Origin of the sequence: Streptomyces sp. PA03-5A (assembly GCF_033792725.1) — a bacterium.
GTDB lineage: Bacteria > Actinomycetota > Actinomycetes > Streptomycetales > Streptomycetaceae > Actinacidiphila.
This window is the reverse complement of record NZ_JARAVL010000046.1, coordinates 1-56,661: the sequence shown is the minus strand read 5'-3', so window position 1 is coordinate 56,661 and position 56,661 is coordinate 1. Positions and strand designations below refer to the sequence as shown.

Here is a 56,661-nt window from a genome sequence, read left to right as displayed (position 1 = left end):
GACAAGGCCCACGCGCTGTACATGTCGGGCACGACCTCCGAGGAGTTCGCCGCCGACCTGCCGAAGATCATCGCGGGGCGGACGCCGTGACCCTGCGGCGGATCCCCGTGGCGGCGGCCCTGGTGCTGCTCGGCGCCACGGCCTGCTCCGGGTCACCGGACGGCCCCGAACTGACGGTGAGCGGCGCCTACATCCCGCAGCCCGCGCTGGGGGACATGGCGGCCGGCTACTTCACCGTCAGCAACACCGGCGACCGGGACGCCCGGCTGACCTCCGTCACCAGCGACCTGTCCGGGGACATCACCCTGCACAGCACCGAGGACGACCGGATGCGCCGGGTGACCTCCTTCACGGTCCCGGCGGGCGGGCGGCTCACCCTCGCGCTCGGCGGCAACCACCTGATGCTGACGGACCTGGAGCACAAGCCCGCGGCCGGCGAGCAGGTCTCGCTGCAACTGCACTTCGACGACGCCGACACCATCGACGTACGGGTCCCGGTCAAGCCCGCGGGCTACCACCCGGGGGACTGAGGAGAGCGCCATGAGGGTGATGACGAAGTCCGCGCTGCGGCTGCTGGCCGTACCGCTCGCCGTGCTCGGCCTGCTGCTCGGCACCGCGGCGCCGGCGTCCGCGCACGCCGCGCTGGTCGGTTCCGACCCGGCCCAGGGCTCGGTCGTCAAGACCGCGCCGGCGCAGGTGCGGCTGTCCTTCTCCGAGGGTGTGCTGCTGTCGAGGGACTCCATCCGGGTCCTCGGCCCGGACGGCAAGCGCGCCGAGACCGGCGACGCGAACGACGGCGGCAGGGGGAGCACGACCGCGGCCGTCGCCCTGCGCCCCGGGCTCGGCGACGGCACGTACACCGTGGCGTGGAAGGTGGTCTCGGCCGACAGCCACCCGGTCGCGGGCGCCTTCACCTTCTCCATCGGCGCGCCCTCCAAGACCTCCGTCCAGCTGCCCGACCAGGAGGTGGGCGGGGGCGCCGTCGGCACCCTGTACGACATCGCCCGCTACGCCGCCTACCTCGGCTTCGCGCTGCTGGTCGGCGCCGCGTTCTTCATCGGCGTGTGCTGGCCGGACGGCGCGCGGACGCGGTCGATGCGGCGGCTGGTGGCCGCCGGCTGGGCCGCGATGGTCGCCGCGACGATACTGCTGCTGATGCTGCGCGCCCCCTACGCCAACGGGGGCGGGCTGGGCGACGCCTTCGACCTCGGCGGCGTACGGGACGTCCTGGACACCCGGCCCGGCGCGGCGCTGGTGTCCCGGCTGCTGCTGCTCGCCGCGGGCGCGGTCTTCATCGCCGTGCTCTTCGGCAGCTGGGCCAAGCGGGAGGACCCGGTCGAACGCCAGGACCTCGCCTGGGGCCTGGCCATCGGCGGCACGGTCGTGTCGGTCGGCCTGGCCGCGACGTGGGCCATGGCCGAGCACGCCTCGGTCGGCATCCAGGCCTCGGTGGCGATGCCCGTCGACATCGTGCACCTGCTGGCCATGGCCGTCTGGCTCGGCGGTCTCACCGCGCTGCTGGTCGCGCTGTGGGGCGGGCAGCGCGTGGAACGGGCGGTGGTGCAGCGCTTCTCGAAGATCGCCTTCGGGGCGGTGGTGACCCTGGTCGTCACCGGCGTGTACCAGTCCTGGCGCCAGCTCGGCTCCTGGGACGCGCTGGTGTCCACCGGCTACGGCCAGCTGCTTCTGGTCAAGATCGGCCTGGTCATCCTCCTGGTGGAGCTGGCCTGGCTGTCCCGCCGCTGGACCGCGCGGCTCGGCGACACGGCCGTCCGCGGCAAGACCGCCGTCGCCCAGCCGGTCGCCGTGGGACGGAAGGGCGGCGGGGGCGGGGGTGCCTCCGAGCGCGCCGAACAGCTGGCCCGCCAGCAGGCGGCCCTGGCCAAGGAGCGGGCCCGCAAGGACCGCGACGCCGACACCGAGCGCACGGGCCTGCGCAAGTCGGTGCTGGCGGAGGTGGCCGTCGCGGTCGTGGTGCTGGCCGTCACGACGCTGCTGACCGGCACCCAGCCGGGCAGGGCCGCCGAGGAGGGCGCCGCGCAGCAGCAGGCCTCCGCGCCGGTGTCCGAGGTGCCCGAACCGCTGGACGTGAGGATCCCGTTCGACACGGGCGGCACAAACGGCAAGGGCGAGGCGGAGGTGACCCTGGACCCGGGCGGCGTCGCCGAGAACGAGCTCCACCTGCTGGTCACCGCCCCCGACGGACGGGCCTTCGACGTCCCCGAGGTGCAGGTCTCCTTCACCCTGAAGTCCAAGAAGATCGGCCCCATCCCGGTGACGCTGGGCAAGATCGACACCGGTCACTGGAGTGCCGAGAACGTCCAGATCCCGGTCCCCGGGGAGTGGACGGTCGCCGTGACCGTCCGGACCTCGGACATCGACCAGGTCACCCGCACGAAGGTAGTGAAGATCGGCTCATGAACGACCGTCCTCAGGACCTCTCGCGGCGCCGTCTGCTCGGCACCGCCGGAGCGGCGGGCGCCGCGGGACTGCTCGTGGGCGGCACCTCGGGTGCCGTCACCGCGCACGCGACGCGGGACGAGGCCACCGCGCTGACCTCCGTCGGCGCCACGGCCGTCCCCTTCCACGGCCCCCACCAGGCCGGCATCACCACCCCGCTGCAGGCCCGCGGCCACCTGGTCGCCTTCGACCTGGCCGCGGGCGCCGGGCGCAAGGGCGCCGCGGCGCTGCTGCGCCGCTGGTCCGCGGCGGCCGAGGCGATGACCGAGGGCCGGGCCCCGTCGGGCGACAACCAGATCGCCCTGGACGCCGGGCCGTCCTCGCTCACCGTCACCTTCGGCTTCGGCCGCGGTTTCTTCGCCGGGACGGAGCTGACGGGGCGGATGCCGCAGGCGCTCGCCCCGCTGCCGGACTTCGCCTCCGACGCGCTCGACCGCGGGCGCAGCGACGGCGACCTGTGGATCCAGATCGGCTCCGACGACGCCCTGGTCGCCTTCCACGCCCTGCGCGTGCTGCAGAAGGAGGCCGCGGGCACGGCGACGCTGCGCTGGCAGATGAACGGCTTCAACCGCACCCCGGGCACGACCGCCGAGCCGCGCACCGCCCGCAACCTGATGGGCCAGGTCGACGGCTCCAACAACCCCCGGCCCTCCGACCCCGACTTCGACGCCCGCGTCTTCGTCCCCGCCTCCGGCTCCCCGCAGTGGATGGCGGGCGGCTCCTACGCGGTCGTCCGGCGCATCCGCATGCTGCTGGACACCTGGGACAACCTCCCCCGGGAGCGCCAGGAGAAGGTGATCGGGCGGCGCAAGGCGGACGGCGCCCCGCTGTCCGGCGGCACCGAGGCGAGCAGGCCCGACCTCGACAAGGTCGGCCCGGACGGCCGTACCTTCGCGATCGCCGCCGACGCGCACGTGCGCGTCGCCGCCCCGGCCTCCAACGGCGGCGCGGCGATGCTGCGGCGCGGGTACTCGTACCACGACGGCTACCGTGACGACGGCGCACCGGACGCCGGGCTGCTCTTCGTGGCCTGGCAGGCCGACCCGCTCAAGGGGTTCGTGCCGGTGCAGCGCAAACTCGACCGGGGCGACGGCCTGTCGCGCTTCCTGCGGCACGAGGCCAGCGGGCTCTTCGCGGTCCCGGGCGGCGCGGCACCGGGCGAGTACGTCGGCCAGCGGCTGCTGGAGTCCTGAGGCGGGACAGGCGGGACAGGCGGGACTTCGGCGGCAGGGCCTAGGCTGACAGACATGTCGCCGGCGAGCCGTTACACCTATCTCGGCCCTGAGGGCACCTTCACCGAGGCCGCGCTCCGGACGCTTCCGGAGGCCGCCACACGCGAGCTGGTACCGATGGTCTCGGTGCAGGCCGCGCTCGACGCGGTGCGCAGCGGGGAGGCCGCGGCCGCCCTGGTGCCCATCGAGAACTCGATGGAGGGCGGCATCACCGCGACCCTGGACGAACTGGCGGCGGGCACCCCGCTGATGATCTACCGCGAGGTGCTGCTGCACATCGCGTTCGCGCTGCTGGTGCGCCCGGGCACGGGTCTCGGGGACGTCAAGACGGTCACCGGTCACCCGGCAGCGCAGGTGCAGGTCCGCAAGTGGCTGACGGCGCACCTGCCGGACGCCGCGTGGGAGTCGGCGGCGTCGAACGCGGACGGCGCCCGGCTGGTGGCGGAGGGCCGGTACGACGCGGCGTTCGCGGGCGAGTTCGCGGCGCCGACGTACGGGCTGGAGCCGCTGGCCACGCAGATCCACGACGCGGCGAACGCCGAGACCCGTTTCGTGCTGGTCGGCCGTCCGGCCCGGCCGGTCGCGCCGACCGGCGCCGACAAGACCTCGGCGGTGTTCTGGCTGGGCGACGACCACCCCGGCGCGCTGCTGGAGCTGCTGCAGGAGTACGCGGTGCGCGGGGTGAACCTGATCCGCATCGAGTCGCGGCCGACCGGCGAGGGGATCGGCCGGTACTGCTTCTCGGTGGACTGCGAGGGGCACATCACCGAGCGCCGGGTCGGCGAGGCGCTGATGGGCCTGAAGCGGATCTGTCCGCAGGTGCGTTTCCTCGGCTCGTACCCGCGCGCGGACGAGGTGCCGCCGCAGCAGCGCAAGGGGACCACGGACGAGGAGTTCACGGCCGCGGCGGACTGGCTGGGGCGCGCCCTGGACGGGCGGGTCTGAGGCGCTCGCGCACCGCTTCCCGGGGGCCTTCGGTGAACAACCGGGGGCCCCTTCGGTTGTCCACCGCGTTATCCACAGGCCCTTGGTGCGGGCTGGGGATAAGTCGACAGAACAAGTCGCCTAAGGAACCACCAGATCGACAAATCGGCACACTCGCGCCAACTGGTCCCACAGACCCCCAGGTCATCATTCGTCATCCCAATACCTTCGAACAACTCGATAGAGGGAAGAGTTCTCACTCGAAAGTGAGTGTTAGGAGGGTTTGAACCGGGAATCCATGCCCCCGCACCCACCCGGCGGAATGATCAGGTCCATCTTCCACAGCCCATCCACACCCGCTGTGGACAAGTGAGGGGGACACCTCTCCCCCTGTGGATAACTCTCCGCTCCGGACCTGCCCCAACTGCCTTTGTCCACAGGGCACATGCCCTCGCCGGAGGGACGCGAAGAATTCGGTTGACGGTAACCGACCCGCCATTATCGGCCGTACGGCATTTCCCGCAGCCTGCTTTCGAAGCGGACATAACGCCCCATAAAGCACTTAACTTGTCGCGTCGGCACCCGGCGCACCGGTAGCCTGTTCCCGTGATTGACCTTCGCCTGCTTCGTGAGGACCCCGACCGTGTGCGCGCCTCCCAGCGCGCCCGTGGAGAGGACGTCGCGCTCGTCGACGCCCTGCTCTCCGCAGACGAGCGGCGCAGGTCGTCCAGTACCCGCTTCGACGAGCTGCGCGCGGAGCAGAAGTCGCTGGGCAAGCTGGTCGGCAAGGCCCAGGGCGAGGAGCGGGCCGAGCTGCTGAAGCGGGCCGAGCAGCTCAAGGCCGCCGTGAAGTCCGCCGACGCCGAGCAGCACGAGGCCGCCGAGGAGGCGCACCGCCTGCTGCTGCAGCTCGGCAACATCGTCCACCCGGACGCCCCCGTCGGCGGCGAGGAGGACTTCGTCGTCAAGGAGGTCATCGGCAGCCCGCGCGACTTCGCGGCCGAGGGCTTCGAGCCCAAGGACCACATCGACCTCGGCGAGCTGCTCGGCGCCATCGACGTCGACCGCGGCGCCAAGGTCTCCGGCTCGCGCTTCTACTACCTGACCGGGCCCGGCGCCCTTCTGGAGCTGGCCCTGGTCAACGCGGCCATCGCGCAGGCCACCGCGGCCGGCTTCGTCCCGGTGCTGACCCCGACGCTGGTCAAGCCGGAGGCCATGGCGGGCACCGGCTACCTCGGCCAGGTCGAGGACGACGTGTACTACCTGGAGAAGGACGGCCTGTACCTGGTCGGCACCTCCGAGGTCCCGCTCGCCGCGTACCACATGGACGAGATCATCGAGGCGTCGAAGCTGCCGCTGCGCTACGCGGGCTTCTCGCCCTGCTACCGGCGCGAGGCGGGCTCGTACGGCAAGGACACCCGCGGCATCATCCGCGTCCACCAGTTCGACAAGGTGGAGATGTTCGTCTTCACCCGCCCCGAGGACGCCGAGGCCGAGCACGCCCGGCTGCTGGAGTGGGAGAAGCAGTGGCTGACCTCGCTCGAGCTGCCCTTCCGGGTGATCGAGCTGGCCTCCGGCGACCTCGGCTCCTCGGCGGCGCGCAAGTTCGACTGCGAGGCGTGGATCCCCACCCAGGGCAAGTACCGCGAGCTGACCTCGACCTCGAACACCACCGAGTTCCAGGCCCGCCGGCTCTCCGTGCGGCTGCGGGACGAGAACGGCACCCGCCCGCTGGCCACGCTCAACGGCACCCTGTGCGCCATCCCGCGCACCATCGTCGCCATCCTGGAGAACCACCAGCAGGCCGACGGCTCGGTCCGCGTCCCCGAGGTGCTGCGCCCGTACCTGGGCGGCCGTGAGGTGCTGGAGCCGGTAGCCAAGTGACCGCCCCGCTCCCCTACCGTCTGATCGCGACGGACCTCGACGGCACGCTGCTCGGCCCCGACCACACCGTCTCCGGACGTTCGCGCGAGGCGCTCGCCGCGGCCACCGCGGCGGGTGCCGATCACATCGTCGTCACCGGCCGCCCGGTGGCCCGTACGGTCCACGTCCTGGAGGACCTGGGCTACCAGGGCCTGGCCGTCTGCATGCAGGGCGCGCAGGTCTACCACGCGGGCGAGCGACGGCTGCTGACCTCGGTCACGCTGGACCGGCAGACCGCCCGGACGGCGCTGGCCAAGATCGAGGCGGAGACCGGCCCGCTGGCCGTGGCGGCGGCGCTCGACGGCATCGACGGCGACATCGTGCTCGGCCCCGGCTACCGGCTGTTCGACTCGGAGCTGCCGGTGGGCGGCGAGGTGGACGACGTGGAGGGGCTGTGGGCGTCGCCCGTCAGCAAGCTCTACGTCCAGCATCCGCGACTGGGCGACGACGAGCTCGCGCACGCGGCGACCACGGCCGCCGGCGGCCTGGTCAGCGCCGTGATGTCCGGTACGGGCATCGTGGAGCTGCTGCCGCTGGGGCTGTCCAAGGCCCGGGGGCTGTCGCTGGCCGCCCGTCGGCTGGGTGTGACGGCCGCCGAGACCGTCGCCTTCGGTGACATGCCCAACGACCTGCCGATGTTCGAGTGGGCGGCCCACGGCGTCGCGATGGGCAACGCCCACCCGCTGCTGAAGGCGGCCGCCGACGAGGTCACGGCCTCCAACGGCGAGGACGGGATCGCCCTGGTCCTGGAGCGGCTCTTCCCCGGGGCGTGAGCCCGCGGCACGCGAGGCCGATCAGCAGGGCGATGACGTGCCCGAGGTCGGTGTAGGTGCGGCCCGGTGTGACCAGGGGGTACGCGAAGAAGCCCGCGGCGGCGAGCAGGTAGGGCAGCCGCCAGGGCGGTCGTACCCGGTGGGTGAGCACGCCGATGGCCCCGGCCAGCCCGTAGCTGACGCCGATGTCGACGGTGTGGGCGAGCGAGGCCGGCAGCCGGTCCGCGTGGATGCCGAGCAGCACGGCCTGCTGGCTGAGGACGCTCGCCCCGACGTGGGCCAGGGCCACGACGCCGAGCCAGCGCCGGGTGCCCAGCCAGCGCTCGGCGGGGGCGTGGACGGCCTCGAAGCAGAGCGCGTACAGCCCGAAGGCCGCCGGGGACTCGGTCCACAGCGCGCTGCCGACCAGCGCCCGCACCGGCTGGGAGCCGAGCTCCGCCAGGTTGGTGCTGTTGTGGTGCAGCAGGAAGGACCTCAGGTCCGGCGGGGCGGCCGCCATGATGCCGCTGGTCACGGCGAGGGCCAACAGCCAGATGTGCGTCCCGGGGGCGGAGCGCACCCAGGCCCGCACCTCGGGGACGACGACCCGGGCCGCCGCGCCGCTCAGTGCGGTGCGGCGGCGCCCGGTGCCGGCGGTGCCGGCCGTCTCGTCCGTTGCCATCCCCTCCATCGTGCGGCAGGGGGACGGCTGCTTCAGCGGGTTCAGGCCGCCTTGATCGCGGAGATGTCGAAGGTCAGCTTGACCTTGTCGCTGATCAGGACGCCGCCGCCCTCGAGGGCCGCGTTGTAGGTGAGGCCCCAGTCGCCGCGGTTGACGGTCGTCGAGCCCTCGAAACCGACACGGAGGTTGCCGTAGGGGTCGGTGGCGGAGCCGTTGTAGGTGAAGTCGATGGAGACCGGCTTGGTGGTGTCCTTGATCGTGAGGTCACCATGCATGCGGTAGGTCTCGTCGTCGACCTGCTCGGCGGAGGTGCTGCGGAAGCTGATCTCCGGGTAGGTGGCGGCGTCGAAGAAGTCGCCGGTGCGCAGGTGCTCGTCGCGCTGGGCCTGGTTGGTGTCGATGCTGACGACCTTGATGGTGACCTCGGCGGAGGAGTTGGCCGGCTTGCTGCCGTCCAGCTGCAGCTTGCCCTCGTACTCCGCGAACTGGCCGCGCACGGTGGTGACCATCGCGTGGCGCACGGCGAAGCCGACCTCGCTGTGGGTCGGGTCGATCGTGTACTCGCCGGTCAGGTGCGCCAGGTCGGCGGACGGCGCGGTGGTGACGGCAGCGGTCTCGGTGGCATCGCTCTTGCGATTGAACAGGCCCATGACTAACTCCTTGGGGACGCGTTGGTTTACGATTCAACCTCCTTCACGTTAGCGACATTCCCTTGAATTCTCAAGGAGTCCTGTGATCCAGCCCACTTCCGGGGGACGAGGACGAAGCGCCGGCGGCCCCGGGCACGGGACCACGGGCGGCGGAGCCCGGCGGCGGCACGCGCGGCGAGCGCGTCGACGAGGTGGGCCAGCTCCGGGCTGAACAGCGCGATGAGCAGGCCGAGGGCGGCCAGGAACACACCCACGGCGAAGAGCAGCGGAGTCTCGGACGTCACGCCGCACATCTGACAATCCGATGTGCGGACGTCGGGGGAGCAGGGCCGCCCGGGCGGAAGAAGACCACCCGGGCGGCTTACGGTGGGACGGGCCCTAGGCCGGAACGATCACTCCTCGCCGGCCAGCGTCAGCGACCGCATCCGCTGCCCCGCGAAGGCCGTCGCGGCGAGGGTGACGCCGACCAGCAGCACCACCGCGAGCGGCAGCCCCACGTCGGAGGTCACCGTGCCCTCGCCGGCGATCTTCTGGGCCAGCGCCAGGGCCCACTGCTGCACGCTCAGCGTGCGCGCCCCCGGCACCAGGCTGCCGATCAGCGACTCCCAGATCAGCGCGTAGACCAGGCCGAAGACCACGGCTTGCCGGGTCACCACGCCCAGCAGCAGGAAGATCGCCGCGTACGTGACGGAGGCGACCGCCGCCGCCGCGGTGAACGCGACCGCGATGCCCTGGCTGTTGCCGTTGAGGATGAACCCGGCGATCAGCGTCGGCACCGCCGAGAAGACCACCGACACCGCGATGGCGACCAGCAGCTTGGTGACGATGATCGTCGGCCGCCGTACCGGCTTGGCCAGCAGGTAGATGATCGAGCCGTCGTCGATCTCCGGCCCGATGGCGCCGGTGCCGGCGATCACGCCGACCAGCGGCACCATCGTCGCCAGCGCGAAACCGCCCAGCACCGAACTCGCGATGGAGTCGTCGGCGCCGACCAGCGCCCGTACCGCCACGGAGATCAGGATCAGCAGCGCCGGCAGGGCGAACAGGACCAGGGCCCGGCGGCGGCCCAGCAGCCCCCGGTAGGTCAGCCTGGCCACGGTGGGATTGAACATCGGAGCTCCTTACAGCCGTGTGCCTACGCCGTGACCAGGTAGGAGAAGACGCTCTCCAGGGACTCGTCGGACGGCGAGACCGTGTAGAGCCGAATGCCCCGCTCCCGCGCGACGCGCGGGAGCAGCTCGGTGAAGCCGGCGAAGTCGATCGCCTGGATGCGCAGCGCCCGCTCCTTCCAGTCCAGCTCGATGGCGGCCGTGGACCCGTCCGCGATCAGCGCGGCGGCGAGCGCCCGGTCGTCGCTGGAGCGCACCAGGTAGCGGTGCGGCCGGTCCGTCATGAGCCGGCGGATCTTGCGGAAGTCGCCCGAGGCGGCGTGCCGGCCGGCGACGACCACCTCGATGTGGCTCGCCAGCTGCTCGACCTCCTCCAGGATGTGCGAGGAGAACAGCACCGTGCGGCCCTCGGCGCCCATCCGCCGCAGCAGGTCCATCAGGTGCAGCCGCTGCCGGGGGTCCATGCCGTTGAAGGGCTCGTCCAGCAGCAGCACCGACGGGTCGTGCACGAGCGCGGAGGCCATCTTGGCGCGCTGCCGCATGCCCTTGCTGTACGTGGAGACCGCGCGGTCCTGGGCGAACTCCATCTCGACCGTGGCCAGGGCGCGCTGCGCCGCCGTCCCCGGGTCCGCCAGCCCGTGCAGTTCGGCGTTGGCGACCACGAACTCCCGGGCCGTCAGGAAGTCGTACATCCCCTCCCGTTCGGGGACGATGCCGATGTGCCGGTACACCTGCTCGTTGCGCCAGACCGTGGCGCCGTCGAGGGTGACGGTGCCGGCCGAGGGGGCCAGGAAGCCGCCCATCATGTTGATCAGGGTCGACTTGCCCGCGCCGTTGGGGCCGAGCAGCCCGGTGACGCCGGGGCCGATCGTCATCGTCACGTCGTTGACGGCGACGACGTTGCCGAACCAGCGGGACACGTGGTCGATGGACAGGGTGGTCACGACAGTACGGCCTTTCGGTAGCGGCGCATCAGCAGGCCGAAGGAGCCGGCGATCACGGCGAGGAGGACGAGGAGGTAGACCGTGCCGACGACCGCGTCCTTCGGGCCCGCGCCCTCGGGGAAGCTGGAGGTCGCCCCCAGCCACCAGGTCTGCGCGCCGTCGATCAGCGTGATCGGCGAGAACAGGCCGAGCCAGCCGATCACGTCGGCGTTGCCGTTGATCGAGGCGACGCCCTGGACGCTGGTCACCGCGCCGTACGAGAGCGTGAACACCGCGATGACCGCGGCGACGCCGAAGCCCCGGCGCGGCGTCAGCGCCGCGATGACCAGGCCGATGCCCGCGAACAGCAGCGACAGCAGCAGTGCGGCGAGCATCGCCTTGGCGAAGCCCGCGCTCTGGTCGCTCACGTCGAACTTGGCCAGCAGCGCCCCGATGTACATGATCAGCAGCGGCGTCGCGGTGAGGATGAACAGCGCCGTGGTCAGCGCGGCGAACTTCGACGCGACGTAGTCGACCGCCTCGATCGGACGCGAGAAGTACAGCGGGGTCGTCTTGAACCGCAGGTCGAGCGAGACGGCCTGCGGGGCCTGCGCCGCCAGGTAGAGGCCGATGACCGCCTGCATGATGATCGCGTACTGGGTGTACTCGATCGGCAGCTTGGTCGCCTTCGTGCCGATCGCCACCGCGACCATGATCCCGGCTGGAACGCACATCACGGCCAGCAGGATCATCGGCAGCACCTTGGACTTCGCCGAGCGGCCGAGCCCGTACGCGCTGCGCAGGCTCTGGACGTACAGCGACGCGCGCGCATAGCCGCGGCCGAGGCGCGGGCCGTCGTAGTGCCGGTAGCCGATGTCGTGGATGACGTCGGCGGCGGGCGTCCTGCCCTCAAGCTGCGTCATGCTCGTCCCCTCCCCGGAAGATCTCGGCGATGCGGTGCCGGTGCTGCTCCATGCGCACCAGGCCCGTGCCGAGCTCCGCGACCGCGTCGCGGACCGCGTCGTACGTCTCGTCCCCGTCGATGTCGACCATGACCAGCCGGCCGTCCGCGTGCGCGTTGAGCCCGGCGGCGGTCAGCTTCGCCACCAGCTCGTCCTCGTGCTCGGTGACCTCGACGGTGAGCGAGGCGGTCGCCTGGGTGAAGTCGCTGGTCGAGGAGGAGCGCAGCAGGGAGCCGCCGTCGATGACGACGATGTGGTCGCTGGTGCGCTCCAGTTCACCGAGCAGGTGGGAGGTGACCAGCACGGAGATGCCGAACTCGGTGTGGACGCGCCGGATCAGTTCGAGCATGTCGTCGCGGCCGACGGGGTCCAGCCCGTTCGTCGGCTCGTCGAGCAGCACCAGCCGGGGGTCGTGGACCAGCGCCTGGGCCAGCTTCACCCGCTGCTTCATGCCCGTGGAGTACCCGCCCATGGGGCGGTACCGCTCCTCGTACAGGCCGACGTGGCGGAGCGTGTCCGCGGTGCGCTCACGCGCGGCGGCCGGCGGCAGCCCCGAAATACGGGCCATGTGGACGACGAACTCCGTCGCCGACACGTCCGGGGGCAGGCAGTCGTGCTCCGGCATGTAGCCCACATGGGCGCGGATCGCCGCGCCCTCTGTCGCCACGTCCATGCCCAGGACGGCGGCCCGGCCTTCCGTGGCCGGCGCCAACCCCAGGAGGATTTTGATCAGGGTCGACTTGCCGGCTCCGTTGGCACCGACCAACCCGGTCACGCCGGGTGCGATGTCGACGGTGAGCCGGTCCAGAGCGGTCACCCTCGGGTACCGCTTCGTCAGGCTTTCGGTAGCGATCACAGTCACGCCACGAACCTAGTGGCGCGGGCCACACCCCGTCGTCAGTCTGGGGGGCGGTTGTGCGTAGTCCTTGGGGTTGACTCCCCCGTAGGGGAGGCGCTGCGGTACGTCCGTCTTGCCGGGGTTCCTCCTGCGGGTCGCGCGGTTCAGCCGTGGCGGGGCGTCGTCCGGGAGCACGGTCGGCTCCACCGGTCGACGGGCCGGACCCCGCGGTGGTGCCGCGTGGCGCTGCGTCGAATCGTGGGGTGCGGGCGCGTGGGAGTGCGCGGGTCGCGCTCGCGTGAGGGGTGCGGGGGTGTGCGGGGGGTGGGAGTGCGGAGCGTGCGTGTGCGGGGCGTGCGTGGGCGGTACGTGCCTGCTCCGCCGTACGCGCGGATGCGGCGGTACGGGCCGCCGTCGTGCGCGGGCGGGTCGGCGACTGGACGGTCCGTGGCTCCGTCGCGGACCGGGGTGTCCCGCCGCGTGTGGGGCCGGGTCGAGCCGGCGGTGACCGTCACAGCCCCGGGGGTGCGGGTCGTTTCCGGCATCGTCGTCCTCGTCATCGTGCTCGGGGTGGTGCTCGTAGTTGTGCTCGGGGTGGTGCTCGGGGTGGTGCTCGCGGTCCTGCTCGGGGTGGTGCCCGGCGTGGTGCTCACTGCCGTGCTCCGGCGCGGGCCCGTGTGTGCGCCCGTCGTCCGGGGAGTCCGGACGGTTCCGCTGGAGCGGGCGCCGTGTCCGGCGCCGTGGTGGTGCTGGTGCGCTTGCCCTCGGGCGGTCCGCTCGACGCGGTCCTCCGCAGTGGGTACGGCCTGACGTGACGTCAACGGGAGCCGTGCGGCACGCCGTACCGGCTGGTCACGCGCGTCCGCGGCGGTCATGCGCAGAGCGCCCACTCGCGGCGGCGGGGGGTGCGGGCCGGGGCCGCGGTCGCGTCGGTCAGCGCGGGGTCGAGGCCGGCGTCGCCGATCGGACGGGTGCGCACGCGGGCCACGGGCGAGGCGCCGTGGGCCTCGGCCCGGATGCGCTGCTTCATCGTCGGCGGCAAGGAGCGTGCGTCGGCCGCGGCGGTGAGGCAGGGCGCCGGGACGAAGGGGACGGACGGCTCGGGCACGACGGGTTCGCTGCGGTACGACGTGCGGCACGACGGGACGTCCGGTGTGCGTCCGCCCGGTTCGACGCGCGGCCCCGGACCGGACGCGGCGGCGCCCACCGCCACCGGTTGTGGTGCCGGCTCCGTACGCGGCGCCGGTGCCCAGTGGCGGACCGCCTCGGCGGTCGGCAGGAACCGGGTCCCGGGGACGGTCTCGGGTCGCGGCGCGGCAGGAGCCGTGCTACGCGACGCCGGGACGGCGAACCCGAAGTACGCGACCATCTTGAGCAGGAGCGTCACGAAGACGTCCCAGAACGTCCTGACATGGGTGTTGGCAGCCATGACCTCTCACTTCCTTCGGTGAGTCGGGAGCGACTAATCCGATGATGCGGAAGTGAGCACGAAATCCTCGGTGCCGCACCCCGAGGGCGCCGATATTCCGATCAACACCACCCGGGTGGCCCAGCCGTGCCCCGGCCGGCCGCTCCGGCGAGGAACTTCCCGCGCAGTGCACCCCGAGTTGCGGGTCCTGACGTCCGGGGGTAGGGCGGCGTCCCGTTGCGCGTGGCGTGCGTCGCCCCGTCCACAGGATGCGCAGGCGGGGGCCGCGCGGGGCCCGGTTGGCCGCGATTTCCACCGGACGGCGGCCGGAGCCCCGATCGTCCGACCGCTCCGGGCCGGGCGGCGCCAGGGCCCGTAGGGTGGAGGACATGCGCCTGAGCACTGTGATCCTGCCGATCCACCGCTGGAACGAGGGCCGGAAGGTCTGGCGTCGGGCCGAGGAACTCGGCTTCCACGCCGCCTACACCTACGACCACCTGTCGTGGCGGAGCTTCCGGGACGGCCCGTGGTTCGGGGCGGTGCCGACGCTGACGGCGGCGGCCGTGGCGACGGAGCGGATCCGGCTGGGCACGCTCGTGACCTCGCCGAACTTCCGGCACCCGGTCACGCTCGCCAAGGAGTTGATCTCCCTCGACGACGTGAGTGACGGGCGGCTGACGCTCGGCATCGGTGCCGGCGGGGTGGGCTACGACGCGACCGCGCTGGGGCAGGTGCCGTGGACGCCGCGGGAACGGGCCGACCGCTTCGGCGAGTTCGTCACCGTACTGGACCGGCTGCTGACGGAGCCGGTGGTGAGTCACGAAGGCGAGTTCTACTCGGCGGACGAGGTGCGGAACATCCCCGGCTGCGTGCAGCGGCCGCGGGTGCCCTTCGCGGTGGCCGCGACGGGCCCGCGCGGGCTGCGGCTGGCGGCGCGCTACGGCCAGGCCTGGGTGACCTACGGCGACCCGAAGGGCCCGGCGGAGGTGCCGGTGGACAAGTGCCCCGAGGTCGTCTCGCACCAGTACGACCAGCTGGAGATCGCCTGCGCCGAGATCGAGCGGGATCCGGGCGAGCTCGACCGCATCCTGCTGACCGGGTCGACGGCCGAGCGCCCGCTGGAGTCGCTCGACGCCTTCGTCGACTTCGCCGGCCGTTACGCGGAGGTCGGCATCACCGAGATCGTGCTCCACTGGCCGGTGCCGGACTCCGTCTACGCGGCGGACGAGAAGGTCTTCGAGCGCATCGCGACCGAGGCGCCGGCCCAGCTCAGTTGAGCCGGCGGCGGGCGTTGCGCCGCCACTGGCCGAGCAGCACGGGTGACGCCGTGGGCGGCGGACCCGCGGGACAGACGTCGAAATGACTGATCCGGCAGGTGGCGGAGGGGTCGGCGGCACGCAGGTTGACCGCCGTGCCGTCACCCGCGACGCGCCAGCGGCGACCGGCCGGGACGGTGGCCGACGGCCACTCGCCGGGCTCGACCAGGATCCAGTGGCCGCCGGCGGTGCGGTGGCGGTAGGCGGCGCACGCGCACCGGCCGCAGGTCGTGGCGGTGCCGGCCGCCGGATCGGCGACGGGTATCGCGGTGCGCGCGGCCAGGCGGATGCCGTCCACGACGGTCGGCAAAGCGTCGGCCAGGAGCACCGGTTCCCGGTCGGGCTGCTCTTCACAACGCACAAGGGCCATGGCGAGATGGTGACACCCGGCACTGACAACGGCGACGGAGAGTGTGGCGGTGATCGCACTCAGCGCCCGCCTGCTGTCATATGCAACCGCATGGGGGACCATGGGTCGGTGACCTCAGCCACCCAGCATCCCAGGACCCCGGACGCCACCCTCGCGGCTCCCGCGCCGCGGCTGATCGCCACCGACCTGGACGGCACGCTCCTGCGCGACGACAAGACCGTTTCGGCCCGGACGATCGCCGCCCTGGCGGACGCGGAGGCCGCGGGCATCGAGGTCTTCTTCGTCACCGGCCGGCCCGCGCGGTGGATGGACGTGGTCGCCGCGCACACCGCCGGCCACGGCATGGCGATCTGCGCCAACGGCGCCGCCGTCTACGACCTGCACCGCGACAAGAGGTTGCTGGCGGCCTACCCCCTCGACCCGCGGGACGCGCTCGCGGTCATCGCCTCCCTGCGCACCGCCGTCCCCGGCACGACCTTCGCCGTCGAGCTCACCGGCGGCTTCGCGTACGAGCCGGAGTACCCGCCGTACGCCCCCGCGCCCGACGCGGTCGTCGCCCCGGTGGAGGAGCTGCTGGACGGCGGGCGGCACGGCCAGCCCGTGCTGAAGCTGCTCGCCAAGCACCCGTCCATCGACCCGGACGCCTTCCTGCGCACCGCACGCGCGGTGGCCGGGGAGCACGCCGAGATCACCCGGTCCAGCGCGTCGGCGCTGCTGGAGATCAGCGGTGCCGGGGTCAGCAAGGCGACGACGCTCGCACGCTGCTGCGCGGACCTCGGCATCTCCGCCGAGGAGGTCGTGGCCTTCGGGGACATGCCCAACGACCTCGCCATGCTGTCGTGGGCGGGCACCTCGTACGCCGTCGCCAACGCCCACCCCGAGGTGCTGGCCGCCACGACGCACCGCACCGTGGCGAACGAGGAGGACGGCGTCGCCCTGGTCATCGAGCGGATCCTCGCCGCCCGCTGACCCCCTCCGGTCTCACAGGGGCGCCTCCCAGGCGAGCGTGGTGCCCTTGCCGTCCGGCCCCGGCCCGAAGATCGACTCGCCGCCCAGCGACTCCGCGCGGCGGGCGAGGTTGCGCAGCCCGCTGCGCCGCCCGGTCTCCGGGATGCCGACGCCGTCGTCGGAGACGATGAGCCGCACCCCCTCGCGGCCGTCGGCGAGCACGGCGGTGGCGTCGAGCACCACCTCGACCCAGGTGGCGCCCGCGTGCCGCTGGACGTTGGACAGCGCCTCGCGCAGCGCCGCCACGAGGTTGCGGGCGCTGAGCGCGCCGACCCGGTGGTCGACGGGTCCGACGAAGCGGACGGAGGGCGGGAAGCCCAGGCCCCGCGCGGCGGAGCCCGTCTCCCGCAGCACCTGGGCGCGCAGTCCCGCCGGTGCGTCGTCGCCCGGCTCCTGCTGCAGCGCGAAGATCGCCGTCCGCACCTCCTGGATGGTGGCGTCCAGTTCCTCGACCGCGTGCGCGATGCCCGCCTCCGCTTCGGGCGGCAGCGCCTTGCGCCGGGCCCCCTGCAGCATCAGGCCCGTCGCGAAGAGCCGCTGGATGACCAGGTCGTGCAGGTCGCGGGCGATCCGGTCGCGCTCCTCGTAGACGGCCAGCCGGTTGCGGTCGCGCTGGGCGTCGGCGAGCAGCAGGGCCAGCGCCGCCTGCGCCGCGAACTGGACGGCGACGAAGCGCTCGTCCTCGGTGAAGCCCGGCACGCCGTGGGCCCTCGGCAGCGCGAGCGCGCCCATCACATGACCGCTGCTCTGCAGCGGCAGGATCATGCAGGCCCCGAAGCGCGGGGCGATCGCCATGGTCATCCGGTCGTCGGTCGAGGCGTCCTCCACGAACACCGGCTCGCCCGCCATCAGCGGCGCCACAGGCGGGCTGTCCGCCTCGAGCACCGTGCCGACCAGGCCCGCGGGCTGCTGGGCCGAGACCGCGACCACCTCCAGACCACCCTCGACCGTCGGCAGCAGAACCAGGCCCGCGTCAGCCGCCACGAGCGCGCGGGCCTGCTCGGCGACGACGTCGAGCGCGTTCTCGCCCGGTTGTTCGTCCGCCAGCAGCGCGGCCGTGACCGAGCCGACGGCGTCCAGCAGCTTGGCCAGTGGTTCTGCCATACGGCGAGCCTAGGCCGGTGCCGCGTCCTACGCCGTGATCGACTCCGGCTCGGGCGCGCCCAGTGCGTCGGCCGCACGCTCGCGGTCCAGGCCCCGGCGGAACGGGCCGTCGGCGGCGGCCAGCTCCTGGTGCGTACCGCGCTGCACGACCCGGCCGCGGTCGAGGACGAGGATCTCGTCGACCCCTTCCAGACCGGTGAGGCGGTGGGTGATCAGCACGGTCGTCCGGCCCGTGGTCGCGGCCAGCAGATCGGCGGTCAGGGCGTCGGCGGTGGCCAGGTCGAGGTGTTCGGCGGGCTCGTCGAGCACCAGGACGGGGAAGTCGGCGAGCAGCGCCCGGGCCAGCGCCAGCCGCTGGCGCTGGCCGCCGGACAGGCGGGTGCCGTGCTCGCCGACCGGGAGGTCGAGGTCCAGGTCGAGCCGGGCCGCGGCGAGCGCGCCGCGCAGCTCCGCGTCGTCCGCGCCGGGGCGGGCCAGGCGCAGGTTCTCCCGGACCGTGCTGTCGAAGGCGTGCGCGTCCTGGGCGCACAGGCCGACCATGCGGCGCACGGCGTCGCCGTCGAGGGCCGTGGCGTCGGTGCCCGCGAGGGTGTAGGTGCCCGCCTCGACGTCCAGGAAGCGCAGCAGCACGTGGGCGAGGGTCGTCTTGCCCGAGCCGGAGGGGCCGACGACCGCGATCCGGCGACCGGGAGTCAGTTCGAGGCCGACGCCGTCCAGCGCGGGCCGGGGCTGCCCCGGATGGCGGGCGGTGAGACCGCGCAGCACCAGGGGGTGCGGTCCGGCGGGCACGGGGGCAGGGCGTTCCGGCTCCCGTACGGGCTCGGGGGTGTCGAGCACGTCGTACACGCGCTGCGCCGCCTGCCGGCTGCGCTGCCGGTACTGCGCCGCGAGCGGCATGGCCGCCACCGCCTCGAAGGCCGCGAGCGGGGTGAGCACGACGACCGCGAGCGCGACCCCGGACAGTCCGCCGGCGGCCACCGCCCGCACGCCCGCCCAGGCGCAGAGCGTGACGGTGACTCCGCTGACCAGGGCGCCGAGCCCGGCCCCGAGCGCCGCACCGGCCGCGGAACGCGCCGCGATCCGGGTGAGCACGCGGTCCGTCTCGGCCGCCTTGGCGCGGCGCCCGGGCAGTGCCCCGGCGACGGTCAGTTCGGCGGTGCCGGTGAGCACCTCGACGACCTGGGCCGCGAGTTCACCGCGGGCGGGGGCGAGCGCGCGTTCGGCGCGCCGGGCCAGCGCCGCGGAGACGGCCGGCACGGCCACGCCGGCGGTGAGCAGTCCCACCGCCAGGGCGGCTCCGGCACCGGGCAGCAGCCACGCCGTGAACGCGGCCGCCGCGGTACCGGTGAGCGCGGCGGCGCCCGCGGGGAGCAGCCAGCGCAGGAAGTAGTCCTGCAGGCCGTCCACGTCGGCGACGAGGCGGGAGAGCAGGTCGCCCCGCCGGGTGTCGCGCAGCGCGGCGGGCGCGAGCCGCTCCAGCCGGCGGTACACGGTCACCCTGAGGTCGGCCAGGGCGCGGAAGACGGCGTCGTGCGAGACCAGGCGCTCGGCGTAGCGGAACACCGCCCGGCCGATCCCGAAGGCCCGGGTCGCGGTGACCGCGACCATCAGGTAGAGGACCGGCGGCTGCTGCGAGGCCCGGGATATCAGCCAGGCCGAGGTCGCCATCAGACCGACGGCGCTCAGCAGCGCGAGGGCGCCGAGCAGCAACGCGAGGGCGAACCGCGGCCGCAGCGGCGACGTGACCCGGCGTACCCGGGTCAGCGGCGCGGAGGTTCTTGCGGCGGCGGAGGGCGCGGCCGGCGCGACGGCGAGGGCCGCGCCGAGGGGTTCGGGGGCACTGACCGTGGCCGCGGCCTGCCGTTCGGCCCTGGCGGGGTGCCCCGCGGTGGACGGCACGGCACGCTCCGGGCGGCCGTCGAGCCGCGCCGTGCGGTCCGCCACGGCCAGCAGCGCCGGGCGGTGCACCACGAGCAGCACCGTGCGGCCGGCCGCGAGCCGCCGTACGGCGTCGACCACGGCCGCCTCGGTCTCCCCGTCCAGCGCCGCCGTGGGTTCGTCGAGCAGCAGCAGCGGCCGGTCGGCGAGGAACGCCCGGGCCAGGGCGACGCGTTGCCGCTGTCCGGCGGAGAGCCCGGCGCCACCCTCCCCGACCACCGTCGCGGGGTCGAGGTCCGGGGCGCCCGCGTCCCGGAGCGCGGCGCGGACCCCGGCCGGGCTCGCGTCCGGCCGGGCCAGCCGTACGTTGTCGGCGACGGTCCCGGCGAAGAGGTACGGCCGCTGGGGGACCCAGGCGATCTGCCGGTGCCAGCCGGCCGGGTCGTGGGCGGCGAGTTCGGTGCCGCCGGCCAGGACCCGTCCCGAGGTCGGCTCGGTGAAGCCGAGCAGCACGGAGAGCAGGGTGCTCTTGCCGATCCCGCTGGGGCCGGTGAGGGCGATCGTCTCGCCGGGGGAGACCCGCAGGGAGACGGCGCCGAGGCGGCCCTGCACGGCGACCCCGTCCAGTTCGACGACCGCGGCCCGCAGGTCGGGGGCCGGGGCCGTGCCGCGCCGGGGCGGCGCGGTCTCCAGCACGGCGAAGACCTCGTCGGCGGCGGAGAGCCCCTCGGCGGCCGCGTGGTAGTGGGCTCCCACCTGGCGCAGCGGCAGGTACGCCTCCGGCGCCAGGACGAGGATGACCAGCCCGGTGCGGAGGTCGAGTTCACCGTGGACCAGCCGCATGCCGACACCGACGGCGACCAGGGCGACGGAGATGGTGGAGAGCAGTTCCAGGGCGAAGGAGGAGAGGAAGGTGATGCGCAGCGTCCGCATCGTGGCGCGCCGGTGGTCGGCGGTGATGGCGCGGATGGACTCGGCCTGGGCCTTGGCCCGGCCGAAGACCTTGAGGGTGGGCAGGCCCGCGACGACGTCGAGGAAGTGGCCGGACAACCGGGCGAGCAGCTGCCACTGACGGTCCATGCGGGCCTGGGTGGCCCAGCCGATGAGGACCATGAAGACCGGGATGAGGGGGAGGGTCAGGGCGATGGTGAGCGCCGAGATCCAGTCCTCGGTGACGATGCGGGCGAGGACGGCGGCGGGCACCACGACCGCCAGGCCCAGTTGGGGCAGGTAGCGGGCGAAGTAGCCGTCGAGGGCGTCGACGCCCCGGGTGGCGAGCGTGGTGAGCTCACCGGTCCGGCGCTCGGTGAGCCCCGCCGGGCCCAGTGCGGTGACGTGCTCCAGCAGCCGTGTGCGCAGCCGGGACTTGACCGCGGCGGAGGCGCGGTGGGCGCACAGCTCGGTGAGCCAGGAGACGGCCGCCCGGCCGGCCGCGACGCCGGCGAGCAGCAGCAGGGGGGTGCGCAGCGCTACGGCGTCGAGACCGTCCTGGAAACCTCCGACGACGATCTCCGCGAGGAGCATCGCCTGCGCGATGACCAGGCCCGCACCGGCGAGACCGAGCAGGACGGAGACGGCGAGGAACACACGGGTCGCGCGGGCGTACCTCAGGAGCCGGGGGTCGACGGGTTTCACGTGAAACAGCTCCTCAGTGCGCTTCTGCGATGTGCTGGGTGCCGATCCGCCTGCGGAACACCCAGTACGTCCAGGCCTGGTAGAGCACGACCAGCGGGGCCGCGATCGCGGCGCACCAGGTCATGATCTTCAGCGTGTACGGGGTCGAGGAGGCGTTCTCCACCGTCAGGCTCCACGCCGGGTCCAGCGTGGAGGGCATGACGTCCGGGAAGAGCACCAGGAAGAACATCGCCACCACGGCGGTGACGGTGACCCCGGAGAAGGCGAACGCCCAGCCCTCGCGGCCCCTCAGGTTGGCGCCCAGCGCGGCGAGCAGCGCGAGCACGGCGACGGCCGCGGCCGCCAGGCTCGCCGTGTTCCCGCCGCTGCCCTGCGTCCAGGCCAGGAAGGCGACCGCGAGCACGGCGGTGACCGCTCCGGCCCGGGTGGCGAAGCGGCGGGCGCGGTCGCGGATGTCACCGAGGGTCTTCAGCGCCGCGAAGACCGCGCCGTGGAAGGTGAAGAGGCTGAGCGTGACGAGTCCGCCGAGCAGGGCGTGGGGGCCGAGCAGGTCCAGGACCCCGCCGGTGTACTCGCCGGAGGCGTCGATGTCCACCCCGTGCACGATGTTGGCGAACGCCACGCCCCACAGGAAGGCGGGGAGCAGGGAGGTCCAGAAGATGGCCTGTTCCCAGCCGGTCTGCCAGCGCTCGGTGCTGCGCTTGGCCCGGTACTCGAAGGCCACGACCCGGACGATCAGGCAGAGCAGGATCACCAGCAGCGGCAGGTAGAAGCCCGAGAAGAGGGTGGCGTACCACTCGGGAAAGGCGGCGAAGGTGGCGCCGCCGGCGGTGATCAGCCAGACCTCGTTGCCGTCCCAGACCGGGCCGATGGTGTTGATCAGCACCCGCCGTTCGGGTCGGTCGCGGGCGAGCAGCCGGGTGAGGACGCCGATGCCGAAGTCGAAGCCCTCGAGGAAGAAGTAGCCGGTCCACAGGACGGCGATGATGACGAACCAGACGTCGTGGAGGTGCATGCCGTCTCTCCCTAGTACGAGAAGGCCATCGGACGGTCGGCGTCGCCGCCGATCTTCGTGGGGGGATTGAGGTCGGCCTCCGTGAGCTCGGGCGGCCCGGCCTTGGCGTACTTGACCAGGAGCTTGACCTCGACGACGGCGAGGACGGCGTAGAGCGCGGTGAGGACGATCAGCGAGGTCAGCATCTCGGCGGTGGAGACGCCGGGGGAGACCGCGTCCTCGGTGCGCAGCAACCCGTACACGACCCACGGCTGGCGGCCGTTCTCGGTGAAGATCCAGCCCCAGGAGTTGGCGATCAGCGGGAAGCCCATGGTGAGCAGCCCGATCCGCCAGTACCAGCGGGACAGGGCCGGGGAGAGTGCGGTGTTCCTGGTGAGCATCAGGTGCGGTGGCTCGTCGTCGGCGGTGCGCCGGTCCCCGGCGAGCCAGAACCTGCGGCGGGTGAGCCAGAGTCCCGCCAGGCCGACCGCGAAGGAGGTCATGCCGAAGCCGATCATCCAGCGGAAGCCCCAGTAGGCGACCGGGACGTTGGGCCGGTAGTCGCCGGGGCCGTACTTCTCCTGCTCGGCCTTGTTGACGTCGTTGATGCCGGGGACGTACGAGCTGAAGTCGTCGTGGGCGAGGAAGGACAGCAGTCCGGGGACCTCGACGGCCACGGTGTTGTGGCCCTTCTCGACGTCGCCGTACGCGAAGATCGAGAACGGGGCCGGGGACTCGCCGTCCCACAGGGCCTCGGCGGCGGCCATCTTCATCGGCTGCTGCTCGTACATGACCTTGCCCAGCCGGTCGCCGCTGATCGCGGTGAGCAGGCCGGCGACGACGGCGGTGACCAGGGCGAGGCGCAGCGAGGTCCTCATGACCGCGACGTGCCTGCGGCGGGCCAGGTGGTAGGCCGAGATGCCGATCATGAAGGCGGCGCCGGTCAGGAAGGCCGCGGTCAGCGTGTGGAAGACCACGACGAGGGTGGTGTTCTGGGTGAGCACGGCCCAGAAGTCCGTCAGCTCGGCGCGGCCGGTGACCTTGTTGTAGCGGTAGCCGACCGGGTGCTGCATCCAGGAGTTGGCGGCGAGGATGAAGTACGCGGACAGGATCGTGCCCAGCGAGACCAGCCAGATGCAGGCCAGGTGGATCTTCTGCGGCAGCTTGTCCCAGCCGAAGATCCACAGGCCGATGAAGGTGGACTCGAAGAAGAAGGCGATGAGCGACTCGAAGGCGAGCGGGGCGCCGAACACGTCGCCGACGAAGCGCGAGTAGTCCGACCAGTTCATGCCGAACTGGAACTCCTGGACCAGGCCGGTGGCCACGCCCATGGCGATGTTGATCAGGAAGAGCTTGCCCCAGAACTTGGTCGCCCGCAGGTACTTCTCCTTGCCCGTGCGCACCCAGGCCGTCTGGAGGCCCGCGGTCAGCGCGGCGAGGGAGATCGTGAGGGGGACGAAGAGGTAGTGGTAGACGGTCGTGATGCCGAATTGCCATCGCGCGACGGCCACGGAGTCCAGTGCCAGGTCCACGCCACGCCTCCTATCTTGCCGAGCTTGTGAAAGTGAACGCATTCACAAGCTCAGTATGCCGCACACGTTTTCGCCCCCTCACACCGGGGGGTGGGAGGGGGCGAAAAGGGCGCCACGACGCCCCGTGGAACCCGGGACGGCGCGTGGGGGCGGCTACAGCTCCTTGCGGAAGGCCTCGGCCGTACGGAGCAGGACGTCGTTGGCGGCGTCCTCGCCGATCGTGATCCGCACGCCCTCCCCCGCGAACGGACGGACGGTGACGCCGGCCCGCTCACAGGCCGCGGCGAAGTCGGCCGTGCGCTCCCCCAGCCGCAGCCACACGAAGTTGGCGTGGGTCTCCGGCACCGTCCAGCCCTGCGCCGTCAGCCCGTCGAAGACCCGGGCCCGCTGGGTCACCAGCGCGTCGACCCGCTCCAGCAGCGCCGCCTCCGCGCGCAGCGAGGCCACCGCCGCGTCCTGGGCGAGCTGGCTCACCCCGAAGGGGACGGCCGTCTTGCGCAGCGCCGCCGCGACCGGCTCGTGCGCGATCGCGAACCCCACGCGCAGCCCGGCGAGCCCGTACGCCTTGGAGAAGGTGCGCAGCACCGCCACGTTGGGACGGTCGCGGTAGACCTCGACGCCGTCCGGGACCTCGGGATCGCGGATGAACTCCTTGTACGCCTCGTCCAGCACGACCAGCACGTCCGAGGGGACGCGGTCCAGGAAGCGCTCCAGCGCGGCCCGGCGGACCACCGTGCCGGTGGGGTTGTTGGGGTTGCAGACGAAGACCAGCCGCGTCCGGTCGGTGATCGCCCCGGCCATCGCGTCCAGGTCGTGGGTCTCGTCCGCGTCCAGCGGAACCGGCACCGAGGCCGCTCCGCTGATCTGCGTGATGATCGGATAGGCCTCGAAGGACCGCCAGGCGTAGATGACCTCGTCACCCGGTCCGGCGGTCGACTGCAGCAGCTGCTGCGCGACCCCGACCGAGCCGGTGCCGGTGGCGATGTGCTCCACCGGCACGCCGAAGCGGTGCGCCAGCTCGCCGTGGAGGGCCGTGCACGCCATGTCCGGGTAGCGGTTGAAGTTCTCCGCGGCGGCGGTGGCCGCCTCCAGGACACCGGGCAGCGGCGCGTAGGGGTTCTCGTTGGAGGACAGCTTGTAAGCGGTCACTCCCTCTTCCACGGCCGGGGGTCTGCCCGGCTTGTACGTGGGGATGCCGTCCAGTTCGCGGCGCAGTTTGGGGCTCATGCCCCACACCATACGAGCGGCCGCCCGGCCGGGGGAGGCCCTGCGACCCACGGGCGCGCGGCAGGGGCTCGCGGCGGACGCAGCAGGCGGTGCGACGCACTGCGCGCCGGTGGCGCGCGCGGTGGCGCGCATCCCTCGAAGGGGTGAGTTGATGCACGTCCACACCGCGGGGGGCGGGGCGGACGGGACCCCGTGACGGGCCCGTGACACGTGGTAGCCACCCGCCGCCACCTGCGCTTTCCCGGCCACGCCCGGCAGCGTGTGCGGGGAAACGTCTCTGTCAACGCCTTCTCCGGCACCCCGCGAAAGGACCACCCGACCCCTACTATCACCACGCCATGACAGCAGCAGGGAACCACCAGGCGAGCCGACCCGCCGGACGCCGGCTGGAGCGGGCCGGCATCAGGGACGTGGCCGCCGCGGCCGGCGTCTCGATCACCACTGTCTCCGACGCGCTCAACGGCAAGGGCCGACTGCCCGACGCCACCCGCCGTCACGTCCGTGAGGTCGCCGACCGGCTGGGGTACCGCCCCTCCGCCGCCGCCCGCACGCTGCGCACCGGGAGGTCGGGGCTGATCGGCCTGACCGTGACGACGTACGGCGAAGAACCCTTCACCTTCACGGAGTTCGCCTACTTCGCCGAGATGGCCCGGGCCGCCACCTCCGCCGCGCTCGCCCGCGGCTACGCCCTTGTCATCCTGCCCGCCTCCTCCCGGCACGACGTGTGGAGCAACGTCGCGCTGGACGGCACGGTGGTGATCGACCCCTCCGACCACGACCCGATGGTCACCGAGCTGGTGCGGCAGGGCATCCCCGTGGTCAGCGACGGCCGCCCGGCCGGCAGCCTGCCCGTCCAGGCCTGGGTCGACAACGACCACGAGGCCGCCGTGCTCGGCATCCTGGAGCACCTCGCCGAGGCCGGGGCCCGCAGGATCGGCCTGCTCACCGGGACCAGCACCGACACCTACACCCGCCTGTCCACCACCGCCTACCTCAACTGGTGCGAGCGGATCGGCCAGGAACCCGTCGTCGAGGCCTACCCCGCCCACGACCCGTGCGCCGGCGCCGTCGCCGCCGACCGCCTGCTCGCCCGCCCCGACCGCCCCGACGCGGTCTACGGCCTCTTCGACCCCAACGGCACCGACCTGCTCGCCGCCGCCCGCCGCTACGGGCTGCGCGTGCCCGACGACCTCCTGCTGGTCTGCTGCAGCGAGAGCATGGTCTACGCGACGACCGAGCCCCCGATCACCACGCTCTCCCTCAAACCGGGCCGGATCGGCACCGCGGTCGTCCAGTTGCTCATCGACGCCATCGAGGGGGTTGACGCGGGCCGCCCGGTGCAGCAGGTCATGCCGACCGACCTGATCGTCCGCACCTCCTCCCAGCGGCGCTCGCCGCGCACCACCGTCAGCCCGCCCCGCGGGCCCGCGGGGGGATAGGAACCGGTGCCTCCGGGGCGAGAACGGTCCACCCCGTGCGGATTTGTCCGCACCGGATGAAATCGCTATCAGCAGGTGTGTCACGCCACGACATCGTCATTCCTATGATGGGCGGATGGTGGCGCGACGGTGGAGGGGTCGATGACTCAGGGGGCAGGTCAGGGACCCATGCCCGGTACCTCGTACGGCTGGTCTCAGGACCCCGCGGAGGTGGTGGCGCACGGTGCGCCCATGACGCCGTCGGCGCACCCCGCCGATGCCGTCGGGGCCCCACCCGGCTACCCGGCCGGGCACGAACCGACCATGATCGACGAGCGGATGATGCCGCCGGAGTACACGCCCACGCAGCACGACCTCCCGGTGGTCACCGCGACCGACCCCCAGGCGCTGGGCCCGCTCTACGTCGTCGGCGACGTCCACGGCTACCTGGACCGGCTGCGCGAGGCCCTGTACGCGACCGGGCTGATCGACTCCGAGGGCCACTGGGCGGCCGGCAACGCCCGCCTGTGGTTCCTCGGCGACTTCACCGACCGCGGCCCCGACGGCATCGGCGTGATCGAGCTCGTCATGCAGCTGTCCGCGGAGGCCGCCGCGGCCGGCGGCTACACCAGGGCCCTCATGGGCAACCACGAACTGCTGCTGCTCGGTGCCCACCGCTTCGGCGACACCCCGGTGAACTCCGCCGCCGGCACCGCCTCCTTCCTCGCCGCCTGGCGCCTCAACGGCGGCCAGACCACCGACATGGAGCGGCTGCAGGACCACCACGTCGCCTGGATGTCCCGGCTGGACGCGGCCGCCCTCACCGACGGCCACCTGCTGCTGCACTCCGACACCACCGCGTACCTGGAGTACGGCGGCACCATCGACGCCATGAACGACGCCGTCACCGGCATCCTGCAGCGCGGCGACGCCGACGAGTGCTGGGAGCTGTTCCGCAAGTTCACCCGGCGCTTCGCCTTCCGCGGCGAGTCGGGACCGGAGGCCGCCCGCGAACTGCTCGACACCTACGGCGGCCACCGCGTCGTGCACGGCCACAGCCCCATCCCGTACCTGCTCGGCGAGCCCGGCGGGGAGCTCGGCGCCGAGCAGCCGGACCGGTCCGCCGTCATCGAGGGACCGCACGTGTACGCGGACGACCTGGCGGTGGCCATGGACGGCGGAGTGACCATGGACGGCAAACTCCTGGTCGCACAGCTGCCGTTGTAGTCCCCGAAACCCCCATTTTCCGGAAACACTCTGTCACCGCGTCACCTCCGCGCTCTACCATCGGGATATCCGTAGGCAGCTTCTCCTCCGCTTCCGCCCAGCCGGACCGGACCTCAGTCCTTCGTGAACTCCGGGCGGCACCGGAGACGGAGCATCGGGGGATGCACATGAACAGCGCTCCACACCTGCTGACCGAGGACCGCCCGGAGTTCGAGCGCGCCCTCGACACGGCTCTGCACTCGGAGGGCACGCGGGCCGCCCTCGCCGACCCGCGCAGCCGCCTCAACGCCGAGCAGTTGCGCACCCTGGCGCTCAACGCGGCCGGGCCCATCTCCGCCTGCGCCGCGCCCGAGTACGAGCAGTTCGTCAAGGTCCGCGAGGCCCTCGCGGAGCAACGCCGCGAGGCACGCACCGCGGCCGTGCCGGGCATCGGCTACGCGGCCGCGGCGGCCCCGGTCGCCGCCGACGGCTCGGGGGCAGGGCTGTTCGCCGTCGTCGCCGTGCTCACGCCGATCCTGGCGGGCACGGCCGCCGTCATCTTCCTCGTGCTCGGGTACGCCCTGCGCTTCGGGCACCCCGAACCGGCGATCGCCCAGCCGCTGCGGCAGGCCGGCTGGCTCTTCGCGGCCGTCGCCGCCTGCGGCGTCGTCATCGGCATGGTCGGACTGCTGCTCACCGCGCTGCGCAACGGCTCGACCGCCCTCCACGACCCTCCCGACGACGAGTCACGTGACGTCGCGCTCGCCCGCGAGCTGTGGCGCCGGGCCCTGGTGGAGCGGGGGCTGCAGCCCTTCCTCGACGACGCCCTCGCCAAGGCCGCCGGCGCCGCCCCGACCGCCCCCACCGCGAGCCCCGGCGGCGGCACCTCCCGGATGCCACGCCTCGGCTACTCCCGCCCCGACTTCTCCAGCCCCGGCCCCGAGTCGTCCCCCGAACCCGGGGACCGCTTCACGAGCCCCGACTTCACCAGCCCCGACTTCTCCAGCCCCGACTTCGGCGGCCCGGACCACACCCCGGACTGACGGGACTTCGACTTCGACGACGACGCGGGACCGCACCGCCGGCAGCCCGTGCGGACGGGCTGCCGGCGGATACCGGGTCAGTCGGCGACCGGGAGGTAGACGCGGTTGCCCGAGGCGGCGAACTCGCGGGACTTCTCCGCCATGCCGGCCTCGATCTCCTCGGGCGTACCGCCGTGTTGGCGGCGGATGTCCTGGGAGATCTTCATCGAGCAGAACTTCGGCCCGCACATGGAGCAGAAGTGCGCGGTCTTGGCCGGCTCCGCCGGCAGCGTCTCGTCGTGGAAGGCCCGCGCCGTGTCCGGGTCGAGGGCCAGGTTGAACTGGTCCTCCCAGCGGAACTCGAAGCGGGCGTCGGACAGGGCGTCGTCCCACTCCTGGGCGCCGGGGTGGCCCTTGGCGAGGTCGGCGGCGTGGGCGGCGATCTTGTAGGTGATGACGCCGGTCTTGACGTCGTCGCGGTCGGGCAGGCCCAGGTGCTCCTTGGGGGTGACGTAGCAGAGCATGGCCGTGCCCCACCAGGCGATCATCGCGGCGCCGATGCCGGAGGTGATGTGGTCGTAGGCGGGCGCGATGTCGGTGGTGAGCGGGCCGAGGGTGTAGAACGGCGCCTCCTCGCAGATCTCCTGCTGGAGGTCGATGTTCTCCTTGATCTTGTGCATGGGGACGTGCCCCGGCCCCTCGATCATCGTCTGCACGCCGTGCCGCTTGGCGACGCTGTTGAGTTCGCCGAGCGTGCGCAGCTCCGCGAACTGGGCCTCGTCGTTGGCGTCCGCGATGGAGCCGGGACGCAGGCCGTCGCCCAGGGAGTAGGTGACGTCGTAGGCGGCGAGGATCTCGCAGAGCTCCTCGAAGTTCTCGTAGAGGAAGCTCTCCCGGTGGTGCGCCAGGCACCAGGCCGCCATGATCGACCCGCCGCGGGAGACGATGCCCGTCTTGCGGCGCGCGGTCAGCGGGACGTACCGCAGCAGCACGCCGGCGTGGACGGTCATGTAGTCGACGCCCTGCTCGGCCTGCTCGATGACGGTGTCCTTGTAGATCTCCCAGGTCAGTTCCTCGGCCTTGCCGTCGACCTTCTCCAGGGCCTGGTAGAGGGGGACCGTGCCGATGGGGACGGGGGAGTTGCGCAGCACCCACTCGCGTGTGGTGTGGATGTTGCGGCCGGTGGAGAGGTCCATGACCGTGTCGGCGCCCCAGCGGGTGGCCCAGGTCATCTTGTCCACCTCCTCCTCGATGGAGGAGGTGACGGCAGAGTTGCCGATGTTGGCGTTGACCTTCACCAGGAACCGCTTGCCGATGACCATCGGCTCGATCTCCGGGTGGTTGACGTTCGCCGGCAGGACGGCGCGTCCCGCCGCGATCTCCTCGCGGACGACCTCGGGGGAGACGCCCTCGCGGAGCGCGACGTACTCCATCTCCGGGGTGACCTCGCCCCGCCGCGCGTACGCCAGCTGGGTCGCCGGCTGTCCCGGCCGGCCGCGCCGGGGGAGGCGAGGACGGCCGGGGAAGACGGCGTCCAGGTTGCGCAGGCCGCCACGCGGTGAGGTGTGCTTGAGGCCGTCGTCCTCGGGGCGGACGGGGCGGCCGGGGTACTCCTCGGTGTCGCCGCGGGCGACGATCCAGTTCTCCCGCAGCGGCGGGAGGCCGCGGCGGACGTCGGTGGTGACGTTCGGGTCGGTGTACGGGCCGGAGGTGTCGTACAGCGTCACGTCCCGGCCGTTGGTGAGGTGGACCCGGCGGACGGGGACCGCGATGTCCGGGCGGGACCCGGTCACGTACCCCTTGTGCCAGCCGATTTCGCGCGCGCGTGCATCCTGCATGGTCATGAGACCCACTCCCTACGCCGGCATTACCCGGTAACAGGTTCAGCGGTCGGCGCAGCTGGTGGCCCCTCGGCCGGTCAGCGCCCTCTCAGCCCGGTGCTCCGAGCTCCCGCGTTCGCAAAGGTGCCTCAACGCTAGCGGGTCCTCACTGACGCACACCAGGGGGTGTTGCGATGATCGGGCGGTGGACTCCACTCACCCGCACGCGCACGGCCATGGTCACGGACACGGTCACGGACACGGTCACGGCCCGGTGCCGCCGGTCTCCCGGCACCTGCGCAAGGTCATCGCCGCCGTCCTCGTCCCCTTCGTCGCGGCCGTGGTGGCCGGCCTGGTGGTGCTGTGGCCGGGCGGTGTGCCGGAGCACGACCGCACCGGCGTCGGCTTCGACCAGCAGACGCAGTCCGGACGGGTGGTGAAGGTCGAGGACGTCAAGTGCTCGGAGGTCAACGCCGAACCGGGCGCCGGCGCCGCTCCCTCCCCCGGGCCCTCGGCGGCGCCGTCCGGCCCGGCGATCTGCCAGCGGGCGACCATCGAGGTCACCTCGGGCAAGGACGCGGGCCGCACCTTCACCGAGATCGTGCAGCCGACTCAGACCCGGCACTACACGAAGGACCAGAAGGTGCTGCTGGCGTACGCACCCCAGGCGCCGCGCGAACTGCAGTACTCGGTGACCGACCTCGACCGGGCGTTCCCCCTGTGGCTGCTGGCCGGGATCTTCGCCGCGGTGGTGGTCGTGGTCGGGCGGCTGCGCGGGATCCTGGCGCTGGCCGCGCTGGTCATCAGCTTCGCCGTGCTGACGCTGTTCATCCTCCCGGCGATCCTGCACGGCAGTAATCCGCTCCTGGTGGCGGTGGTCGGCGGCAGCGCCATCATGCTGATCGCGCTCTACATGTGCCACGGCCTGAACGCCCGTACCTCGGTGGCGGTCCTGGGCACCTTGTGCTCGCTGCTGCTGATCGGCGTCCTGGGCTCGGTCTTCATCGACTGGGCGCTGCTCAGCGGCAACACCTCGGACGAGACGGGGCTGATCCACTCCCTCTACCCGGACATCGAGATCCGCGGTCTGCTGCTGGCCGGCATCATCATCGGTTCGCTGGGCGTCCTGGACGACGTGACGGTCACCCAGACCTCGGCCGTGTGGGAGCTGCGGGAGGCGAACCCGTCCGCCGGCCCGCGGCAGTTGTACTCGGCGGCGATGCGCATCGGCCGCGACCACATCGCCTCGGTCGTCAACACCCTGGTGCTTGCGTACGCGGGTGCGGCGCTGCCGCTGCTGCTGCTCTTCTCCATCGCGGAGCGCGGGGTGCTGGCGGTGGCGGGCAGCGAGCTGGTCGCCGAGGAGATCGTGCGCACCCTGGTGGGCAGCATCGGCCTGGTGGTGGCGGTGCCGTTGACGACGGCACTGGCCGCGCTGGTGGTGTCGGCGGACCGCGGCAGCGGCGACACTGTTCCCACGGGCACCGGTCGCGGGCACCGGCGCCGCGCCAAGTGAGCTTGGAGGGGCGGGGGACGTGGTCGGACTGCAGGGCCGGGTGACCGGGACGGTCGGGCCGGGGCTGGTCGGCGAGGTGATCGTGCACGTGCGGGGCGGTGCGGAGGCGTTCCTGGCGTACCCGGGGACCGCCGGGGAGCGCATCGAGAAGGGCACGGTCGTGGTGGTGGTGGAGCACCTGCCGCCGCGCACCGTGTACGTGGCGCCCGCGTACGGCTGAGCGGATCGCTCCGCTCCGCGTCAAGAAAGCGACAAGGATCCGCCAGGACCTACCGGACCGTCACCCACAGGCGCACACTCCCGTACGCGGCCCCGATCGGGGCCATTCGTAAGGGGGCGTATGCCGATGCTCATCGGCGTTGCGGCGGGCGGGGCGCTCGTCGCGGTCATCATCCTGATCGGCCTGTTCCGGCTCATGTGGCGGGTCGCCGAGCCCAACGAGGCACTGGTCATCTCGGGTTCCAAGCACCGTACGGACGGTGTGGGGGAGGGCATGGGGTTCCGCATCGTCACGGGGCGGGGGACCCTGGTCCTGCCCGGCGTGCAGGCGGTGCGCAGGCTCTCGCTCGACCTCAACGAGGCCGAGCTGAACGTGGACTGCGTCACCCAGCAGGGCATCCCGCTGAAGGTGCACGGCGTGGTCATCTTCAAGGTCGGCGACGACATGGTCTCCATCGCCAACGCGGCACGACGCTTCCTGGACCAGCAGAAGTTCATGCCCGAGCGGGTGCACAACGTCTTCGCCGGTCATCTGCGCTCCATCGTGGGCGGGCTGACGGTGGAGCAGATGATCCGGGACCGGGAGCGGCTCACCGCCGAGACCCGGGCCGCCTCGGGCTCGGAGATGGAGAAGCTCGGTCTGATCATCGACTCGCTGCAGATCCACGAGATCGTCGACCCGACCGGTTACATCAACAACCTGGCCGCTCCGCACGCCGCGGCCGTCCAGCGTGACGCGCGCATCGCGCAGGCGGAGGCGGACCGGCTGGCCACCGAGGCCGAGCAGCAGGCCGCGGCCCGCATGGCGGAGGCGACCCGGGACAGCCAGATCCTGCAGGCCGGTTACATGGCCGAGCGGGACAAGGCCACCGCGTCCTCCCGGCAGGCGGGACCGCTCGCGGAGGCGGCGGCCCGGCAGGAGGTCGTCGTCCAGGAGACCCGGGTCGCCGAACTGGAGGCGCAGCGGCGCGAACAGCAGCTGCAGGCGGACGTCCGCAAGCCGGCGGACGCCTCCGCGTACGAGAAGCGGACGCTGGCCGAGGCCGAGCGCGACGCGCGCATCTCGGCGGCCGAGGCGAAGGCCCGCGAGACGGAACTGGCCGCCATCGCCGAGGCGAACCGCGTCAAGACGGCCGCGGCGGCCCAGGCGGAGCAGACCAGGATCGGCGGTGAGGCGGCCGCAGCGGCCACCCGGGCCACAGGTGAGGCCGAGGCCGCCGCGACCCAGGCACGGGGTCTGGCGGAGGCCGAGGCCGCGAAGGCCAAGGGCCTGGCCGAGGCCGAGTCGATCAAGGCGCGGGCCGCGGCCCTGGCGGAGAACCAGGAGGCGGTCGTCGCCCAGCAGCTGGCCGAGAACTGGCCGGAGATCGTCCGGGCGGGCGCCGAGGCCTTCGGCAACGTGGACCACATGGTGCTGCTGAACGGCGCCGACGGGATGTCGGAGATGTTCGCCAAGGCGCTGACCATGGGTGGTACGGGCCTGGGCCTGGCCCGTCAGCTGCTCGCCCAGATGAACGGCGCGACCGGCGCCGGCGGCGACGCCTCACCGAACGGTGCGGCGCCGCGGGGCCCGGAGCGCGTGCGGCTCCAGGACTGAGCGGCGCACCTCCCGTGGGGCCCGGTGACCGGGCCCCACGGGGTCACCACTTGTCGCGGGAGTCGGACGAGGACGAGGTGAACTTCTTGACCACGTACACCAGACCGCCGACCAGTGCCACGAAGACCAGCACCTTGAACAGCAGCCAGAACAGGAACCCGATCGCGCTGGCGATCATGCCGCCGAAGACCACGATCGCGATCACCGGCACCGCGACCCACTTGACCCACCAGGGCAGGCCCTCGAAGAGCTTCACCGTTTCCTCCTCCTTGTCGTCCTTCCGCTCCCAGGCTAGGGCCGCGGCGGCCCCCTGCGGAGGCCTCGCGGTCCCCATCCGTCCCTGACCCTCCCCCTACGGGAACCCGGGGGCGAAGGCCCTCACGCCTCGGGGGGCGAGAAGACCACCATGACGTTCAGGTCCTCGGTGACGTGGTGGAAGCGGTGCGGCGTCCCGGCCGGGACGTAGACCACGCTGCCGCGCGCGACGTGCGTCGTCTCCTCCCCCACGGTGATCAGCGCCCGGCCGCTCACGACCAGGTAGATCTCGTCCTGCGCGTGCGGTTTCTGCGGGTCGAGCGCCCCGGCCCGCAGGGCGTAGAGCCCGGCGGACATGTTCCGCTCGCGCAGGAAGCCGAGGTACGCGCCCTCGTTGGCGGCCCGCTCGGCCTCCAGGTCGTCCAGCCGGAACACCTTCACGTACCCGCTCCCTCTCGCCCCTGTGCCTGTGGGATCACTTCTGCGACGATCTCAGCCATGATGAACTTCGTCGTCAAGACGCTCGCGAACGCCGGGGCCCTGCTGGTGGCCATCTGGCTCGTGGGCAACATCACGCTCACCGGTGACGACACCGCGCACAAGGCCCTCACCCTCATCCTCGTCGCCCTGGTCTTCGGCGTGGTGAACTGGCTGGTGAAGCCGCTGGTGAAACTGCTCTCGCTGCCCCTGCTCGTGCTCACCCTCGGGTTGTTCACGCTGATCGTCAACGCCCTGATGCTGCTGCTCACCTCCTGGATCTCCGGCGAGCTCGACCTGGACTTCCACGTCGAGGGCTTCTGGGCGGCGTTCCTCGGCGGTCTGATCATCAGCATCGTCTCCTGGGCCCTGAACATGGTCCTGCCGGACGAGGACTGACCCCGGGGCTGCATCATGGAGCCCATGAGCGCTCCGTCCTCCCGCACCCCGCTGCGGGTGTGCTTCGTGTGCACCGGCAACATCTGCCGTTCGCCGATGGCCGAGTCCGTCTTCCGCGCCCGTGTCGAGGAGGCCGGACTCGGCGCCCTGGTCGTCGCGGACAGCGCGGGGACCGGCTCCTGGCACGAGGGCGACGGCGCCGACCACCGCACCGTGGCCGTGCTCCGCGCGGCCGGGTACGGGCACGAGCACATCGCGCGCCAGTTCCAGCCCGAGTGGTTCGCCGGGCTCGACCTGGTGATCGCCCTCGACTCCGGCCACCTGCGGGACCTGCGCCGGCTGGCGCCGACCGCGGAGGACGCCGCCAAGGTGCGGCTGCTGCGCTCCTACGACCCCGGCGCGGACGCCGGGGCGGACGGCCGTGGCCTGGACGTGCCCGACCCCTACTACGGGGACATCGGCGGCTTCGAGGAGTGCCTGGAGATGTGCGAGGCCGCCGCCGACGGCCTGCTGGAGGCCGTACGCGACGCCCTCGGCGAGCCCGCGCCCACGCCGTGACCCGTCCGGCCGGACCCGCGGACCGGGTCGCCGCCCTGCTGGGCGAGCCGGTGACCGAGCTCGGCCCGGTGGGCGGCGGCTCCATCTGCCGGGCGGTACGGCTGCGGCGCCGCTCGGGCGGCACGGTCTTCGCCAAGTCCCTCGCGGACGCGCCGCCGGGCTTCTTCGCCGCCGAGGCCGCGGGCCTGCGGCTGCTGGGCGGGACCGGCACGGTCGCCGTACCGGAGGTGCTCGCCGCCGACGACCGCACGCTCGTCCTGGAGTGGGTCGAGCCCGGCCCCGCCACCCCGGCCGCCGCCGAGCGCCTGGGCCGTGAACTCGCCGCCCTCCACCGGGTCCCCGCCCCGGGGTACGGGACGGCGCACCCCGCCTACATCGGTTCGCTCCCCCTGCCGTCGTCCGGCTCCGGGCAGGCGCCCGGCTCCCCCGGGGACTGGCCCTCCTTCCACGCCGGCCGGCGGCTGCTGCCCTTCCTGCGGCAGGCCGCCGACGACGGGGCCGTGACACCGGCCGACGTCCGCGCGGTCGAGCGGGTCTGCGAGCTGCTGCCGCGGATCGGCGGCCCCCCGCAACCGCCCGCGGTGATCCACGGCGACCTGTGGTCCGGCAACGTCCTGTACGCCGCCGACGGCCGCGCCCGCGTCGTCGACCCGGCGGCGCAGGGCGGGCACCCCGAGGCCGACCTGGCGATGCTGGAGCTGTTCGGCTGCCCGCACCTGGAGCGGGTGCTCGCCGCGTACGAGGAGGTCCGGCCGCTGCCCGGCCGCCGGGAACGGGTGCCGCTGCACCAGTTGCACCCCCTGCTGGTGCACGCCGTCCTGTTCGGGGCGGGCTACGGGGCCGCCGCGGGCCGGGCCGCCCGTGAGGCCCTCGCGTCCGCCTAGCGGACGGCCGTGTTCGTTGGCCCGTACACCGGTATCTTCCGCCTGTACGTTCGCGAAGACGGGGAGAGCGAGGAGAGGGCGATGACGGAGTACGAGAGCAGACCCGGGGACAGCACCCGCAGCGTGCACGCGGGCCGCCCGCCGGCCCGGCCGCACGAGCCGGCCCTGCCCGGCCCGGTGTTCGCCGCGCACTTCCACCTGCCGGGCGACGTCACCGGCCCGTACACCTACGGCCGTGACGAGAACCCCACCTGGACCCGGCTGGAGGAGGCGATCTCCGCCCTGGAGTCCCCGGACGTCCCCGCGCAGACGCTGGCCTTCGCCTCGGGCATGGGCGCCATCTCCTCCGTGCTGTTCTCGCAGGTGCGTTCCGGCGACACCGTGGTGCTGCCCTCCGACTGCTACCAGGCGACCCGCACCCTCCAGGGCCGCCTGGAGGACTACGGGGTCTCGGTGCGCCTGGCGCCCACCGCAGGCGACGCCCAGCTGAAGGTGCTGGAGGACGCCCGGCTGCTGTGGATCGAGACGCCGTCCAACCCGGGCCTCGACGTGTGCGACATCCGCCGGCTGGCCGACGCCGCGCACGCCGCGGGCGCGCTCGTGGCGGTCGACAACACCCTCGCCACCCCGCTCGGCCAGCGTCCGCTCGACCTGGGCGCGGACTTCTCGGTGGCGAGCGGCACCAAGGCACTGTCGGGCCACGGCGACCTGCTGCTGGGCTACGTGACCACCCGTCGGCCCGAGCTCGCCGCCGGGGTGCGGATGTGGCGCAAGACGGTCGGCGCGATCCCCGGTCCCATGGAGGCCTGGCTGGCCCACCGTTCGCTGTCCACGCTCGCGCTGCGGGTGGACAAGCAGGCCGCCAACGCCCTGGAGCTCGCCTCCGCGCTGCGCCGGCGCCCCGAGGTGACCGACGTCCGTCACCCGGGTCTGGTGGACGACCCGGCGCACGCCGTCGCGACCGCGCAGATGACCCGGTTCGGCAGCGTCGTGTCCTTCACGCTGCCCGACAAGGAGCACGCCGAGCGCTTCCTGTCCGAGCTGCTGCTGACGACCGAGGCCACCAGCTTCGGGAGCGTGACCAGCACCGCAGAACGCAGGGCGCGCTGGGGCGGCGACGCGGTCCCCGAGGGCTTCGTCCGCTTCTCGGTCGGGGTGGAGGACGCGGCCGACATCCTGCGGGACGTGACGCAGGCCCTGGACGCCGCCGCGCGCTGACCCCGCCCGTTCATCTCAAACAGATATATCTACGTAGAGGGACCTACGCAGAATGGGTGGCCCGAGCCTCCCCCCTCGTGGCTCGGACCACCCTGGCTTTACGCGCGGAGATCCGCTCGAACAAGGCTAGTTGACTCTGCGTCAGTGTCCAATCACAGTTGCGATACAGACCTATCGATATATTTATATGTTGGGGTCGTACCGGTGGCCGGGAGGGAGCGGTTCCATGGATCTGGCTCTGCTGCGCACGTTCGTCACCGTGCACCGGGCCGGCTCCTTCACCAGGGCCGCCCAGCTGCTGGGACTGTCGCAGCCCGCCGTCACCAGCCAGATCCGCAGCCTGGAGCGGCAGGTGGGCCGCCCTCTGTTCCTGCGCCTGCCGCGCGGCGTCGCCCCGACCCCCGTCGGGGACGACCTGGCCCACCGGGTGGCCCCGCACCTCGACGCCCTCCTGGAGATAACCGAGGCGGACCTCGACGAGGAGTCGGGCAACCGCACCCTGCACCTCGCCGGGCCGCCCACCTTCACCTCCCTGCGCGCCCTCCCCGCCCTCGCCCCGCTGGTCGCCGAGGGCCTGCAGTTGCGGATCGCGCTGGCCGGCGAGGACGAGGCCCTGGCCGGCCTGGCCGCGGGCCACCACGACCTGTCCATCGGCACCCTCCGGCCGCGCGACCGGCTGCTGACCGCCAGCGCCCTGTGGGACGAGGAGCAGATACTCGTGGCCGCGCCCGTCTGGCAGGAGCGGATCGGCGGCCCGCTCGCGGTGCGCACCCACGGGGCACAGGTCCTCGACGACATCCCCGTGATCTCCTACGACGAGGGCATGCCGTTGATCGACCACTACTGGTCGGCGGTCTTCGACACCACCCCTGCCATCGTCCCCGCCGTGGTCGTGCCCGACCTGAGGGCGGTCCTGGAGTGCGTGGTCGCCGGGGTCGGCATGGCCGTCCTGCCGCGCTACCTGTGCTGTGAGGCCATCACGGCGGGCGCCGCCAAGGCGCTCCTGGAGCCGCCGGTGCCACCCCTGCGCACGTACTTCGTCTCGGTGCGCGCCGGGACGCTCGCGCTGCCGCACATCGCGCGGGTGCACGAGCAGCTGATGCGCTCCTCCGCGGCCTGGTGACCGCGCGCCCGGCGTACGGCGGGTGACCTCCGCGAGAACGCGGCGTTCCGATTCGCCGTCCCGGAAGCGTTTGCCGCCTCCCGCGCCGCGGCAGATCTCAGGCATGCCCCCGGACATCGAAGCACCTGCCAGGGGCGGTGCACCGACCGCCCCGGCCACCCGGCCGGTGGTCAAGCGCACCGCCCGTGCCATCCTGCTCGACGGCGACTCCCTCGTGCTCATCAAGCGCACCAAGCCCGGGCTCCACCCGTACTGGGTCACCCCCGGCGGCGGGGTCGAGGCCGAGGACGCCACCATCGTCGAGGCGCTCCACAGAGAGCTGGACGAGGAGCTCGGCGCCAAGGTCACCGACGTCGTTCCGGCCTTCGTCGACACCGTCGAGCACATCGGCGAGGACGGCTCGCACGGCGTGAAGGTGCAGCACTTCTTCGTGTGCCGGCTGGCCTCCATGGACCCCTCGCGGCGGCACGGCCCCGAGGTGGACGAGCCCTCGGGGACGTACGACGTGGTCCGCGTGCCCTTCAGCCGGGTCGGGCTCGCCTCCGTGGAGATCGTTCCGCTGACCCTGCGGCACTACCTGGACGGCAACATCGAAGGCGTGCTGGGACTGCTCTCGGCCGACCTCGGCTGACCTCGGGGCGGCCCGGCCGGCCCCGGGCCGACCGGGGCGGCCTCAGACGCCGAACCAACCCGGGCCCGCGCCGCCGGGCCGCTCGGTGCGGGAGTGCGCGGCGTCGGCGGCCGCCCGGAAGTAGTCGCCGCCCTTGCGCCGCACGTCGTCGGTGCCCCAGGCCCGGCCGCCCTGCAGGGGCACCTTCGCCATCCGCGGGATGTGCTTCGAGCAGTGGACGTACGCCTCCACGACGCTCACCCGTACCCACAGCTGAGGCCTGCGGCCGGGCACCGCGTCCACCGGGAGCCAGGGGTGCAGGGCGCGCATCGCGCCGTCCGGGACCACCCGCGCGCGGCCGTTGACGTGCAGTCCGATCCGGTCCCGGGTGAAGTCGAGCATCAGGATGCCCACGTGCGGGTTCTCGCGCAGGTTGCCCAGCGAGGCCATCACGCCGTTCCCCCGGTACTCGGGGTAGACCAGGGTCCGCTCGTCCAGCACGGTCAGGAAGCCGGGCGGGCCGGCCCTGAAGGTGCTGTCGCACTCCCCCCGGGCGTCCGCCGTGGACAGGAAGAACATCTCCTGCCGCTCGGTGAACTCCCGCATCAGCGGGTTGAGGTGGTCCAGCACCTGTTCGGTGTAGAAGCGGTCCGCGCGGTCGGCCGTGCCCATCTCCTCCTGGACGCGGTGCTCTCCCGCACTTCCGGGACGTTCCTGCGGCAACGTTTCTCCTCGTGGGGGGGTGGTGGGGGCCCCGGGGGGCGTGGGCGGAGCGGATTCAGTCGCCGGCCGCGACCAGTTCCTCGATCAGGTCGTGCCGGATGCGCTGGGAGGGCATGCCGCTGCGCACGAGGGTGTCGACGCCGCTGCGGATCATCCCGGGCGGCCCGCTGAGGTACGCGTCGTACTCGGGCCAGGGGCCGTACTGCCGCACGATCTCGGGGAGCGGGCCGTGCAGCCCCACTTCGCCGCGGCCGTGGGAGACCACGGGGCGCACCGAGAGCCAGGGGTGGCGCCGGGCGAGCCCCACCAAGGTGTCCAGGTCGTACAGGTCGTGGTCGCTGCGGGCGCCGTAGAAGACGTCCATGGCACGGCGGCGGCCGTGCTCGGCGACGTCCTCGACCAGGGCCTTGATGGGGGCGATGCCGGTGCCGCCGCCCAGGCAGAGCAGTCCGTTGTCGGTGCTGTGGTCCACGACCATGGAGCCGCCCGGAGGACCGAGCCGCAGCACGTCGCCGGGTCGGGCCCGGTGGACCAGCGCCCCGCTGACCCAGCCGGCCGGCACGGCCTTCACGTGGAAGACCAGCAGGCCGTCCGGGCGGGGGGCGCTGGCGAAGGAGTAGTGCCGCCAGACCCGCGGCCACCAGGGCGTCTCCAGCGTCGTGTACTGGCCCGCGAGGAAGGGGTAGGGCTGGTCGGGGCGGACGCTGAGGACCGCGATGTCGGAGGTGCGCGGTTCGTGGCTGACGATCTCCGCCTGCCACCAGGGCGGCGCGTGCTTCTCGTCGGCCGCCGCCGCGTCGATCATGATCTGCGAGATCGCCGTGTAGGCACGCACCCAGGCCGCCTCGACCTCGTCGTTCCAGACCGCCGAGGCGTACCGGGTCAGCGCCCCGATCAGGCATTCCCCCACGGCCGGATAGTGCTCGGGCCGGGTGCCGTATTTCCGGTGGCCGCGGCCCAGGTGGGACAGGTATTCGGTGAGTATCTCGGCGTCGTCTATGTGTTCCGCGGCGGTGAGGAGCGCTTTCAACAATCGGTCGCGCTGCGCGTCCATCGCGGCCGGAAAGAGTTCGCGCAACTCCGGATGCCGTATGAACAAAAGTGCATAGAAATACGACGTCGTCTTGTCGGCTACGGGCGCGACCTCCTCCATCGTCCGCCGGATGAGCAGTGCGTCCGCGCTCGGCTGCCGCGACCGAGGCCGGGCCTCCGCCCGGGGCGGGGGCTGCCGGTCCGGCGGCTCCGGATGGTGCCGCGGCCCCGGCGCGTCCTGTGGGGGGCCGGGCCGCGGCAGCGCCGGGCCGGGGCCGGTGCTCCGCCCGGCTCCCGTGCCCACCGGCCTGATGGGCCGTACCGGGCGGCTCGGCTCGCCGCCGTCCCCGCCCTCGTGGTGGGGTCTCGGCCCGTCAGGGGGTGTGTGCGGCGTGAACCATCCGGAGGACCCAGCCCCGGCTCCCTTTCCCGGTTCGGCCGCGTTCGTGGTCAGAGCGTCCATGGTCAGCTTCGCCTCGAGCTTCTCCCGGTCGGTGTCCGTACATCGGCCACACATCCTGCGCGGAAAGCCTGCCAGGACTTCACGCCGTCCGGACAAATAGCCGGAAGTACGGGAAACGCGGTTACCGATCCCGTTAAGCTCGGCCGAATGTGAAGCCCCGCTGCCGCGGAACCCTGACGACCCTACCCCGAGTCACTGCTTTCACAACCGTCACTCAATTCCCGTGACGATCACCACAGTTCCACCGTCACGTATTCAGCCCACGACCAGCGCATACGCTTCACGCAAATCGCGCCCCGTGTACGCATGGCTGGCCAGCCCGCTCACGTGGTGGTCCCCGTTGACCGCGACCGACACCGGCACCGCCGCGAAGAGCGCCGTGTCCGACAGCGAGTCCCCGTACGCCACGCACTCCGCGCGGCTGACCCCGTACCGGGCGCACAGCTCGTCCGCCGCCGTCACCTTCGTCTCCGGCAGCAGGATCCCCGCCACGTCCAGGCCCGCCGCCGGGCCGAACGGGACCTCCGGGAAGGCCGACGCCCGGACCGCGTGCACCCCCCACTCCAGCAGCCGGCGCACGAAGAAGTCCGGGGAGAGCGACACCACCGCGCAGTGCTCCCCGCGGGCGGCGATGTCCGCCCACACCTCCCGTATCCCGGCCAGCCACGGGGCGCCCTCGAACGCCGCCGCCACCTGCGCCCGGGTGAGCGCCCGCCACAGCTCGTACGCCCGCTCCGCGTAGCCCGGCGGGTCCAGCAGACCCCGCCCGAGCGCGTGCTCCAGCTCGCGGAACTCCGCCACCAGCCCCAGCTCCCGGGCGAGTTCCATGCTCGCCGAGGAGCCGTGCATCAGCGTCCCGTCCATGTCGAAGATGTGCAGCCGTCCCACGCGGTCCCTCCCTCGTCACCCGCCGCCCGGCCGGTTCCCGGCGGCGTCCCTCCGAACAACCGGGCGGCGTCCTCCGCCGCCCCGCGGACCGCGGGCCTGCGGTCCGCCGCCCGCCAGGCCAGCGCGACCGTGCAGCGCACGTCCCCGGCCAGCGGCACGATCACCACGTTCGACCGCGCGTAGTGCTCGTCGGTCGCCGTGCTCGCCAGTGCGCAACCCCGCCCCGCCGCCACGAGTTCGAGCGTCTCCTCCAGCGACCCCGACGGCACCGTCCCGGCCACGTGGGCGACGCCCACGGCCGACGGGTGACGGAAGCCGGCGTAGGCCGCGTCCCCGGTCCGCGGCACCACCCAGGTCCTGCCGCCCAGTTCGGCGGGCGCGACCTCGGTCCTGCGGGCCAGCGGGTCCGTCGCGGGCAGCGCCACGCAACGCCGGTCGCTGGAGACGGTCACCATCCCCAGTCCCGGGGCGTCCAACGGGGGCCACACGATGGCCAGGTCGGAGTGTCCGTCCAGCAGCCCGCAGGAGGGGTCGTCGAAGTCGTAGCGCCGCAGCCGCACGTCGCCCGGGGCGCGGGCCTGGACCAGGTCCAGCAGCTCCCGGGTGCGGCCGGCCGCCGCCTCCCCCAGGAAGCCCACGGTGAACGGCCGGGACGCCCCGTCCAGCAGCCCCTCGAGTTCGTCCGCGGCGTCGACCGCCGCCACCGCGTGGGCCAGGATCCGTCGTCCCAGGTCGGTCAGTTCGGCCCGCTCGCGGTTCCGCACCAGCAACGGCCGCCCCGCGGCGGCCTCCAGCCGGCGCACCGACTCGCTCACCGTGGGCTGCCGTACGTCGAGTTGCCGCGCGGCCGCCGAGAACGAGCCCGTACGCGCCACCGCCACGAACGCCCGCAGGCCGGGCAAGGTCAGCGTCACTCCCGGAGGATAGCCAGGCCTCGGCCGATGCCCATAGGGGAAAACTATGGGTGCCGCCCGCCGCCGCCACGGCACGCTGCCCGCATGACATCCCCCACGGCCCCCGTGCGCCGCCTCACCCCCGCCGACCTCCCCGCCTGCAGCGCGCTGGCCGTCAGCCGCGACTGGGGCGCTGAGGAGCACAAGTGGCGCTTCCTGCTCACCCACGGCACCGGTTACGGCATCGACGCCCCCGACGGCGACGGCCTGGCCGCCACCACCGTCCTGACGCGCTACGCGGGCGGCCTGGCGGCGGTCAGCATGGTCCTGGTCGCGGCCCGGTACGAGGGGCAGGGCCTCGGGCGTCGGATCATGACCCACGTCCTGGCCGAGGCGGGCGACGACACCGTCACCCTGCACGCCACCGACCGCGGCCGCCCCCTCTACGAGAAGCTCGGCTTCCGGGCGGTCGGCACCGTCGTCACCCACCGCGGCCGCTTCGCCCCGCGGGTGCCCGCCGGGACCGGCGGTCCCGCCGCCGCGCAGCCGCGGCCCTTCACCGATGCCGACCTGCCGGCCCTGCTCGCCCTCGACGCCGAGGTGTTCGGCGCGGACCGCTCACCCCTCCTGCGCGACCTGCCGCGGTTCGCCGAACGCGTCCTGGTCGCCGAGGAGGACGGTGTCCTGACCGGTTACGCCTCGGCCTGGCTGAACGCGGACACCCTGGTCGTGGGTCCCGTCGTCACCGGGAGCGCGGCCGGGGCCAAGGGGCTGATCGGCGCGATCACCCGCGACGCGGGCACACCCGTCCGCCTCGACCTGCGCACCGGCACCCCCGGCGGTCTCGACGGCTGGGCCGCGGAGCACGGCGTGGCCCCCGTCTTCCCCAACACCCTCATGGTGCTCGGTGACCGTGATCTGCCCGGCGACGAACACCGCCGCCACGCACCGCTGATGGTGGCCCTGGGCTGAGCCGCCGTCCTGCCGCGCGGAGGTCGCACGGCGGATCCCGCCCGCGGACGGCTCAGGTCTGGGCCATGTCCACGAAGCGCGAGTAGTGGCCCTGGAAGGCCACGGTGATGGTGGCCGTGGGGCCGTTGCGGTGCTTGGCGACGATCAGGTCGGCCTCGCCCGCGCGCGGGGACTCCTTCTCGTAGGCGTCCTCGCGGTGCAGCAGGATCACCATGTCCGCATCCTGCTCGATGGAGCCCGATTCACGCAGGTCGCTGACCATGGGCTTCTTGTCCGTGCGCTGTTCGGGGCCACGGTTCAGCTGGGAGAGCGCGATGACCGGCACCTCGAGCTCCTTCGCCAGGAGCTTGAGGTTGCGGGACATGTCGGAGACCTCCTGCTGACGGCTCTCGGGCCGGCGCGAACCGCCCGCCTGCATCAGCTGGAGGTAGTCGATGACGACCAGACGGAGGTCGTTGCGCTGCTTGAGCCGACGGCACTTGGCCCGGATCTCCATCATCGACAGGTTCGGCGAGTCGTCGATGTAGAGAGGCGCCGCGGAGACGTCCGGCATCCGGCGGGCCAGCCGCGTCCAGTCGTCGTCGGTCATGTTGCCGGAGCGCATGTGGTGCAGGGCGACCCGGGCCTCGGCGGACAGCAGGCGCATCGCGATCTCGTTGCGGCCCATTTCGAGGGAGAAGAAGACGCTGGGCATGCCGTTGGTGACCGAGCAGGCGCGGGCGAAGTCCAGCGCGAGCGTGGACTTGCCCATCGCGGGACGGGCGGCGATGACGATCATCTGGCCCGGGTGCAGGCCGTTGGTGAGGGAGTCCAGGTCGGCGAAGCCGGTGGGCACCCCGGACATCTGGCCGCTGCGCGAGCCGATGGCCTCGATCTCGTCGAGGGCGCCCTCCATGATCTCGGAGAGCGGGAGGTAGTCCTCGCTGGTGCGCTGCTCGGTGACGGCGTAGATCTCGGCCTGCGCGGAGTTGACGATCTCGTCGACGTCGCCGTCGGCGGCGTACCCCATCTGCGTGATGCGCGTGCCCGCCTCGACGAGCCGGCGCAGGACCGCGCGCTCGTGCACGATCTCCGCGTAGTACTCGGCGTTGGCGGCGGTGGGCACCGCGTTGACGAGGCTGTGCAGGTAGGGGGCCCCGCCCACGCGCACGAGCTCACCGCGCTTGGTCAGCTCGGCGGCGACGGTGATGGGGTCGGCGGGCTCACCGCGGGCGTAGAGGTCGAGGATCGCGGCGTAGATGGTCTCGTGGGCGGGCCGGTAGAAGTCGGCGCCCTTCAGCACCTCGACGACGTCGGCGATGGCGTCCTTGGACAGCAGCATGCCGCCGAGCACCGACATCTCGGCGTCCAGGTCCTGCGGGGGTACGCGTTCGAAGCCGGCCGCTCCGCGGTCGTCGTCACGGTCGCGGTCGCGGTCCCGCTCGTCCCTCCGGCGGAAGCGGGAGACGGGCAGGCGGTCACCGGGACCGTCCGGCGGGAACGGCGGCTCGCTCCCCCAATGGTCGTCCGCGGGTTCGGGCTGGCTCACCCCCCTGCCACCTCCTCCCCTCCGGCGCGGACCGCTGCGTCGTGTTCCATTTCCTACGCCACGGCTCTGACAATCAGCCGCCCGGACACACCTGTGGCACGTCGGGCGACGCCCCACGGTAGGGGTCCGCGGGGCCCACAGCCAAGACGGTTATCCACAGGGGCTGGGGATGACCTGTTGAAGAACCGCCCCTACCTGTGGAGAAGCCCGCTCCAGCTGTGTACAGGGCGGGGGACAGTGCGGTGGACAAGCACACAATCACGCAATGATCACGTGGTTGACCTGCGCTTTCTTCATCCACCCACTGTGGACAAGAAAAACTTGCCCGCTCGGCCCAAGATCACGACAAACGGCACGGAGGAGATCACCCTGTGCAGCCGCAAGTAAGAGGCTGCATTGCCTTGCGTCCCTTACATGTGGATGATTACCCTTGCCGGGTGCCCCAGGTCGCCGAACACTCCCCCCAGCAGGCCGTACGCCGCCACGACCGCGAGATCATAGGCCTCGCGCTGCCCGCCTTCGGCGCGCTGGTCGCCGAACCGCTCTTCCTCATGGCCGACAGCGCGATCGTGGGCCACCTCGGCACGTCGCAGCTCGCCGGGCTCGGTGTCGCGGGCGCCCTGCTGACCACCCTCGTCGGCGTCTTCGTCTTCCTCGCCTACGCCACCACCGCCGCCGTCGCCCGCCGGGTCGGCGCGGGCGACCTGCCCGCGGCGATCCGCCAGGGCATGGACGGCATCTGGCTCGCCCTCCTCATCAGCGCCGCCGCGGTCGCCGTCGCCGTCCCCGCGGCACCCGCCCTCGCCGACCTGTTCGGCGCCTCGGGAACCGCGGCGCCCTACGCCGTCACCTACCTGCGGATCAGCGCCCTCGGCATCCCCGCGATGCTCGTCGTCCTCGCGGCCACCGGTGTGCTGCGCGGGCTGCAGGACACCCGTACCCCGCTCTACGTCGCCGTCGGCGGCTTCGCCGTGAACGCCGTGCTCAACGTGGTGCTGGTGTACGGCGCCGGCCTCGGCATCGCCGGCTCCGCCTGGGGCACCGTCATCGCCCAGAACGCGATGGCGGCCGTCTACCTCGCCGTCGTGGTCCGCGGCGCCCGCCGGCACGGCGCCTCGCTCCGGCCCGACCTCGCCGGCATCCGCGCCTGCGCCCAGGCCGGGACGCCCCTGCTGATCCGCACCCTGAGCCTGCGGGCCGTCCTGCTGCTCGCCACCGTGGTCGCGGCCCGGCTCGGGGACGCCTCCGTCGCCGCCCACCAGATCACCACCACCCTCTGGTCGCTGGCGGCCTTCGCCCTGGACTCCATCGCCATCGCGGGTCAGGCCATCATCGGCCGCTACCTCGGCGCCGACGACGTGGCCGGGGCCCGGGCCGCGTGCCGCCGCATGGTGCAGTGGGGCATCGCCTCCGGCATGGTGATCGGCCTGCTCCTGGCCGTCTCCCGGCCGCTGATCGCCCCGCTGTTCACCCCGGACCCGGCCGTGCGCTCCCAGTTGACGACCGTCCTGCTGGTGGCGGCGCTCTCCCAGCCGGTCTGCGGCGTGGTCTTCGTGCTGGACGGGGTCCTCATCGGCGCCGGCGACGGCACCTACCTGGCCTGGGCGACGGTCGTCACCCTCGCCGTCTTCGCCCCGGTGGCGCTGGCCGTACCGGCCCTGGGCGGGGGACTCACCGCCCTGTGGTGGGCGATGGGGCTGATGATGCTCACCCGGCTGGCCGGCCTCCACTGGCGCGCCCGCTCGGGGAAGTGGGCCGTCACCGGCGCCGTACGCGCCTGACCCGCAGGTCATCCCGCACGCCTTCCGCACGGCTCCCGTACGTGAACGACGCCGGGCCCGGAACCTCGCGGTTCCGGGCCCGGCGTTCACGCGGTGCGCGAGTGTCAGGAAGCGACGACCTCGACGTCGAGAGCGGCCTCGACCTCGGGGTGCAGACGCACCGACACCTTGTGCGAGCCCAGCGTCTTGATCGGGGAACCGATCTCGATCCGGCGCTTGTCCACGTCCGGACCGCCCGCGGCCTTGACGGCGGCGGCGATGTCGGCCGGGGTCACCGAACCGAACAGCCGGCCGGCGTCGCCCGCGCGGGTCGACAGCTTGACCTTGACGCCCTCGAGCTGCGCCTTGAAGGAGTTGGCCTGCTCGACGGTCGCGATCTCACGGATCCGGCGCGCGCGGCGGATCTGCTCGACGTCCTTCTCGCCACCCTTGGTCCACGCGATCGCGAAGCCGCGCGGGATCAGGTAGTTGCGGGCGTAGCCGCTCTTGACCTCGACGACATCGCCGGCGGCACCGAGGCCACTGACCTCGTTGGTGAGGATGATCTTCGCCATTGCTCGGTCACCCTTCCTTAGCGAGCGGTCGAGGTGTAGGGCAGCAGCGCCATCTCACGGCTGTTCTTCACGGCCGTGGCGACGTCGCGCTGGTGCTGGGTGCAGTTGCCGGTGACCCGGCGGGCACGGATCTTGCCGCGGTCGGAGATGAACTTCCGCAGCAGGTTCGTGTCCTTGTAGTCGACGTAGGTGATCTTGTCCTTGCAGAACACGCAAACCTTCTTCTTAGGCTTGCGAGCAGGCGGCTTCGCCATTGTCTCTCTCCAGTGTGATCAAGAAGTTTGGTACGCCGCCGCCCTTAGAAGGGCGGCTCGTCCGAGAAACCGCCGCCGCCGCCGGAGCCACCGCCCCAGCCGCCGCCACCGCCGCCCTGGCCACCACCGGCCGGAGCGCCGGTCGCCCACGGATCGGCGTCGGGCGCACCGCCCTGGCCGCCACCGGGGCCACCGCCCCAGCCGCCGCCCTGGCCGCCACCGCCGCCGCCGTAACCGCCCTGGCCGCCGCGCGAGGCACCGCCGCCGCCGCTGGCCCGGGTGATCTTGGCGGTCGCGCTGCGCAGGCTGGCGCCGACCTCGTCGACGTCCAGCTCGTAGACCGTCCGCTTGACGCCCTCGCGGTCGTCGTACGAGCGCTGCTTCAGACGGCCCTGCACGATGACGCGCATGCCCTTCTGGAGCGACTCGGCCACGTTCTCCGCCGCCTGCCGCCAGACCGAGCACGTGAGGAAGAGGCTCTCGCCGTCCTTCCACTCGTTGGTCTGCCGGTCGAAGGTGCGGGGAGTGGACGCGACACGGAACTTCGCGACCGCCGCACCGGACGGGGTGAAGCGCAGCTCGGGGTCGTCGACGAGATTGCCGACGACCGTGATGACGGTCTCGCCTGCCATGGTGAGTGACCTCTCGGCTTTGCTTGGCTTCTCGGTTTCCCGACTGCCTGAGCCGTCAGGCTCAGTGGGTCTCGGGACGGAGGACCTTGGTCCGGAGGACCGACTCGTTCAGGTTCATCTGACGGTCGAGCTCCTTGACGACCTCAGGAGTGGCGTTGAGGTCGATGACCGAGTAGATGCCCTCGGGCTTCTTCTTGATCTCGTACGAAAGACGACGACGGCCCCAGGTGTCGACCTTCTCGACCTTGCCGCCGCCATTGCGGACGACGCCGAGGAAGTTCTCGATCAGCGGGGAGACAGCACGCTCCTCGAGATCGGGGTCGAGGATCACCATCACCTCGTAGTGACGCATGTGGAACCCACCTCCTTTGGACTCAGCGGCCACGGCGTTTCCGTGGCAGGAGGGTTTGCATCGCGTCGCAACGGTATCGCGGCCCACCGACAACGCCCGCGGCGTTCCGGGGATCACTCCCCGAAGGCCCTTCGGGACCGTCGTGTGGACCTGCACAGACACCGGTGCAGACGGTACACACTACCCGCCTCGTGGCTTCCGGTTGAAATCCGGCCCCGGAAGCCCGCAATCTGTACACATCGGGTGTGTCCGGCGCTACGATGCGCCACCTCTCCATCACGGAGGTGCCCTATGGCACAGGCAGTGCGACCCACCACCGGCAGCCGTCTCTACCAGCGGATCCTCAGCACCCTCAACTCGGACGGCCGACCCCACCCGGTGGAGAACACCCTGGCCGTCGCGACCGTCGTGCTCGGCCTGATCTCCTCCATCGCGGCGTTCTGGAGCGGGCTGCACCTGCTCAGCTCCTGGGCCGGCCTGGTCGGCATCCTCGTGGGCGCCGTCGGGCAGTACCGCTCCGCGACCACGGCCGAGCGCTTCTTCTTCATCATCGGCATGGGGCTGGCCGCGGTCGGCTTCTACATCGGCATGGCCCACGGCGGCCTCTTCGGCGGGGTGGTGTCCTAGCCCTCCGTTCCCGGCCCCCGCCGGGCGAAGCCGCGGACCGAGTTGTCCACAGCCCTCGCGGGGGCGTTCGCCGTTCGCAGTAGGCTTCGGCGCAGTAGTGCAGTCAGCAATGCCGTAGCCGCAGCGATGGGGAGCGCCCCGCATGAGCTTGACCCTGAGGACCATCAGTCGGGAACAGCACCTGGCGTACATCCAGAGCCTGCCCTCGGCAAGCCACTGCCAGGTTCCCGCCTGGGCGGACGTCAAGACGGAGTGGCGCTCGGAGAACCTCGGCTGGTTCGACGACAAGACCGGTGAGCTGGTCGGCGCCGGCCTGGTGCTCTACCGGCAACTGCCCAAGGTGAAGCGCTACCTCGCGTACCTCCCCGAGGGCCCGGTGATCAACTGGTACGCGCCCAACCTGGAGGAGTGGCTGCGCCCGATGCTGGCGCACCTGAAGCAGCAGGGCGCGTTCTCCGTGAAGATGGGCCCGCCGGTCGTCATCCGCCGCTGGGACGCGGCCGCCATCAAGTCCGGCATCGCCGACCCGGACGTCAAGCGCCTGCGCGACGTCGAGGCCACCTTCATCGAGCCCCGCGCCTTCGAGGTGGCCGACCGGCTGCGCCGCATGGGCTGGCAGCAGGGCGAGGACGGCGGCGCCGGCTTCGGCGACGTGCAGCCCCGCTACGTCTTCCAGGTCCCGCTGGAGAACCGCAGCCTGGACGACGTCCAGAAGGGCTTCAACCAGCTGTGGCGGCGCAACATCAAGAAGGCCGAGAAGGCCGGCGTCGAGGTCGTCCAGGGCAGCTACGACGACCTCCCCGTGTGGCAGCAGCTGTACGAGGTGACCGCCGAGCGCGACCACTTCCGCCCGCGGCCCCTGTCCTACTTCCAGCGCATGTGGCAGGTCCTCAACTCCGAGGACCCCAACCGCATGCGGCTGTACTTCGCCCAGCACGAGGGCGAGGCGGTCGCCGCCGCGACGATGCTCGTCGTCGGCCGGCACGTCTGGTACTCGTACGGGGCCTCGGCCAACCACAAGCGCGAGGTCCGGCCGAGCAACGCCATGCAGTGGCGGATGCTGCGGGATGCCTACGCGCTCGGCGCGAGCGTGTACGACCTGCGCGGCATCAGCGACTCGCTCGACGAGAGCGACCACCTCTTCGGTCTCATCCAGTTCAAGGTGGGCACCGGCGGGCAGGCTGCCGAATACTTGGGCGAGTGGGACTTCCCGCTCAACAAGCTCCTGCACAAGGCGCTCGACATCTACATGTCCCGCCGCTGACCCACCTGCCCGACCGACCGCAGACACCGCAGAAAGGTCCTCGTTCCGGCCATGGCGCTCACCCTGTACGTCGACACCGCGCGCTGGCGTGCGCACCAGCAGTCCGTGGCGGAGCAGTTCCCCGGGCTGGTCCCCGTCTGCAAGGGCAACGGGTACGGCTTCGGGCACGAGCGCCTGGCCGAGGAGGCGATCCGGCTCGGCTCGGACGTCCTCGCCGTGGGCACGACGTACGAGGCCGCCCGGATCAAGGACTGGTTCGGGGGCGACCTGCTGGTGCTGACCCCGTACCGGCTGGGCGAGGAGCCGGTGCCCCTGCCGGACCGCGCCATCCGCTCCGTGTCCTCCGTGGAGGGCGTGCGCGGCCTGGTCGGCGCCCGGGTGGTCATCGAGGTCATGAGCAGCATGCGGCGCCACGGCGTCAGCGAGGACGACCTGGTCAAGCTGCACTCGGCCATAGACGACGTCCGCCTGGAGGGCTTCGCCATCCACCTGCCGCTGGACCGCACCGACGGCTCCGACGCGGTGGAGGAGGTCTTCCGTTGGATGGAACGGCTGCGCGCGGCGCGGCTGCCGCTGCACACCATGTTCGTCAGCCACCTGAAGGCCGGCGAGCTGACCCAGCTGCGCAACCAGTTCCCGCAGACCCGCTTCCGCGCCCGGATCGGCACCCGGCTGTGGCTCGGCGACCACGAGGCCACCGAGTACCGGGGCGCCGTCCTGGACGTCACCCGCATCGCCAAGGGCGAGCGCTTCGGCTACCGCCAGAACAAGGCCTCCGAGGACGGCCACCTGGTCGTCGTGGCGGGCGGTACGTCGCACGGGGTGGGCCTGGAGGCCCCCAAGGCCATGCACGGCGTCATGCCGCGCGCCAAGGGCGTCGCGAGGGCCGGTCTGGCCACCATCAACCGCAACCTGTCGCCCTTCGTGTGGGCCGGCAAGCAGCGCTGGTTCGCCGAGCCCCCGCACATGCAGGTGTCGATCCTCTTCCTGCCGGGCGACGTGGCGCCCCCGGCGGTCGGGGACGAGCTGGTGGCGCACCTGCGGCACACGACGACCACGTTCGACCGCGTCGTCGACCGCTGAACGCCCCGGGCGTCCCCTCCCCTCAGTGGGGCGGGGCCGGCGGCGCCGGGTCCACGCCCCACTGCACCGGGCGCGCCTCGCCGTAGCCGTGACCGTCCTCGGGCCCGCCCTGCAGCGGCGCCGCGTGCCGGGGCTGGTGCGGGGACCGCCCCAGCACGAACGCGTCCTCCGCCCCGTCCAGCACGCCCCCCGAGGGGTCGTCCGAGCCGTCCTGGCGGACCGCGTCGCGCTCGGGGAAGACGATGTCGCGGACGACGACCACGCACAGGTACAGCGTCCCGATCAGGTGCGCCGCGATGGCCAGGTGGTAGCCGTCCTGGGGCAGGCCCTTGCTGTTGCCGCCCGTCGTGTACGCCAGGTACGACCAGATCCCGAGGAAGTACATGACCTCGGCCGCCTGCCAGATCAGGAAGTCCCGCCAGCGCGGCCGGGCGAGCGCCGCGAGGGGCACCAGCCACAGCACGTACTGCGGCGAGTACACCTTGTTGGTCAGGATGAAGGCGGCCACGACGAGGAAGGCCAGCTGCGCGAAGCGCGGGCGCCGCGGGGCGAAGAGGGTCAGCCCCGCCATGCCGGCGCAGAACAGCAGCATGAGCGCGATGGCGTAGGAGTTCGCGCCGTCGATGGACTTGCCGGTCTGCTGGGAGATGATCAGCCAGACCGAGCCGTAGTCGACGCCCCGCTCCTGGCTGAAGGTGTAGAACTTCGCCCAGCCGTCCCGGGCGAGCAGCATCACGGGAAGGTTCACCACGAACCAGGCCACCGCGGCACCGCCCACCGCCGCGCTCCAGGCCTTCAGCTTCCCGGCCCGCAGGCACAACAGGAACAACGGCCCCAGCAGCAGCACCGGGTAGAGCTTGGCGGCCGTCGCCAGCCCGATCAGGATGCCCGCGGCCAGCGGCCGGTTGCGCGACCACAGCATCATCCCGGCCGCCGCGAGGGCGACCGCGAAAAGGTCCCAGTTGATGGTCGCGGTCAGCGCGAACGCGGGCGCCAGCGCGACCAACAGCGCGTCCCACGGGCGGCGCCGGTTGGTCCGGGCGACGCAGACCGCGATGACGGCGGTGCAGACCAGCAGCATCCCGGCGTTGACCAGCCAGTAGATCTGCTCCCGGTGCTGGATCGTGCCGCCGTGCGGGGTGAGCCAGGAGGCGACCTCCATGAACAGCCCCGTCAGGACCGGGTACTCCAGGTAACCCATGCCGCCGGAGACCGTGTCCGGGATGCGGTCGAAGTACGGGACGAGGTCGTCGGCGAAGCCCCGGCCGTAGTACAGGTGCGGGATGTCGGAGTAGCAGGCGTGGCTGTACTGGGCGTTCGCCCCGTAGAACCAGCCGCTGTCGTAGCACGGCAGCTTCTGCACCATGCCCAGCGCGAACATCCCGATCGCGACCAGCACGACCACGCGCAGGGGGTTCCACCACCCCCGCCGCCCCACGGCCGCGAAGCGGCCGAGCGGGCCGCCGATGACCTCGCTCCCGGCCACGGCGACCGGGTCCTCGCGGGTCGGGGGCACGACCGCCTCGGCCTCCGAGGCCTCGTGGTGGGGGTCTTCGCGCACGATCGTCATGGGCCACATCCTGCCCTACATCGCCACGCGCGGAGCGTCGGATCCCCACGCAGCCCTCCACCCGGCGGGAACGCCCGCGGCCGCGGAGGGCGTGCTGCCCTCCGCGGCCGCGGGTTCACTCTCGACGGGACCCGGGGCGGTTAACCGCCACTGCCTCCGAGTAGCCCACCGTTGCCGTTGCCTCCATTGCCTCTCGTACTGCTGGAGGACACGGTCGGTGTCGGTGAGCCGCTCGACCCGCCGTCTGTGGTGCCACCGTCGGTGGTCCCACCGGCGTCCTGGCACTGCCACTGCCAGGGCTTGCAGTCACTGGTGTCCGTCGGGGTCGGCTTGCCCTGCGGCCGCGTGGCGGTCGGGGTCGGGTTCGTGGTCGCCGACTCGGTCGGGCTGGCCGAGACCGAGGGGCTCGCCGACGGGGCGCCGGCCTGGTCCTTGACCTCGCCGACCTTCCCGGGGTCCGGGAAGCCTTCGTCCTTCCCCGAGAGCGCCTCGCTCATGTACTTCGCCCAGACCTCCGCCGGCATCTCACCACCGTGCGCGGAGTCCTTCCCCGCGGTGCCCGCCATGCCGATCAGACCGGGCTTCTTGGGGTTCTCCCGGAACAGGACCACCGAGGTCGACAGCTGCTTGGTGTACCCGACGAACCAGGCGGACCTGGTTCCCTTCTCGCTGTCCGTGGTACCCGTCTTGCCCGCCACCGTGCGGCCGACCGCCAGGGCCTTCTGACCGGTGCCGTTCTTGACCACGTTCTGCAGCACGTCGGTGACGTTGTTGGCGACGTTGCTGTCGATCGCGTCCCGCTTGATCTTCGGCTTGCCGAAGCCCGGCAGGACCTTGCCGCCCGCGACCACCTTGGTGACGGAGTAGGGCTCGGCCTGCGTGCCCGACGAGGCGAACGTCGCGTAGGCGTCGGCCATGCGGATGGCGGACGGCTTGGACGTACCGATCGAGAACGAGGCGTTCAGGGACTCGAAGCTCGAATCCAGCACACCCGCGTTCTTCGCCATCTCGGCCACCTTGGGCAGTCCGACGTCCTCGCCGAGCTGCACGAAGGGGGTGTTGATGGACTGCTCCATCGCCTTGCGCAGCGTGATGTAGCCCCAGGGGTACCCGCTCTCGTTCTTCTGCTTGAAGACGCTGCCGTCCTTCTTCAGGACCCAGTTGCCTTCATGGTCCTTGATCTTGAGCAGGTCGTTGCCGTTGTACTTGCTCTGCGGCGACAGCCCGACGCCGTTGGTCTGGTTGGTGCCGTACTGCATCGCCGCGGCCAGGACGAACGGCTTCCAGGTGGAGCCGACGGGGACACCCGTGGTGTTGGCGTTGTTGTTGAACTGGCCGTGCTCGTAGCCCTCGCCGCCGTAGATGGCGACGATCTTGCCGTCACCCGGTACCACGGACGCCGCGCCGAACTGGACGTACTTGTCGGCGTCGCGCTTCTTCGGGTTGATGTTGTCCTTGCGGACCTTGTCGACGGCCTTCTTGAGCGACTCGACCTTCTTCTGGTCGAAGGTCGTGTGGATCTCGTAACCGCCCTTGTCCAGCTGGCTCTGGCTGATGTCCGAGTGACTCAGCACGTAGCTCTTGGCGATGTCGACCAGGTAGCTGATCTGACCGCTCATGCCGGCGGTCGCCTTGAGGCCCTGCGGCATCGGGTACTTGCTGACGGCCTCGGTGTACTCATCCTTGTTGAGCTTGCCGTCCTTGTACATCTCGCCGAGGATCCACTTCCAGCGTTCCTCGGAGCGGACCCGGTTCGCCTTCGCCGTCGCGGTGCTGTCGATGTTCGTGGCACCGGCCGGGTCGTAGTACGTCGGACCCTTGAGCAGCGCGGCGAGGAAGGCGCACTGGCTCGGGGTGAGCTTGTCGGCGTCGACGCCGTAGTAGGTCTGCGCGGCCGCCTGGATGCCGTAGGCGCTCCGCCCGTAGTACGAGGTGTTCAGGTAGCCCTGCAGGATGTCGGGCTTCTCGAGCTTCGTCCCCACCTTTATGGAGATGAAGAGCTCCTTGAACTTGCGGCTGACCGTCTGGTCCTGGCTCAGGTAGGTGTTCTTGACGTACTGCTGGGTGATCGTCGAACCGCCCTGCGCGTCACCGCCCTTCGCCATGTTGAACAGGGCCCGGCCGACGCCCATGGGGTCCACGCCGGAGTCTTCGTAGAAGCTCTTGTTCTCCGCGGAGATCACCGCGTTCTGCATGGCCTTGGGGATGTCGGAGAGCGTCACGTTCTGCCGGTTGGCACCGGTGCCGGTCGCCACCATGCGGCTGCCGTTGGCCCAGTAGAAGACGTTGTTCTGCGACTTGGCGGCGTCGTTCTCGTTGGGGATGCCCACCATCGCGTAGCCCACGCCCGCGACCGCGACCAGGCTGCCGAAGAAGAACAGGCACAGCCCGGAGGCGAGCTTCCAGGACGGCATCCAGCGGCGCCATCCGTCCTTCCCCCAACGGGGGTAATCGATGATGCGCTTCTTCGGGGGCTGGCCCCCACCGCGGCCGCCCTGCGCGTCCGTGGCGCCACGGCGGCGGCCGCCCTTCTGCGTGGCCTGGGCGGCACGGCGCGCGGCTGCCCGCCCCTGGTACGGCGGCTCGGCCCCGCGGGACCGGCCCCCCGTACCCGCGCGGCCCCCCGCGCCAGCACCCGCACCCTGACGGGGGGGTTGTCCCATGCCCTGGCGCGGGCCGTGGCCCTGCCCCGAACCGGTTCCGTGCGTGCCGTACGGCTGCGGCGTGGGCGGCCCAGCGGCCCGCCGGCCGCCTGGCGGCGGGGGCGGCTGCTGCGCGCCGCGCCGGGCGGGGTGC

At 72.3% G+C, this 56,661-nt stretch carries 53 protein-coding genes and 1 pseudogene (1 of these 54 only partly in view); 26 read left to right on the top strand and 28 right to left on the bottom strand.

Features of this window, described 5'->3' with window-relative positions; genetic code table 11:
• The 7 genes from PV410_RS38665 to PV410_RS38635 all read left to right on the top strand — a co-directional run.
• Positions 1-90, top strand: partial view of an SCO family protein gene (locus PV410_RS38665; protein WP_500330997.1) — the final stretch only. The gene continues 576 nt to the left of window position 1, outside the view; the window shows 90 of its 666 coding nt (coding positions 577-666); its start codon lies beyond the left edge, outside the window; the stop codon is at positions 88-90.
• Complete coding sequence (locus PV410_RS38660; protein WP_500330996.1) at positions 87-530, top strand: copper chaperone PCu(A)C; 444 nt, start codon at positions 87-89, stop codon at positions 528-530. The genes PV410_RS38665 and PV410_RS38660 overlap by 4 nt, the downstream gene beginning before the upstream one ends.
• A 10-nt stretch (positions 531-540) precedes the next feature.
• Positions 541-2,421, top strand: coding sequence for a copper resistance CopC/CopD family protein (locus PV410_RS38655; protein ID WP_500330994.1), 1,881 nt, complete (start codon positions 541-543; stop codon positions 2,419-2,421).
• Positions 2,418-3,653, top strand: coding sequence for an iron uptake transporter deferrochelatase/peroxidase subunit (efeB, locus tag PV410_RS38650; RefSeq protein WP_500330992.1), 1,236 nt, complete (start codon positions 2,418-2,420; stop codon positions 3,651-3,653). The genes PV410_RS38655 and efeB overlap by 4 nt, the downstream gene beginning before the upstream one ends.
• 54 nt (positions 3,654-3,707) lie before the next feature.
• Positions 3,708-4,637 carry a prephenate dehydratase gene (gene pheA / locus PV410_RS38645; protein ID WP_500330990.1) on the top strand — a complete coding sequence of 310 codons (930 nt, stop codon included), beginning with the start codon at positions 3,708-3,710 and terminating at the stop codon, positions 4,635-4,637.
• A 585-nt stretch (positions 4,638-5,222) separates the two neighbouring features.
• A complete protein-coding gene (gene serS, locus PV410_RS38640; RefSeq protein ID WP_500330988.1) occupies positions 5,223-6,500 on the top strand; it encodes a serine--tRNA ligase in 1,278 nt (425 codons plus the stop codon).
• Entirely contained in the window at positions 6,497-7,312 is an 816-nt protein-coding gene (locus PV410_RS38635; protein ID WP_500330986.1) for an HAD family hydrolase, read from the top strand. Before serS ends, PV410_RS38635 begins: the two co-directional genes overlap by 4 nt.
• On the opposite strand, the gene PV410_RS38630 is transcribed toward PV410_RS38635, so the two are convergent.
• From PV410_RS38630 to PV410_RS38595, 8 genes are all read right to left on the bottom strand, one after another.
• Positions 7,248-7,973 (bottom strand): rhomboid-like protein, encoded by a 726-nt coding sequence (locus PV410_RS38630; RefSeq protein WP_500330984.1) that lies wholly within the window; start codon positions 7,971-7,973, stop codon positions 7,248-7,250. The two genes, PV410_RS38635 and PV410_RS38630, sit on opposite strands and share 65 nt — an antisense overlap.
• 41 nt (positions 7,974-8,014) lie before the next feature.
• A complete protein-coding gene (locus PV410_RS38625) occupies positions 8,015-8,623 on the bottom strand; it encodes a YceI family protein (RefSeq protein WP_500330982.1) in 609 nt (202 codons plus the stop codon).
• Positions 8,624-8,649: 26 nt separating this feature from the next.
• Positions 8,650-8,907, bottom strand: a complete 258-nt coding sequence (locus PV410_RS38620; RefSeq protein ID WP_500330980.1) for a hypothetical protein — start codon at positions 8,905-8,907, stop codon at positions 8,650-8,652.
• A 108-nt stretch (positions 8,908-9,015) separates the two neighbouring features.
• A complete protein-coding gene (locus PV410_RS38615) occupies positions 9,016-9,735 on the bottom strand; it encodes an ABC transporter permease (RefSeq protein ID WP_499512945.1) in 720 nt (239 codons plus the stop codon).
• 23 nt (positions 9,736-9,758) lie between these two features.
• Complete coding sequence (locus tag PV410_RS38610) at positions 9,759-10,676, bottom strand: ABC transporter ATP-binding protein (protein ID WP_500330978.1); 918 nt, start codon at positions 10,674-10,676, stop codon at positions 9,759-9,761.
• Positions 10,673-11,578, bottom strand: a complete 906-nt coding sequence (locus tag PV410_RS38605; RefSeq protein ID WP_500330977.1) for an ABC transporter permease — start codon at positions 11,576-11,578, stop codon at positions 10,673-10,675. Before PV410_RS38605 ends, PV410_RS38610 begins: the two co-directional genes overlap by 4 nt.
• On the bottom strand, positions 11,565-12,479 hold the full coding sequence (locus PV410_RS38600) for an ABC transporter ATP-binding protein (RefSeq protein ID WP_500330975.1): 915 nt from the start codon (positions 12,477-12,479) through the stop codon (positions 11,565-11,567). Before PV410_RS38600 ends, PV410_RS38605 begins: the two co-directional genes overlap by 14 nt.
• 847 nt (positions 12,480-13,326) lie before the next feature.
• Positions 13,327-13,884, bottom strand: coding sequence for a DUF6344 domain-containing protein (locus tag PV410_RS38595; RefSeq protein WP_500330973.1), 558 nt, complete (start codon positions 13,882-13,884; stop codon positions 13,327-13,329).
• 368 nt (positions 13,885-14,252) lie between these two features.
• Between PV410_RS38595 and PV410_RS38590 the strand changes: the two genes are divergently transcribed.
• Positions 14,253-15,140 (top strand): LLM class flavin-dependent oxidoreductase, encoded by an 888-nt coding sequence (locus PV410_RS38590; RefSeq protein WP_500330971.1) that lies wholly within the window; start codon positions 14,253-14,255, stop codon positions 15,138-15,140.
• Here PV410_RS38590 and PV410_RS38585 read toward each other — a convergent pair.
• A complete protein-coding gene (locus PV410_RS38585) occupies positions 15,133-15,549 on the bottom strand; it encodes a DUF6083 domain-containing protein (protein WP_500330969.1) in 417 nt (138 codons plus the stop codon). The two genes, PV410_RS38590 and PV410_RS38585, sit on opposite strands and share 8 nt — an antisense overlap.
• 108 nt (positions 15,550-15,657) lie before the next feature.
• Here PV410_RS38585 and PV410_RS38580 point away from each other — a divergent pair, with 108 nt between their 5' ends.
• A complete protein-coding gene (locus PV410_RS38580; RefSeq protein ID WP_500330968.1) occupies positions 15,658-16,518 on the top strand; it encodes an HAD family hydrolase in 861 nt (286 codons plus the stop codon).
• Between the two features lie 12 nt (positions 16,519-16,530).
• On the opposite strand, the pseudogene PV410_RS38575 reads toward PV410_RS38580, so the two are convergent.
• From PV410_RS38575 to hisC, 5 genes and pseudogenes are all read right to left on the bottom strand, one after another.
• Positions 16,531-17,637 (bottom strand): annotated as a pseudogene (locus tag PV410_RS38575) (GAF domain-containing sensor histidine kinase); the annotation flags it as partial.
• Between the two features lie 51 nt (positions 17,638-17,688).
• The gene (gene cydD, locus PV410_RS38570; RefSeq protein ID WP_500330966.1) at positions 17,689-21,174 is read right to left on the bottom strand and encodes a thiol reductant ABC exporter subunit CydD; all 3,486 of its coding nucleotides are present in this window, start codon (positions 21,172-21,174) and stop codon (positions 17,689-17,691) included.
• Positions 21,175-21,187: 13 nt separating this feature from the next.
• Positions 21,188-22,189, bottom strand: coding sequence for a cytochrome d ubiquinol oxidase subunit II (cydB, locus tag PV410_RS38565; protein ID WP_500330965.1), 1,002 nt, complete (start codon positions 22,187-22,189; stop codon positions 21,188-21,190).
• An 11-nt stretch (positions 22,190-22,200) separates the two neighbouring features.
• Entirely contained in the window at positions 22,201-23,700 is a 1,500-nt protein-coding gene (locus PV410_RS38560; RefSeq protein WP_500330963.1) for a cytochrome ubiquinol oxidase subunit I, read from the bottom strand.
• 153 nt (positions 23,701-23,853) lie between these two features.
• Positions 23,854-24,927, bottom strand: coding sequence for a histidinol-phosphate transaminase (hisC, locus tag PV410_RS38555; RefSeq protein WP_500330961.1), 1,074 nt, complete (start codon positions 24,925-24,927; stop codon positions 23,854-23,856).
• Positions 24,928-25,265: 338 nt separating this feature from the next.
• Between hisC and PV410_RS38550 the strand changes: the two genes are divergently transcribed.
• The 3 genes from PV410_RS38550 (at position 25,266) to PV410_RS38540 (ending at position 28,594) form a co-directional block, all read left to right on the top strand.
• Positions 25,266-26,366 carry a LacI family DNA-binding transcriptional regulator gene (locus PV410_RS38550; protein WP_500330959.1) on the top strand — a complete coding sequence of 367 codons (1,101 nt, stop codon included), beginning with the start codon at positions 25,266-25,268 and terminating at the stop codon, positions 26,364-26,366.
• Between the two features lie 168 nt (positions 26,367-26,534).
• Entirely contained in the window at positions 26,535-27,572 is a 1,038-nt protein-coding gene (locus PV410_RS38545; RefSeq protein WP_500330958.1) for a metallophosphoesterase, read from the top strand.
• Positions 27,573-27,733: 161 nt separating this feature from the next.
• The gene (locus tag PV410_RS38540) at positions 27,734-28,594 is read left to right on the top strand and encodes a hypothetical protein (RefSeq protein ID WP_500330957.1); all 861 of its coding nucleotides are present in this window, start codon (positions 27,734-27,736) and stop codon (positions 28,592-28,594) included.
• Between the two features lie 77 nt (positions 28,595-28,671).
• Here the strand turns inward: PV410_RS38540 and thiC are convergent, their stop codons facing one another.
• Positions 28,672-30,417 (bottom strand): phosphomethylpyrimidine synthase ThiC, encoded by a 1,746-nt coding sequence (gene thiC, locus PV410_RS38535; RefSeq protein WP_500330955.1) that lies wholly within the window; start codon positions 30,415-30,417, stop codon positions 28,672-28,674.
• Between the two features lie 181 nt (positions 30,418-30,598).
• Between thiC and PV410_RS38530 the strand changes: the two genes are divergently transcribed.
• The 3 genes from PV410_RS38530 (at position 30,599) to PV410_RS38520 (ending at position 33,725) form a co-directional block, all read left to right on the top strand.
• Entirely contained in the window at positions 30,599-31,909 is a 1,311-nt protein-coding gene (locus PV410_RS38530) for a YibE/F family protein (protein ID WP_500330953.1), read from the top strand.
• A gap of 19 nt (positions 31,910-31,928) precedes the next feature.
• Positions 31,929-32,129 (top strand): NfeD C-terminal domain-containing protein, encoded by a 201-nt coding sequence (locus PV410_RS38525; RefSeq protein WP_500330952.1) that lies wholly within the window; start codon positions 31,929-31,931, stop codon positions 32,127-32,129.
• Positions 32,130-32,249: 120 nt separating this feature from the next.
• Positions 32,250-33,725, top strand: coding sequence for a flotillin family protein (locus tag PV410_RS38520; protein WP_500330950.1), 1,476 nt, complete (start codon positions 32,250-32,252; stop codon positions 33,723-33,725).
• Between the two features lie 43 nt (positions 33,726-33,768).
• Here the strand turns inward: PV410_RS38520 and PV410_RS38515 are convergent, their stop codons facing one another.
• Both PV410_RS38515 and PV410_RS38510 read right to left on the bottom strand, forming a co-directional pair.
• The gene (locus PV410_RS38515; RefSeq protein ID WP_018558186.1) at positions 33,769-33,981 is read right to left on the bottom strand and encodes a DUF5326 family protein; all 213 of its coding nucleotides are present in this window, start codon (positions 33,979-33,981) and stop codon (positions 33,769-33,771) included.
• 122 nt (positions 33,982-34,103) lie between these two features.
• Positions 34,104-34,421, bottom strand: a complete 318-nt coding sequence (locus PV410_RS38510) for a cupin domain-containing protein (protein WP_500330948.1) — start codon at positions 34,419-34,421, stop codon at positions 34,104-34,106.
• Between the two features lie 57 nt (positions 34,422-34,478).
• On the opposite strand from PV410_RS38510, the gene PV410_RS38505 reads away from it, so the two are divergent.
• The 6 genes from PV410_RS38505 to PV410_RS38480 all read left to right on the top strand — a co-directional run bounded on the left by PV410_RS38505 (position 34,479) and on the right by PV410_RS38480 (position 39,270).
• Positions 34,479-34,856, top strand: coding sequence for a phage holin family protein (locus PV410_RS38505; protein ID WP_500330947.1), 378 nt, complete (start codon positions 34,479-34,481; stop codon positions 34,854-34,856).
• Between the two features lie 24 nt (positions 34,857-34,880).
• Positions 34,881-35,414 (top strand): low molecular weight protein-tyrosine-phosphatase, encoded by a 534-nt coding sequence (locus tag PV410_RS38500; protein WP_500330945.1) that lies wholly within the window; start codon positions 34,881-34,883, stop codon positions 35,412-35,414.
• Positions 35,411-36,298: a fructosamine kinase family protein gene (locus tag PV410_RS38495; protein ID WP_500330943.1), complete on the top strand. Its 888-nt coding sequence runs from the start codon at positions 35,411-35,413 to the stop codon at positions 36,296-36,298. The genes PV410_RS38500 and PV410_RS38495 overlap by 4 nt, the downstream gene beginning before the upstream one ends.
• 81 nt (positions 36,299-36,379) lie before the next feature.
• Positions 36,380-37,516 (top strand): cystathionine gamma-lyase, encoded by a 1,137-nt coding sequence (locus PV410_RS38490; RefSeq protein WP_500330941.1) that lies wholly within the window; start codon positions 36,380-36,382, stop codon positions 37,514-37,516.
• Between the two features lie 226 nt (positions 37,517-37,742).
• A complete protein-coding gene (locus PV410_RS38485) occupies positions 37,743-38,639 on the top strand; it encodes a LysR family transcriptional regulator (protein ID WP_499512920.1) in 897 nt (298 codons plus the stop codon).
• 103 nt (positions 38,640-38,742) lie between these two features.
• Positions 38,743-39,270 (top strand): NUDIX domain-containing protein, encoded by a 528-nt coding sequence (locus tag PV410_RS38480; protein WP_500330938.1) that lies wholly within the window; start codon positions 38,743-38,745, stop codon positions 39,268-39,270.
• A 42-nt stretch (positions 39,271-39,312) separates the two neighbouring features.
• Here the strand turns inward: PV410_RS38480 and PV410_RS38475 are convergent, their stop codons facing one another.
• The 4 genes from PV410_RS38475 to PV410_RS38460 form a co-directional block, all read right to left on the bottom strand.
• Positions 39,313-39,972: a pyridoxamine 5'-phosphate oxidase family protein gene (locus PV410_RS38475; protein WP_500330936.1), complete on the bottom strand. Its 660-nt coding sequence runs from the start codon at positions 39,970-39,972 to the stop codon at positions 39,313-39,315.
• Positions 39,973-40,027: 55 nt separating this feature from the next.
• Complete coding sequence (locus PV410_RS38470) at positions 40,028-41,467, bottom strand: globin domain-containing protein (protein ID WP_500330934.1); 1,440 nt, start codon at positions 41,465-41,467, stop codon at positions 40,028-40,030.
• A gap of 255 nt (positions 41,468-41,722) precedes the next feature.
• The gene (locus PV410_RS38465; protein ID WP_500330932.1) at positions 41,723-42,355 is read right to left on the bottom strand and encodes an HAD family hydrolase; all 633 of its coding nucleotides are present in this window, start codon (positions 42,353-42,355) and stop codon (positions 41,723-41,725) included.
• Complete coding sequence (locus PV410_RS38460) at positions 42,316-43,269, bottom strand: LysR family transcriptional regulator (RefSeq protein WP_500330930.1); 954 nt, start codon at positions 43,267-43,269, stop codon at positions 42,316-42,318. The genes PV410_RS38465 and PV410_RS38460 overlap by 40 nt, the downstream gene beginning before the upstream one ends.
• An 84-nt stretch (positions 43,270-43,353) precedes the next feature.
• Between PV410_RS38460 and PV410_RS38455 the strand changes: the two genes are divergently transcribed.
• Positions 43,354-44,220 carry a GNAT family N-acetyltransferase gene (locus PV410_RS38455; RefSeq protein ID WP_500330928.1) on the top strand — a complete coding sequence of 289 codons (867 nt, stop codon included), beginning with the start codon at positions 43,354-43,356 and terminating at the stop codon, positions 44,218-44,220.
• 52 nt (positions 44,221-44,272) lie between these two features.
• Here the strand turns inward: PV410_RS38455 and dnaB are convergent, their stop codons facing one another.
• On the bottom strand, positions 44,273-45,748 hold the full coding sequence (dnaB, locus tag PV410_RS38450) for a replicative DNA helicase (RefSeq protein ID WP_499512913.1): 1,476 nt from the start codon (positions 45,746-45,748) through the stop codon (positions 44,273-44,275).
• A 437-nt stretch (positions 45,749-46,185) separates the two neighbouring features.
• Here dnaB and PV410_RS38445 point away from each other — a divergent pair, with 437 nt between their 5' ends.
• Complete coding sequence (locus PV410_RS38445) at positions 46,186-47,529, top strand: MATE family efflux transporter (RefSeq protein ID WP_500330927.1); 1,344 nt, start codon at positions 46,186-46,188, stop codon at positions 47,527-47,529.
• 104 nt (positions 47,530-47,633) lie between these two features.
• Here the strand turns inward: PV410_RS38445 and rplI are convergent, their stop codons facing one another.
• The 4 genes from rplI to rpsF form a co-directional block, all read right to left on the bottom strand.
• Positions 47,634-48,083, bottom strand: a complete 450-nt coding sequence (rplI, locus tag PV410_RS38440; protein WP_089225418.1) for a 50S ribosomal protein L9 — start codon at positions 48,081-48,083, stop codon at positions 47,634-47,636.
• Between the two features lie 17 nt (positions 48,084-48,100).
• On the bottom strand, positions 48,101-48,337 hold the full coding sequence (gene rpsR, locus PV410_RS38435) for a 30S ribosomal protein S18 (RefSeq protein WP_026250812.1): 237 nt from the start codon (positions 48,335-48,337) through the stop codon (positions 48,101-48,103).
• Positions 48,338-48,381: 44 nt separating this feature from the next.
• Complete coding sequence (locus PV410_RS38430) at positions 48,382-48,969, bottom strand: single-stranded DNA-binding protein (protein ID WP_500330925.1); 588 nt, start codon at positions 48,967-48,969, stop codon at positions 48,382-48,384.
• 61 nt (positions 48,970-49,030) lie between these two features.
• Entirely contained in the window at positions 49,031-49,321 is a 291-nt protein-coding gene (rpsF, locus tag PV410_RS38425; RefSeq protein WP_361791024.1) for a 30S ribosomal protein S6, read from the bottom strand.
• A 291-nt stretch (positions 49,322-49,612) separates the two neighbouring features.
• On the opposite strand from rpsF, the gene PV410_RS38420 reads away from it, so the two are divergent.
• The 3 genes from PV410_RS38420 to PV410_RS38410 all read left to right on the top strand — a co-directional run bounded on the left by PV410_RS38420 (position 49,613) and on the right by PV410_RS38410 (position 52,295).
• Positions 49,613-49,948 carry a hypothetical protein gene (locus tag PV410_RS38420; RefSeq protein WP_499512910.1) on the top strand — a complete coding sequence of 112 codons (336 nt, stop codon included), beginning with the start codon at positions 49,613-49,615 and terminating at the stop codon, positions 49,946-49,948.
• A 142-nt stretch (positions 49,949-50,090) separates the two neighbouring features.
• Positions 50,091-51,212 (top strand): lipid II:glycine glycyltransferase FemX, encoded by a 1,122-nt coding sequence (locus PV410_RS38415; RefSeq protein ID WP_500330923.1) that lies wholly within the window; start codon positions 50,091-50,093, stop codon positions 51,210-51,212.
• A 51-nt stretch (positions 51,213-51,263) separates the two neighbouring features.
• A complete protein-coding gene (locus PV410_RS38410; protein ID WP_499512908.1) occupies positions 51,264-52,295 on the top strand; it encodes an alanine racemase in 1,032 nt (343 codons plus the stop codon).
• Between the two features lie 22 nt (positions 52,296-52,317).
• On the opposite strand, the gene PV410_RS38405 is transcribed toward PV410_RS38410, so the two are convergent.
• Positions 52,318-53,865: a glycosyltransferase family 87 protein gene (locus PV410_RS38405; RefSeq protein WP_500330922.1), complete on the bottom strand. Its 1,548-nt coding sequence runs from the start codon at positions 53,863-53,865 to the stop codon at positions 52,318-52,320.
• A gap of 140 nt (positions 53,866-54,005) precedes the next feature.
• Positions 54,006-56,279, bottom strand: coding sequence for a transglycosylase domain-containing protein (locus tag PV410_RS38400; RefSeq protein WP_500330921.1), 2,274 nt, complete (start codon positions 56,277-56,279; stop codon positions 54,006-54,008).
• Positions 56,280-56,661 lie beyond the last annotated feature (382 nt).

Bases quoted from the DNA above. Each gene is read 5' to 3' on its own strand.
- PV410_RS38655 (WP_500330994.1), top strand. From the start codon at position 541: ATGAGGGTGATGACGAAGTCCGCGCTGCGGCTGCTGGCCGTACCGCTC.
- efeB (WP_500330992.1), top strand. From the start codon at position 2,418: ATGAACGACCGTCCTCAGGACCTCTCGCGGCGCCGTCTGCTCGGCACC.
- pheA (WP_500330990.1), top strand. From the start codon at position 3,708: ATGTCGCCGGCGAGCCGTTACACCTATCTCGGCCCTGAGGGCACCTTC.
- PV410_RS38630 (WP_500330984.1), bottom strand. From the start codon at position 7,973: ATGGCAACGGACGAGACGGCCGGCACCGCCGGCACCGGGCGCCGCCGC.
- PV410_RS38625 (WP_500330982.1), bottom strand. From the start codon at position 8,623: ATGGGCCTGTTCAATCGCAAGAGCGATGCCACCGAGACCGCTGCCGTC.
- PV410_RS38615 (WP_499512945.1), bottom strand. From the start codon at position 9,735: ATGTTCAATCCCACCGTGGCCAGGCTGACCTACCGGGGGCTGCTGGGC.
- PV410_RS38605 (WP_500330977.1), bottom strand. From the start codon at position 11,578: ATGACGCAGCTTGAGGGCAGGACGCCCGCCGCCGACGTCATCCACGAC.
- PV410_RS38595 (WP_500330973.1), bottom strand. From the start codon at position 13,884: ATGGCTGCCAACACCCATGTCAGGACGTTCTGGGACGTCTTCGTGACG.
- PV410_RS38590 (WP_500330971.1), top strand. From the start codon at position 14,253: ATGCGCCTGAGCACTGTGATCCTGCCGATCCACCGCTGGAACGAGGGC.
- PV410_RS38585 (WP_500330969.1), bottom strand. From the start codon at position 15,549: ATGGCCCTTGTGCGTTGTGAAGAGCAGCCCGACCGGGAACCGGTGCTC.
- cydB (WP_500330965.1), bottom strand. From the start codon at position 22,189: ATGCACCTCCACGACGTCTGGTTCGTCATCATCGCCGTCCTGTGGACC.
- hisC (WP_500330961.1), bottom strand. From the start codon at position 24,927: ATGAGCCCCAAACTGCGCCGCGAACTGGACGGCATCCCCACGTACAAG.
- PV410_RS38550 (WP_500330959.1), top strand. From the start codon at position 25,266: ATGACAGCAGCAGGGAACCACCAGGCGAGCCGACCCGCCGGACGCCGG.
- PV410_RS38545 (WP_500330958.1), top strand. From the start codon at position 26,535: ATGCCCGGTACCTCGTACGGCTGGTCTCAGGACCCCGCGGAGGTGGTG.
- PV410_RS38540 (WP_500330957.1), top strand. From the start codon at position 27,734: ATGCACATGAACAGCGCTCCACACCTGCTGACCGAGGACCGCCCGGAG.
- thiC (WP_500330955.1), bottom strand. From the start codon at position 30,417: ATGACCATGCAGGATGCACGCGCGCGCGAAATCGGCTGGCACAAGGGG.
- PV410_RS38520 (WP_500330950.1), top strand. From the start codon at position 32,250: ATGCCGATGCTCATCGGCGTTGCGGCGGGCGGGGCGCTCGTCGCGGTC.
- PV410_RS38505 (WP_500330947.1), top strand. From the start codon at position 34,479: ATGATGAACTTCGTCGTCAAGACGCTCGCGAACGCCGGGGCCCTGCTG.
- PV410_RS38500 (WP_500330945.1), top strand. From the start codon at position 34,881: ATGAGCGCTCCGTCCTCCCGCACCCCGCTGCGGGTGTGCTTCGTGTGC.
- PV410_RS38490 (WP_500330941.1), top strand. From the start codon at position 36,380: ATGACGGAGTACGAGAGCAGACCCGGGGACAGCACCCGCAGCGTGCAC.
- PV410_RS38485 (WP_499512920.1), top strand. From the start codon at position 37,743: ATGGATCTGGCTCTGCTGCGCACGTTCGTCACCGTGCACCGGGCCGGC.
- PV410_RS38480 (WP_500330938.1), top strand. From the start codon at position 38,743: ATGCCCCCGGACATCGAAGCACCTGCCAGGGGCGGTGCACCGACCGCC.
- PV410_RS38470 (WP_500330934.1), bottom strand. From the start codon at position 41,467: ATGGACGCTCTGACCACGAACGCGGCCGAACCGGGAAAGGGAGCCGGG.
- PV410_RS38455 (WP_500330928.1), top strand. From the start codon at position 43,354: ATGACATCCCCCACGGCCCCCGTGCGCCGCCTCACCCCCGCCGACCTC.
- rplI (WP_089225418.1), bottom strand. From the start codon at position 48,083: ATGGCGAAGATCATCCTCACCAACGAGGTCAGTGGCCTCGGTGCCGCC.
- rpsR (WP_026250812.1), bottom strand. From the start codon at position 48,337: ATGGCGAAGCCGCCTGCTCGCAAGCCTAAGAAGAAGGTTTGCGTGTTC.
- PV410_RS38430 (WP_500330925.1), bottom strand. From the start codon at position 48,969: ATGGCAGGCGAGACCGTCATCACGGTCGTCGGCAATCTCGTCGACGAC.
- rpsF (WP_361791024.1), bottom strand. From the start codon at position 49,321: ATGCGTCACTACGAGGTGATGGTGATCCTCGACCCCGATCTCGAGGAG.
- PV410_RS38420 (WP_499512910.1), top strand. From the start codon at position 49,613: ATGGCACAGGCAGTGCGACCCACCACCGGCAGCCGTCTCTACCAGCGG.
- PV410_RS38415 (WP_500330923.1), top strand. From the start codon at position 50,091: ATGAGCTTGACCCTGAGGACCATCAGTCGGGAACAGCACCTGGCGTAC.
- PV410_RS38410 (WP_499512908.1), top strand. From the start codon at position 51,264: ATGGCGCTCACCCTGTACGTCGACACCGCGCGCTGGCGTGCGCACCAG.
- PV410_RS38405 (WP_500330922.1), bottom strand. From the start codon at position 53,865: ATGACGATCGTGCGCGAAGACCCCCACCACGAGGCCTCGGAGGCCGAG.
- PV410_RS38400 (WP_500330921.1), bottom strand. From the start codon at position 56,279: ATGCCGTCCTGGAAGCTCGCCTCCGGGCTGTGCCTGTTCTTCTTCGGC.